This window comes from Streptomyces sp. NPDC049915, assembly GCF_040656475.1.
GTDB lineage: Bacteria > Actinomycetota > Actinomycetes > Streptomycetales > Streptomycetaceae > Streptomyces.
In genome coordinates this window covers 168,185-225,855 of the sequence record NZ_JBFAMH010000008.1, presented here as the reverse complement: position 1 = coordinate 225,855, position 57,671 = coordinate 168,185, and the positions used below count along the sequence as shown (strand labels likewise).

Genomic DNA, 57,671 nt, shown 5'->3' with positions numbered 1-57,671 from the left:
TTGAAGATGCCGCCGTCGACGCCGGGCGGGTTGGCGAAGGCGGCCGGGATGGTCACGCCGAGGGTGCCGTCCAGCAGCTCGTTGAGGTACTCGCCCCAGCCGACGGCCACGGCGGCGACGGAGACGCCGTACTCCAGCAGCAGGCACCAGCCGCAGACCCAGGCGATCAGCTCGCCCATCGTGGCGTAGGCGTAGGAGTAGGAGGAGCCGGCGACCGGGATGGTGCCCGCGAGCTCGGCGTAGGACAGGGCCGAGAAGAGGGCCGTGAGGCCGGCTATGACGAACGACAGGGTGACGGCCGGTCCCGCCTTGGGGACGGCTTCGCCGAGGACGACGAAGATGCCGGTGCCGAGGGTGGCACCGATGCTGATCATGGTCAGCTGCCACAGCCCGAGGGAGCGGCGGAGGCTGCCTCCCTCTCCCTGGCCGCCTTCGGCGACCAGGCGCTCCACGGGCTTGCGGCGCATGAGGCCGCCCAGCGGGGACACGGGGGCGGTCTGGGTGGTGCTGTTCTGCGGGGGTGCGCCTTGGTCGAGCACGCGCGGCTCCTTATCGCTGCCGTTCAGGGGGCGGAGACCGGCGGCACCCCATCCCACGGGAACCGTCGAGCGGGGTCCCCGCCACACCACGTACAGCGCGACACTCTATGAGGCCGGGCATTGCCGCTGTAATGCAGCAACCTTGCGCGCATCCGCATGATCATTGCGTTGCCGCGGGTCAGACGGGTTTTCGTTGCGCGGCGGGTTTCGACCATTGCACATGCACCCGTTTCAGCAGGTCGGAAGCCGCTTGACGAGGAAGGTGCACGGGTCGATCTGCTCGTGGGTCGCGCCGTCGTCGTCCTGGTATGTCCAGCGGTCGAGGTAGTCGGTCAGCGGGCGGTAGCCGAGCCGCGCGTACAGGGCCGCCGCGCGCGGGTTGTCCCGGGCGACGCCCATGCCGGCGCGGGGCAGGCCGCGTTCCCGGGCGAGTTCCTCGGCGGCCCGGACCAGCGCGCTGCCGATGCCCCGGGAACGCAGGTGTTCGGGCCATACGGCCAGCCCGTTGAGCTCGGGGCAGCCCGGCGCCGCCCGGCGCACCTCGGGCGCGCCGCAGCCGATCCAGCGCATCTCCGCGTGCCCGACGGGCCGTTCGTCGAGCCAGGCGACGAGACAGGTGCTCTGCCCGGCCCGCTGGCGTGCGTAGCGCCGGGCGTGGAACGAGGTCGCGCCCCGGGTGCCGAGGTGCTCGTCGAGGAGGGCCACGTCGGCGGCCCGGCAGACGGTGATCTCCATACGACGACGGTACGGCCCGGGAACGCCGACGGCCCCCGGTTTTCAACGGGGGCCGTGTGCGGGGGAGTTGGCGGATCAGCTCCAGCTGGCGTGCAGCGGCTTGCCCTCGGCGTAGCCGGCCGCGCTCTGGATGCCGACGATCGCGCGGTCGGCGAACTCCTCCAGGTTGGAGGCGCCGGCGTAGGTGCAGGAGGAGCGGACGCCCGCGATGATCGAGTCGATCAGGTCCTCGACGCCCGGGCGGGCCGGGTCGAGGAACATGCGGGAGGTGGAGATGCCCTCCTCGAACAGCGCCTTGCGGGCACGGTCGTAGGCCGACTCCTCGGAGGTGCGGTTGCGCACGGCACGCGCGGAGGCCATGCCGAAGGACTCCTTGTAGGCACGGCCCTGGGCGTCGTGCTGGAGGTCGCCCGGGGACTCGTAGGTGCCGGCGAACCAGGAGCCGACCATGACGTTGGACGCGCCGGCCGCGAGGGCCATGGCCACGTCGCGCGGGTGGCGGATGCCGCCGTCGGCCCACACGTGCTTGCCGTACTTCTTCGCCTCGGCGGCGCACTCCAGCACGGCGGAGAACTGCGGCCGGCCCACGCCGGTCATCATGCGGGTGGTGCACATGGCGCCGGGGCCGACACCGACCTTGATGATGTCCGCGCCGGCGTCGATGAGGTCCTTGACGCCCTCGGCGGCGACGATGTTGCCCGCGGCGATGGGCACCTGCGGGTCGAGCGCGCGCACCAGCCTGACGGCGCTGATCATCGACTCCTGGTGGCCGTGCGCGGTGTCGATGACGAGGGTGTCGACGCCCGCGTCCAGCAGCTGCTTGGCCTTGCCCGCGACATCGCCGTTGATGCCGACGGCGGCGGCGATGCGCAGCTTGCCGTTCGCGTCGACGGCCGGGGTGTACAGGGTGGCGCGCAGGGCGCCCTTGCGGGTGAGGATGCCGGCGAGGCGGCCGTCCTGGTCCACGGCCGGGGCGTAGCGCCGGTTGTGGTGGTCCAGGGTGTTGAAGGCCTCGCGGGGGTCGATGTCCGCGTCGAGCAGCAGCAGGTCCTTGGACATGACGACCTCGAGCTGCGTGAAGCGGTCCACGCCGGACAGGTCGGCGTCGGTGACGACACCGATGGGCCGCTGCTCCTCGTCGACGACCACACCGGCGTTGTGCGACCGCTTGGGCAGCAGGGCGAGGGCGTCGGCGACGGTCTGGTGGGGGGCCAGCACGATCGGGGTGTCCAGCACCAGGTGGCGGCTCTTGACCCAGGAGACGACCTCGGTGACGACCTCGATCGGGATGTCCTGCGGGATCACCACGAGGCCGCCGCGGCGGGCCACCGTCTCGGCCATGCGGCGGCCGGCGATGGCGGTCATGTTGGCGACGACGAGCGGGATGGTGGTGCCCGTGCCGTCCGGGGAGCTGAGGTCCACGCCCTGACGCGAGCCGACCGCGGAGCGGCTCGGCACCATGAAGACGTCGTCGTACGTCAGGTCGTACGGGGGCTGGATGTCGTTGAGGAAACGCACGTGCTGCACATCCCAGTCGTTCAGAGGTGACCCCCTGGCAGGTGTGCCAAGGGGAAAGAGCACGTACTTCATTCTCCCACGCCGGCCGGATCCCGGGGCACAGTCGGTTCGTCCAGGCTGGTCAGGGGGGCCTTTGGAGGATCATCCGAGAACGAGTGCCACGGTGACGGCAGTGGCCTGTGAGAACACCTCCCGGGCCGTCTCCCACTCGTCGGGGCGCGCTTCGGCATACGCCCGCCAGTTCCGTACGACGACCAGCGGCTCGGCGTCCTTGGACCACACGTCCGGATCGGAGAGGACGTCGGCGAGGGCGTCCCAGTTGCGGCCGAAGTAGTCCGGCAGGGGCAGGTCCCGGGCGCAGCGGTCCATCAGGGCCGCCTTGTCCGTGACCCCGCCGAGGTCCAGGCCGACCACGGCTTGCGTCATCTCAGTACCGCCCTGAACGAGTCGTAGTGGTCGTCGGTGTAGTACGTCTCGCCGCCCTGCCCGGTGACCAGGCGCCGGGCCCCGCGGTCGCGCGAGCCCGGAGTCGGGACGGTGTACTCGTGGTAGTAGCCGCGCGGGTGCCGGGGCAGCCGCCCCTCGACGTTCCCGAAGACGACCCCGTCCCTGGTGTACGGGAAGGGGCCGCCCCGGTCGACGAGGGCGAGTGTGCGCCGGGCCTCGGCCGGCAGGTCGGCCTCCTTGACGGTGGCCATGCCCTTCGCCCAGGGCGGGCCGGTCGAGGTGCCCTGGGTGGAGGAGCACCCGACGAGCAGGGCGAGGACGCAGAGCAGCACCCGGGGGACGCACCGCAGCAGCATGCGTCCGATGCTGCCACGGCCGCCCCCGGCGCACGCGCTGTCAGACCCCGTCGGGGTCCGCCCGGTTCAGCGCCGGCTTCGGCGTCGGGCCCGCGGTCATCAGGTAGTCGGCGGCCGAGGTGTCCGTCACCAGGCTGGTGACGAGCCCGGACCGCAGCACCGCGTCGATCGCCGACGCCTTGCGCTGCCCGCCCGCGATCGCCACGACCTCCGGGATGCGGCGCAGCTGGTCGGCCTTGACCGTGATGCACCGCTCCCCCAGGTCCCGGCCGACCCGGCGGCCGTCGGCGTCGAAGAGGTGCGCGGACATCTCCGCGGCCACGCCGAGCGAGGCGTAGTGGGCACGCTCCTCCTCGGAGAGCATGTCGTGCACCGTGGAGATGCCCGGCTCCCAGGAACCGATGGAGACGCAGGCGACCGTGACCTTGTCGAAGTACTCGAAGGCCCGGGCGATCCCGGTCTGGTTGCGCAGCGCGACCGCGGTGGCCGCGTCCGGCAGCAGCATCGGCGCGTAGATGGGGTGGGCGTCGCCTCCGGAGACCTGCGCGGCGCGGCGCACGGCCTCCACCGAGCCGCGCTCGGCCGTCCCGGCGTCGTACACGCCCGTCAGCTGCACGACCGTGCAGGGCGGCAGCCGGTCGAGGGCCGCGGCCATGTGGATGGTGGACCGGCCCCAGGCCAGGCCCAGTACGTCCCCCTCGTTGACGAGTTCGCCGAGCAGGTCGGCGGCGACCTCGCCCAGGTTCTCCGGGTCGGGGGTCTCCTCCGACTCGGGCGGGGACTCCACCACGACGGCGTGCCTGAGGCCGTAGCGGGCACGGAGCGCGTCGGAGCGCTCGGCGTCCAGTTCGGCCGGCACACGGATCTCGATGCGTACGAGGTCCCGTTCGAGGGCCGTCTCCAGGACCCGGGCCACCTTGAAGCGGCTGACGCCGAACTCCTCCGCGATCTGGATCTTGGACTTGCCCTCGAGGTAGAAGCGGCGGGCCATGGCCGCCGCCTGCACCAGCTCAGCGGGTCCCATCCGCATGGCTGACCGGCCCGCCGACATACCCGACACGGCGATCTCCTCACTGCTGTTCACACTCTGGATTCGCCGTTCATCCTTGCAGATCCGGCGCGGTCGATCAGCCCTGATGGCGGGCGTTCACATTCCTGTCGGTCAGTGGTCGCACGCCCAGCTCGCCTTGGCGGTGGCCGACTCCGCCTGGTGGCGCAGGGCACGGACCGCGTCGGCGGGGTCGTTCGCCCCGTAGACCGCGGACCCGGCGACGAAGACGTCGGCGCCCGCGTCCGCGCACTGCTCGATCGTGGAGGCCGAGACACCGCCGTCGACCTGGAGCCAGAGCTGCAGGCCGTGCTTGCCGATCAGCTCACGGGTACGGCGGATCTTCGGCAGCATGATGTCCAGGAAGGCCTGCCCGCCGAAGCCCGGCTCGACCGTCATGATCAGCAGCATGTCCAGCTCGGGCAGCAGATCCTCGTACGGCTCGATCGGCGTCGCCGGCTTCAGCGCCATGGACGCGCGGGCGCCCTTGGCGCGGATCTCCCGGGCGAGCCGGACGGGCGCGGCGGCCGCCTCGACGTGGAAGGTCACCGACCCGGCGCCCGCCTCGACGTACTGGGGCGCCCAGCGGTCGGGGTCCTCGATCATCAGATGGCAGTCCAGCGGGGTGTCCGTCGCACGGGCCAGGGACTCCACGATCGGCACGCCGAGCGTCAGGTTGGGGACGAAATGGTTGTCCATGACGTCGACGTGGAGCCAGTCGGCTCCCTCCACCGCCTTCGCCTCGTCCGCGAGGCGGGCGAAGTCGGCGGACAGGATGCTGGGGTTGATCTGCACGGCCATGTGCCTAAGCCTGCCATGCCCGGGCACGGTTGTTCGCCCCCGGTCCAGGACCGGACACCGCTTCGAATGGTCCGGCGGGCCCCTCGGTGCCATGCTGGATGACTGACCCGCACGGTGGAGCACCTCCCGGGGGCGCCATGAGGCAGCTCGCAGCCTGGAAGCAGTCGGCGATCGGGTTCGTGTGCGGACGCCGGTCCAAGTGGGTCGTGGTCGGGCTGTGGCTCGTCGTCCTCGTGATCGCCGTTCCCTTCGCAGTGAGGCTCAACGACGCCCAGGACAACGACGCCCAGTCCTGGCTGCCCGGCTCCGCGGAGTCCACCCAGGTGCTGAACCTCTCCGAGGATTTCCGGCCGGAGCAGATCCCCGCCGTCGTCGTCTACGCCCGCGACGGCGGCCTCACCGCGCAGGACCGGCGGCAGATCGCCCAGGACACGGCCGAGCTGCGCACGCTGCACGAGCACGGCGTGCGCGGGGCGGAGACCCGTGGCCCCCTCTTCGACCGGCCCGCCGCGCCCCGGGCCGCACAGGTCCAGGTGTCGATCACGATGGACGCCTCGGGCTGGCAGCGGATCTCGCCGGCGGTCGACTCGATCCGTGACCGGGTGGGCGACGGCGGCGCCGGTCTCGCCGTGCACATCACCGGTCCCGGCGGCACGTCGGCGGACTTCGCGGAGGCGTTCTCGGGCATCGACTCCACGCTGCTGTTCTCGGCGATGGCCGTGGTGATCGTGATGCTGCTGCTCACCTACCGCAGCCCCGTCCTGCTCTTCGTGCCGCTGCTCGGCGTGGTCGTCTCCCTGTTCACCGCCCAGGCCCTGATCTACCTGCTGGCCCGGCACGCCGGCCTCACCGTCAACGGGCAGAGCGCGGGCATCCTGACCGTGCTCGTCTTCGGCGCCGGCACCGACTACGCGCTGCTGCTGGTCGCCCGCTACCGGGAGGAGCTGCGCCGCCACGAGGACCGGCACGAGGCGATGCGCCGCGCCCTGAACCGGGCGGGCCCGGCGGTGCTGGCCTCCGGGGCGACGGTCGTGCTGAGCATGCTCGTGCTGCTGGTGGCCGAGATGAACTCCACCCGCGGCCTGGGACCGGTGGCGGCGATCGGCGTGCTGGTCGCACTGGTGGTGATGCTGACCCTGTTCCCGGCGCTGCTGGTCTGCCTGGGCCGCTGGATCTTCTGGCCGGTGATCCCCCACGCCGGCTCGGCCGACCCGGCCGAGCGGGGGGTGTGGGCCCGGATGGGCCGCCGTATCGCGCGCCGCCCGCGCCTGGTGTGGAGCGTGACGGCGGCGGTGCTGGCCGCCGTGTCACTCGGGCTGTTGCAGCTGCGGGCGTCGGGCATCCCCAACGCGGACGCCTTCACCGGCAGACCGGACTCGATCGCCGGCCAGGAGGTGTCGGCGCGCTACTTCCCGGCCGGCGCCGGTGATCCTCTCGTGATCGTTTCTCACGCCGCGCAGGCCGAGCGGGTGGGCCGCACGGTCGCCGCGGACCCCGCCGTCGTCCCCACCAGCATCGGGGTGCCGCCGGGTGCCGCGCCGGTGCACGACGGCAAGGTGCTGTTCGAGGCGACCATGCGGGATCCGGCCGACAGCGCGGCGGCCAAGGCGACCGTGGAACGGGTGCGCGACGCCGTGCACGCGGTGCCCGGCGCCGACGCGCGGGTGGGCGGCGGAACGGCGGCCCTGCTGGACATGGACCATGCCCAGACGCACGACAACCTCCTGGTCATCCCGCTCGTCCTGGCCGTCGTCCTGCTCGTGCTCGGCATCCTGCTGCGCGCGGTGGTGGCCCCGCTGCTGCTGGTCGGCACGGTGGTGCTGTCGCTGGCCGGCGCGCTGGGCCTGAGCGCGCTGGCGTTCCGGCACGTCTTCGACTACGCGGGCGAGGACGTGGCCTTCCCGCTGTTCGTCTTCGTGTTCCTGGTGGCCCTCGGCATCGACTACAACATCTTCCTGACCACCCGCGTCCGCGAGGAGGCGATCCGCCGGGGCACCCGGCCGGGGGTGGTGACGGCGCTGTCCGCCACCGGCGCCGTGATCACCTCGGCGGGCCTGGTCCTCGCGGGCACCTTCGCGGCGCTGGGCACCCTGCCCATGGTGGGCTTCGCGGAGATCGGCTTCGCGGTCGCCCTCGGCGTCCTGCTGGACACCTTCGTGGTGCGGTCGGTCCTGGTGACCGCCCTGTTCCTGGACGTGGGCAGGAAGGTCTGGTGGCCGCACCGCCTGGCGCGCCGGGACGGCGCCCCGGTGCCCAAGGAGAGCGAAGTCAGCCGGTCCGGCGGATGAGCGCCAGGTACATCGCGTCCGTGCCGTGGATGTGCGGCCAGAGCTGGATGTCCGGGCCGTCGCCGAGGTCGGGGACCCCGGGGAGGAGGGGCCGGGCGTCGAGCAGCTGTGTGTCCGGGAACTGCTTGAGCACGTCGGCCACGACGGCCCTCGTCTCGGCCAGATGCGGGGAGCACGTGGCGTAGCCGACGACGCCGCCGACGCGTACCGACTCCAGGGCCGTGCGCAGCAGGCCACGCTGGAGGGGTGCGAAGGCGTCGAGGTCCTCGGGGCGGCGGCGCCAGCGGGCCTCGGGGCGGCGGCGCAGGGCGCCGAGGCCGGTGCAGGGGACGTCGACGAGGACACGGTCGAAGCTGCCGGGGCGCCAGGGCGGCCGGGTGCCGTCGGCGGCGATGACCTGGTACGGCCCCGGATTGCCGGCCAGCGCCTTGGCGACCAGCCCGGCGCGGTGCGGCTGCTTCTCGGAGGCGAGCAGCACGGCGTCCCGCTCGGCGGCGAGGGCACCGAGGAGGGCGGCCTTGCCGCCGGGGCCCGCGCAGCCGTCCAGCCACAGGCGGTCGCGCCCCTCCACGGGCGCGTTCGCCAGCGCGAGCGCGACCAGCTGGCTGCCCTCGTCCTGCACGCCCGCGCGCCCCTCGCGCACGGCCTCCACGGCCCCCGGCTCGCCGCCCTCGGTCAGGCGTACGGCGTACGGCGACCAGCGGCCCGCCACCGCGGCCTCCTCGCGCAGCAGTTCCTCGGCGGTGGCGCGGCCTGGCCGGGCGACCAGGGTGACCTCGGGCCGCTCGTTGTCGGCCGCCAGCAGCCCCTCGATGCCTTCGCGGCCGCCGCCGAGGGAGTCCCACAGCGCGGAGACGACCCAGCGCGGATGCGCGTGCACGACGGCGAGGTGGTCCTCGGGGTCGTCGTCGTAGGGCGGGGCGACCTCGGCGAGCCAGGCGTCGAGGTCGCGCTGGGCGACCTTGCGCAGGACGGCGTTGACGAACTTCGCCCGGCCGTCACCGAGCACCACCCGGGCCAGCTCCACCGTCGAGGACACGGCGGCGTGGGTGGGGATGCGGGTACCGAGCAGCTGGTGCGCGCCGAGGCTCAGCACGTCCAGCACCGGCGGGTCCACCTCGCGCAGCGGCCGGTCGACGCAGGCGGCGATGACGGCGTCGTACGTCCCCTGCCGGCGCAGCGTGCCGTAGACCAGCTCGGTCGCCAGGGCCGCGTCCCGCGCGTCGAACCCCTCGGGCCCCTCCTTCTCCCGGGCCTTGCGCAGCAGCGGGGGCAGCACGAGGTTGGCGTAGGCGTCGCGCTCGTCCACCGCGCGCAGCGCCTCGAAGGCGAGGAAGCGCACGGGGTCCTTCTGGGGACGGCGGTAGGGCTTGGCGGGCCTGCGCGGCCTGCGGAAGGTGCCGGGGGTGTCGCTCACGGAAAAGGTGCTCCGGAATGTCAGAACGGGCTGTCCGTCCAGCCTACGTCCCGCAGGTGCCCGCGCTACGCGCCGAGGCTCTCCCCCGCGGCGATCCGCACACCGCGCGCCCAGTCCGCCGCGCGCATCGGCTTCTTGCCCTGGGCCTGCACCCACAGCAGCTCCACGGCGTGCGAGCCGGTGCCGACGTGGACGTGGTTCTTGCCGATGTCGAGGGTGCCGGGGGCGAGGTCGGTGCGGTCGGTCAGCAGCGCGACCTGAATGAGCTTCAGCCGCTCGCCGCGGAACGTGGTCCAGGCGCCGGGGGCCGGGGTGCAGCCGCGCACGACCCGGTCGACGCGCAGCGCGGGCGCGGCCCAGTCGACGCGGGCGTCCTCGACGGTGATCTTCGGGGCCAGGGTGATGCCCTCACCGGGCTGCGGTACGGCCTTCAGCGTGCCGTCCTCGATGCCGTCCATGGTCGCGGCGAGCAGCCCGGCACCGGCGAAGGCGAGCCGGGTGAGCAGGTCGCCGCTGGTGTCGGTGGGCCGGATCTCCTCGGTGACGGTGCCGTAGACGGGACCGGAGTCGAGTCCCTCCTCGATGAGGAAGGTGGACGCGCCCGTGATCTGGTCGCCGGCCATGAGGGCGTGCTGCACGGGCGCGGCACCGCGCCAGGCGGGCAGCAGCGAGAAGTGCAGGTTGACCCAGCCGTGGGCGGGGATGTCGAGCGCCTCCTTGGGCAGCAGGGCGCCGTAGGCGACGACGGGGCAGCAGTCGGGGGCGATCTGCCGCAGCCGCTCCAGGAATTCCGGATCGCGCGGCTTGGCGGGCTTGAGCACCTCGATCCCGGCCTCCTCCGCCCGCTCCGCCACGGGTGACGCCACCAGCCTGCGCCCCCGCCCGGCCGGCGCGTCGGGCCGGGTGACGACGGCGGCCACCTCGTGGCGCCCGGAGGCGAGCAGAGCGTCCAGAGCGGGAACGGCGACCTCGGGGGTGCCGGCGAAGACGAGCTTCATGGGCGGGTTCGGACCTCTCGGACGACAGACGGGCGACGGGCAGCGCACCAGTCTATGACCACACCGGGGAAGCCGCCGTGGCTGATCGGCCGCGGAAGGAAGGGCCGTCCTCCAGGGGCGCAGTCATATGCCCGCACGCCCCCACTGCGTGACCCGCGGAGCGATCCCGCGTTGGTCAAGAAAGAGTTGACCCCCTTGTCTTCATCGCCGGTTCGAGAGGCTTGTTCATGGCCGACCACGCAACCCACGACGCCCAGGCCCGGGCCAGCCTGCACTTGCTGGTGCGGGACATCGAGCGGGTCCGCCGGCAGGTGGACGCCCTGCGCACGCTCACCGCTCAGCTGGGCAACGTCTACCGCCCGCGCCGCTCCGGCCCCTCCACGGGGTTCGTCGTCTACGGACGCGCTCCCGCCCCGACGGTCCGCCTCGCCCAGGAGCTGCGGGACAGCGTCGAGACCCTGGTGACGGCCGCCGTCGACTTCGACCGCTCGCTCGGTTTCTCATGGGACGCGGTCGGCTCCGCGCTCGGCGTCACCAAGCAGGCGGTTCACCGCCGTTACGGCTCGCGCCGCGCCCCCGCGCAGGCCGCCGCCGAGGGCGAGCGCACCCCGGAGCCGTCGAGCGGGCGCGCGGTGAACGTGGGCACGGGCATCCCGGTCGTGCCCACGGTCCCGGCCGCCCGTACCATGCCGACCCAGCCGATGGCGGGCAGCACGTCCCTGCGCGACGACGCCAGGCCGACGGCGTTCCCGGCCCCGCGCAACGGCTGACGCCCGCGCACGGCCGCGTGAGGTGACACGCCGTCAACTGCCCTCCCGGCGGTCTCCGGGAGGGCAGACGTCTGTCCACGCCCGCGAGGCTCAGCCGATGTCCGGCGGGTCGATCCGCACCCAGACCGGCTCCCCTGCCCCGCGCGCCATCCGCGCCGCCTGTGCGGCCTTCAGCGCCGCGGCCAGCGCCGCGCCACTGCCCGGCGGCACCCGGATCAGCGCCCGCTCCCAGTGCTCCCCCGGCGGTGGAGCCCCGGGCCGCCGCGGCCGCCCCGGTGCGGTGACCGGAACCGGGACCGGACCCAGCACCTCCGCCTCCCCCGGCAGGTCCACCGCGCCGAGGAAGTCCGTCAGCGCCGCCGGCGCTCCGGACACGGCCGCCATCCGCGACACCGGCGGGAAACCCAGTTCGGCCCGGTCTGCGAGCTCGCGCACCGCGTGCCCGACGGGATCCCAGCGCACCAGTGCCTGCACGGGCCGGGCGGTGGCCTCGGCGACGACGGCGACGGTCCCGCCGGCACCCTGCGGCCGTACCAGCGCGGCGGCCGCGATCCAGCGCCGCAGGGCGTCCTCCTCGGCCCGCAGGTCGGGCCGGCCCAGCATGGCCCAGCCGTCCAGCAGCAGCGCGGCCGCGTAGCCTCCTTCGGCGACGGGTTCCGCGCCAGGCGTGCTCACCACCAGCGCGGGCGTGGCCGGCACGGTGTCCAGGACGTGCTCGCGGCCCGAGGTGCGCACCGGGACCGCGGGGAACGCCCGGCCCAGCTCCTCGGCCGTACGCCGCGCCCCGACGACCTGGGCGCGCAGCCGGAAGGAACCGCACTCGGGACAGTGCCGGCCGGTCTCGTCGCGTCCACACCAGCCACACCACAGTGATCCGCCGCCGTCCGCACCGTCCCGCGCCTCCAGCGGTCCCGAGCAGTGCCGGCAGCGCGCGGGCTCGCGGCACTGCGCGCAGGCCATACGGGGCACGTATCCGCGGCGGGGCACCTGCACCAGCACCGGCCCGTGCCGCAGCCCCTCCCGCGCCACCTGCCAAGCCAGCGTCGGCAGCCGGGCGGCGCGGGCCGCCTCGTCCCGGGCGAGGTCGCCGTCGCCGACGGTCCGCACCAGCGGCGCGGCGGCCCGCACCTGCTCCCGTACCGCGACGATCGGCCGGGCCCAGCCGCTCTCCACCAGCTGCGCGGCCTCGACGGTGCAGCTCCAGCCACCGAGCAGGAAGGCGCACTTGTCCTGGGCGGCGCGCAGCAGCAGCACCTCGCGGGCGTGCGGCTGCGGGGCGTGCTGTTCGCTGTGGCTGTCGTCGCCGTCGTCCCACAGGGCGACCAGGCCCAGGTCCTGCACGGGCGCGAACATGGCGGCGCGGGTGCCGAGCACGGCCCGTACGGACCCGCGGCGCACGGCGAGCCACTCCCGGTAGCGCTTCTGCGGACCGGCGTCGGCGGTGAGGACCGCGTGCCGTCCCTCACCGAGCAGGGCGGTCAGGGCGGCGTCGACGCGGGCCACGGCCCGGCCGTCGGGCAGCACGACGAGGGCGCCGCGTCCGGCGGCCAGCGTGGCGGCGACGGCGCGGGCCAGCTCGTCGCTCCACTGCGGTCCCGGCAGCGCGTTCCACACCGCGCGCGGCGCGTTCCCGGCGGCGAGCGCCTCCAGGAAGGCCGCCCCCCGCTCGTAACGGGCCCAGGAACCCGGCTCCGGGGCCTGTGGCGGGGGCAGCGGCGCGGGCGAGGGCCGCTGCTCGGCCCGCGCGCTGCGCGGCGGTACGGCGAGCTGCAGGACGTCGGCGAGGCTGCCGGCGTACCGGTCGGCGACGGCCCGGGCGAGGGCGAGCAGCTCGGGGCCGAGCACGGGCTCGGGTGAGACGACCTGGGCGAGCGCGGCGAGCGGCCCGGAGTAGTCGGACTCGGGGAGCCGCTCGATGAGGAAACCGTCGATCAGTCCGCCGCCCTCGCGCCGCCCCTCGCGCACCCGGTGCCGCCCGGCCCCGAAGCGGACCCGCACCCGCACACCGGGCTGCGCGTCGGCGTCCAGCTCGGCGGGCACGGCGTAGTCGAAGTACCGGTCTAGGTGCAGCACGCCCTTGTCGACGAGCACCCGCGCGACCGGCAGCGTGGGCGCGAGCGCGGCGCCCCGCCAGGTCCGCGGTTTGGCCCGCGGCTCCTTGGCCTTGCGCACGCTCTCCCGGATGAGCGCGAGCTGCTCCGGCGGCGCCCCCTCGGCGCCCCCGCCACCCGTCCCGTTCTCGCTGCTCACGCTTGCATTCTTACCAAACCCCACTGACAGCGACGCCCGCCCCCACTCGGGGCGCCCGCTGGCAGACCAGCCGGACGACGCGCGAAGGCCCGGTTCCCCCGCGGGGGAACCGGGCCCGGGCGAAGCCGGACGCCGCTTACAGGCCGGCGGCCTTGCGCAGCGCGTCCACGCGGTCGGTGCGCTCCCAGGTGAAGTCGGCCAGCTCGCGGCCGAAGTGACCGTAGGCGGCCGTCTGGGCGTAGATCGGGCGCAGCAGGTCCAGGTCGCGGATGATCGCGGCCGGACGCAGGTCGAAGACCTCGTCGATGGCCTGCTCGATCTTCTCGACGTCGACCTTCTCGGTGCCGAAGGTCTCCACGAACAGACCCACCGGCTCGGCCTTGCCGATCGCGTACGCCACCTGCACCTCGCAGCGGGAGGCGAGACCCGCGGCGACGACGTTCTTCGCGACCCAGCGCATCGCGTACGCCGCCGAGCGGTCGACCTTGGAGGGGTCCTTGCCGGAGAAGGCGCCGCCACCGTGGCGGGCCATGCCGCCGTAGGTGTCGATGATGATCTTGCGGCCGGTGAGGCCGGCGTCGCCCATCGGGCCGCCGATCTCGAAGCGGCCGGTGGGGTTGACCAGCAGGCGGTAGCCCTCGGTGTCCAGCTTGATGCCCTCGTCCAGCAGGGCCTTCAGCTCCGGCTCCACGACGAACTCGCGGATGTCGGGAGCGAGCAGGGACTCCAGGTCGATGTCGGAGGCGTGCTGGGAGGAGACCACGACGGTGTCGAGGCGGACCGCCTTCTCACCGTCGTACTCGATGGTGACCTGCGTCTTGCCGTCCGGGCGCAGGTAGGGGATCGTCCCGTTCTTGCGCACGTCGGACAGGCGCTTGGACAGGCGGTGCGCCAGGAAGATCGGCAGCGGCATCAGGGTCGGCGTCTCGTCGGACGCGTAGCCGAACATCAGGCCCTGGTCGCCCGCGCCCTGCCGGTCCAGCTCGTCCTCGTCGCCCTCGACCCGGGTCTCGTAGGCCGTGTCCACGCCCTGCGCGATGTCCGGGGACTGGGCGCCGATGGACACCGACACGCCGCAGGAGGCGCCGTCGAAGCCCTTCTTGGAGGAGTCGTAGCCGATCTCGAGGATCTTGCTGCGGACCAGAGTGGCGATGTCCGCGTAAGCCTTGGTGGTGACCTCGCCGGCCACGTGGACCAGGCCGGTGGTGATCAGCGTCTCGACGGCGACCCGGGAGGACGGGTCCTCGCGCAGGAGCGCATCGAGAATGGTGTCGCTGATCTGGTCAGCGATCTTGTCGGGGTGACCCTCGGTCACGGACTCCGAGGTGAACAGGCGACGGGACACAACGCTCCCTGGGGTTGCAGCGGCTGCTGGCTGATCGGTGGCGGACGGGTCGGGGGCTGCGCCCGGCGTCGTCCGTGAACAGTTTATCGGTCGGGCTCGGCCGCAGGGCGACGTGTCTCGCCCCTCGGGAGCCTTGTGACCTGCGGCACGGGCATTCTGCCCAATGCCGAGCGGGCTTGGCCAGGGCGGCTCCGCACCCGATGGGGTGGGTCAGGGCCGCCAACCGGCCGAACGCGGGCTCACTCGAGGCGCTCGGCCACGAGGTCCCACACGGTGTCGGCGAGTGCTTCCTTGGGGCCGTGCGGCACGGGCGTTTCGCTGCCGTCGGCGCCGAGCACGACCGCCTCGTTCTCCTCGGAGCCGAAGGTCTTGCGCTCCCCCACCTCGTTGACCACGAGCAGGTCGCATCCCTTGCGGCGCAGTTTGGTGCGGCCGTTGGCCAGCACGTCGTCGGTCTCGGCGGCGAAGCCGACGACCACCTGACCGGGCCGGGCGCGGTCGGCGGAGATCTCCGCGAGGATGTCCGGATTGCGTACCAGGACGATCGGCTCGGGCTCCTGGCCGTCCTTCTTCTTGATCTTCCCGGCGGCGTAGGCCCGGGGCCGGAAGTCGGCGACGGCGGCGGCCATCACGACGGCGTCGGCGTCCGCGGCGGCCTTGAGCACCGCCTCGCGCAGCTGCACGGCCGTGCCGACGGGGACGACGTCCACGCCGGCCGGGTCGGGCAGCGCGTCTGTGTTGGCGGCGACCAGGGTGACCCGGGCGCCGCGCGCGGCGGCGGTGCGGGCGAGGGCGTAGCCCTGCTTGCCGGAGGAGCGGTTGCCGAGGAAGCGGACCGGGTCGAGGGGCTCGCGGGTGCCGCCGGCGCTGACCACGACGTGCCGTCCGGCGAGGTCGGGCTCGCGCACCCCGCGGGCCAGGACACGGCGGCACACCTCGAAGATCTCGGCGGGGTCGGGCAGCCGGCCCTTGCCGGTGTCGACACCCGTGAGCCGGCCGACGGCGGGCTCGATGACGACGGCGCCGCGCCGGCGCAGCGTCGCCACGTTCTCCTGGGTGGCGGGGTGCTCCCACATCTCGGTGTGCATGGCGGGCGCGAAGACGACCGGGCAGCGGGCGGTGAGGAGGGTGTTGGTCAGCAGGTCGTCGGCGAGGCCGTGGGCCGCCTTGGCGAGCATGTCGGCCGTGGCGGGCGCGACGACCACCAGGTCGGCCCGCTGGCCGATGCGCACGTGCGGAACCTCGTGGACGGCGTCCCAGACCTCGGTGGAGACGGGGTTGCCGGACAGCGCCGACCAGGTGGCCGCGCCGACGAAGTGCAGCGCCGACGCGGTGGGGACGACGCGGACGTCGTGGCCCGACTCGGTGAACCGGCGCAGCAGCTCGCACGCCTTGTAGGCGGCGATGCCGCCGCTGACCCCCAGAACGACCTTCGGCTTGTCCACCGTCACTCCCCGGACCTCGGATAACGTCTGCCCCCCATGAGACACCACAGGCCCGGCAGCATGACTGCCGGGCCTGTGGAAAAACCCACTGCGGTGTGCAGATATGACTTACTGGCCCGGGCCCTCGACGGCCTCGGAGGTCAGCAGACCCGCGTTGATCTCACGCAGGGCGATCGAGAGCGGCTTCTCGTGAACGTGCGTGTCCACGAGGGGACCGACGTACTCGAGGAGACCCTCGCCGAGCTGCGAGTAGTACGCGTTGATCTGGCGGGCCCGCTTGGCCGCGTAGATCACGAGGCTGTACTTCGAGTCGGTGGCCTCGAGGAGCTCGTCGATCGGCGGGTTGATGATGCCCTCGGGCGCGGAGATGGAAGAGGACACGCTCTACCTTCCGATGGATGGGAAAAAACAGTCAGGGTGACCAGTTCTGATCACACTCAGTTCTGATCACACCGAGGTGACCAGTTTTGATCACACAACGTCCATCAAGGCTAGCAGCTCGCGCGCCACGTCCTCGACGGAGGTGTTGACCAGGGTCGTATCGAACTCCGGCTCGGCGGCCAGCTCGGTCCTGGCCACCCCCAGGCGGCGCTCGATGACCTCGGGCGGTTCGGTGCCGCGACCGGTGAGCCTGCGCACCAGCTCCTCCCAGGAGGGCGGGGCCAGGAACACCAGCTGGGCGTCGGGCATCGACCCGCGGACCTGGCGGGCGCCCTGGAGGTCGATCTCCAGCAGGACCGGCTCACCGTTCTCCAGCCGCTCCAGCACGGCCGCACGCGGCGTGCCGTAGCGGTTGCCGGCGAACTCGGCCCACTCCAGCAGCTCGCCGTTGGCGATCAGCTTGTCCATCTCCTCGTCCGTGACGAAGAAGTAGTGGACTCCATGCTGCTCGCCGGGGCGGGGCTTGCGGGTCGTCGCCGACACCGAGAGCCAGACCTCGGGGTGTTCTTTGCGCATATGAGCGACGACCGTGCTCTTGCCGACCCCCGAGGGGCCGGAGAGCACGGTCAGCCGCGGACGGACGTCCGGGGGCTCGGGGGTCGTCCCCCGGGGTGTTACAGCCATGCAGCGATTATTCCAGCAATCCCGGAGTGCCCGGGACTCCCTTCTCGCCGACGACCCGGTTCAGGAGCCCGTGCTGCCGAACTCGCGCTCCAGGGAAGCGATCTGGTTCGAGCCGAGCCCGCGCACGCGGCGGCTCTCGGAGATACCGAGTCGCTCCATGATCTGCTTGGCGCGGACCTTGCCCACGCCCGGCAGGGACTCCAGCAGAGCGGAGACCTTCATCTTGCCGATGACGTCGTTCTCCTGGCCCTGCTTGATGACCTCATGCAGGGAGGCGCCGGAGTGCTTCAGTCGATTCTTGACCTCGGCCCGCTCCCGGCGAGCCGCGGCGGCCTTTTCGAGCGCGGCTGCGCGCTGTTCGGGGGTAAGGGGCGGAAGAGCCACGCCTACGTCACCTCGGATGTCGAACTGTCGGATACGGACCGGTGAGGAACCTAGTACGCCCCACACCTGGGGAGCCACGAGCAACACGCTCGCCCGTTCTCCCCCACAGTCTTGGGGGCGTGGGTGGTGCCCCCACACGTCGGAGACTAGCGGTCAAGTCCGCCAGAGTCAGCGAGAACAGCGGAAAAGTCCTGGTCAGCCTCCGTCAGGACGGACATTTAGGACATATTGCCCCGGATTTGAGACTGTATCCAGACTCAAGACGCCCCGGAAGTCCTCGCCGGACCCCTCCGACGAGACCTCCGGTTCACCTCCGGCTCTCAGACGGCCGTCACGGCGGCACGGACCTCGTCTGCGAAGCGTTGCGCCGCGTCACGCAGAGCGACGACGTCGGGGCCGTGGCGCAGCACACCCCGGCTGACGTTCGGCACCACGTTGCGCACCGCGCCGCCGAAGACCTGCGGAAGGTCCGCCGGGGTGGCTCCCTGGGCGCCGATGCCGGGCGCGAGGAGCGGGCCGTTGATGTCGAGGTCGTACGAGGACAGGTCGCCGAGCGTGGCGCCCACGACCGCTCCGAAGGAGCCCAGGGGCTCCTCCCCCGCGTTCTCGGCCGCCAGGTGCGCCAGCATGGTCGCGCCCACGCTGCGGCCGTCGGCGCGCACCGCGTGCTGCACCTCGCCGCCCTCCGGGTTCGACGTCAGCGCCAGCACGAACAGGCCGGCGCCGCTCTCCCGGGCCAGCGCGACGGCCGGACTGAGCGAGCCGTAGCCGAGGTAGGGCGAGACGGTCAGGGCGTCCGAGAACAGCGGGGAGTCCTTGTGCAGGAACGCCTCCGCGTACGCGGCCATGGTGGAGCCGATGTCGCCGCGCTTGGCGTCCATGACGACCAGCGCGCCGGCCGCCCGGGCCTCCTCGACGGCCTTCTCCAGGACCGCCACGCCCCGGGAGCCGAACCGCTCGAAGAACGCCGCCTGCGGCTTCAGCACGGCGACCCGGTCCGCCACGGCCTCGACGACCGTGCGGGTGAACCGCTCCAGGCCGGCCACGTCGTCGTTCAGGCCCCACTCGGCGAGCAGGGAGGCGTGCGGGTCGATGCCGACGCACAGCGTGCCGCGCTCGTCCATGGCCCGGCGCAGGCGGGCGCCGAAGGGCTCCGGAGCACTCATGCGGACTTCCTCACGTCGGCGCCGACCGCGTCGGCGAGGGTGGCGTACGGGCTGGTGCGCAGGCGCGCGGCGAGTCCCTTGCGGACCGCGCGCATCCAGAAGGGCCCCTCGTAGATGAAGGCGCTGTAGCCCTGGACGAGCGTGGCCCCGGCCAGGATGCGCTGCCAGGCGTCCTCGGCGTTCTCGATGCCGCCGACGCCCACCAGGGTGATGCGGTCGCCCACGCGCGCGTACAGGCGCCGCAGGACCGCCAGGGAGCGCTCCTTGAGCGGGGCGCCGGACAGGCCGCCGGTCTCCTTGACCAGGGACGGCTCGGAGCGCAGGCCGAGGCCGTCGCGGGCGATGGTGGTGTTGGTGGCGATGATGCCGTCCAGGCCGAGCTCCACGGCCAGGTCGGCGACCGCGTCGATGTCCTCGTCGGCGAGGTCCGGCGCGATCTTGACCAGGAGCGGGACGCGGCGCGCGGTGACCGCGCGGTCGGCGGCCTCGCGCACGGCGGTCAGCAGCGGCCGCAGGGCCTCGGTGGCCTGGAGGTTGCGCAGGCCGGGCGTGTTCGGCGAGGAGACGTTGACGACGAGGTAGTCGGCGTACGGCGCGAGGCGCTCGGCCGACTTCACGTAGTCGGCGGCGGCCTCCTCCTCGGGGACGACCTTGGTCTTGCCGATGTTGACGCCGACGACGGTCCTGAAGGCGGGGTCGCGGGAGGCCAGGCGGGCGGCGACGGCCAGCGAGCCGTCGTTGTTGAAGCCCATGCGGTTGATCAGTGCCCGGTCCTTGACCAGGCGGAACAGCCGCTTCTTGGGGTTGCCGGGCTGCGGCTCGCCGGTGACCGTGCCGATCTCGACGTGGTCGAAGCCGAGCATCGCCATGCCGTCGATGGCGACGGCGTTCTTGTCGAAGCCGGCGGCGAGCCCGAAGGGGCCGTGCATGCGCAGGCCCAGGGCCTCGGTGCGCAGCTCCTTGTGGCGGGGGGCGAGGGCGGCGGCGACGAAGGTGCGCAGCACCGGGATGCGGGCGGCGAGGCGGATCCAGCGGAAGGCCAGGTAGTGGGCCTGCTCGGGATCCATGCGCGCGAAGAAGAGCTTGAAGAAGATCTTGTACATCGGTGTCGGTGTCCTCATGACGAGGGGGACACCGCTGATCCGGTGTCCCCCTCGTCGGCTGCTAGTCGCGGGCCGCGGTCAGGTGTTCGGCGTGTTCCTGCAGGGAGCGCACGCCCACGTCTCCGTGGTTGAGGGCGTCGATGCCCTGGACGGCGGCCGCCAGGGCCTGGACCGTCGTCAGGCAGGGCACGGAGCGTGCCACCGCCGCCGTACGGATCTCGTAGCCGTCGAGGCGGCCGCCGGTGCCGTACGGGGTGTTGACGATGAGGTCGACCTCGCCGTCGTGGATGAGCTGGACGATGGTCTTCTCGCCGTTGGGGCCCTCGCCCTCGGACTGCTTGCGCACGACCGTGGCGTTGATGCCGTTGCGCTTGAGGACCTCGGCGGTGCCGGAGGTGGCCAGCAGCTCGAAGCCGTGGGCGACCAGCTCGCGCGCCGGGAAGATCATCGAGCGCTTGTCGCGGTTGGCGACCGAGATGAACGCGCGCCCCTTGGTGGGCAGCGGGCCGTAGGCGCCGGCCTGCGACTTGGCGTACGCCGTGCCGAAGACGGAGTCGATGCCCATGACCTCGCCGGTGGAGCGCATCTCCGGACCGAGGACGGTGTCCACGCCGCGGCCGGAGGTGTCGCGGAAGCGGCTCCACGGCATCACGGCCTCCTTGACGGAGATCGGCGCGTCCAGCGGCAGCTCGCCGCCGTCGCCGGTCCTGGGCAGCAGGCCCTCGGCGCGCAGCTCGGCGATGGTCGTGCCCATGGAGATGCGGGCGGCGGCCTTGGCCAGCGGCACCGCGGTCGCCTTGGAGGTGAACGGCACGGTCCGGGAGGCGCGCGGGTTGGCCTCCAGGACGTAGAGGATGTCACCGGCCATCGCGAACTGGATGTTGATCAGGCCGCGCACCCCGACGCCCTTGGCGATCGCCTCGGTGGAGGCGCGCAGGCGCTTGATGTCGAAGCCGCCCAGCGTGATCGGGGGCAGCGCGCACGCCGAGTCGCCGGAGTGGATGCCGGCCTCCTCGATGTGCTCCATCACACCGCCGAGATAGAGCTCCTCGCCGTCGTAGAGCGCGTCGACGTCGATCTCGATGGCGTCGTCGAGGAACCGGTCGACCAGCACCGGACGGGTCGGGCTGATCTCGGTGGACTCGGCGATGTAGGTGGCCAGGCGGGTCTCGTCGTAGACGATCTCCATGCCGCGGCCGCCGAGGACGTACGACGGGCGGACCAGGACCGGGTAGCCGATCTCGTCGGCGATCGCCTTGGCCTCGTCGAAGGTGGTCGCGGTGCCGTGCTTGGGAGCCGGCAGGCCCGCCTCCTTCAGCACCCGGCCGAAGGCGCCCCGGTCCTCGGCCGCGTGGATGGCCTCGGGCGGGGTGCCGACGATCGGCACACCGTTGTCCTTCAGCGCCTGCGCCAGGCCCAGCGGGGTCTGGCCGCCGAGCTGGACGACGACACCGGCGACGGGGCCGGCCTGCTGCTCGGCGTGGACGATCTCCAGCACGTCCTCGAGCGTCAGCGGCTCGAAGTACAGGCGGTCGGAGGTGTCGTAGTCGGTGGAGACGGTCTCCGGGTTGCAGTTGACCATCACCGTCTCGTAGCCCGCGTCGCTGAGCGCGAAGGAGGCGTGGACGCAGGAGTAGTCGAACTCGATGCCCTGGCCGATGCGGTTCGGGCCGGAGCCCAGGATGATCACAGCGGGCTTCTCGCGCCGTGCGACCTCGTTCTCCTCGTCGTAGGAGGAGTAGAAGTACGGCGTCTTCGCGGCGAACTCGGCGGCGCAGGTGTCGACCGTCTTGTAGACCGGGCGGATGCCGAGGGCGTGCCGGACCTCGCGGACGACGTCTTCGCGCAGGCCGCGGATCTCGGCGATCTGCTGGTCGGAGAAGCCGTGCCGCTTGGCCTCGGCGAGCAGGTCGGAGGTCAGCTCGGGGGCCTCGGCCAGCTCGTCGGCGATCTCCTTGATCAGGAAGAGCTGGTCGACGAACCAGGGGTCGATCTTCGTGTAGTCGAAGATCTCCTCGGGGGTGGCGCCCGCGCGGATGGCCTGCATGACCGTGTTGATCCGGCCGTCCGTGGGGCGCACGGCCTCTTCGAGGAGGGCGGTCTTGTCGCCGGGGTCACCCACGAAGGTGAACTGGCTGCCCTTCTTCTCCAGCGAGCGCAGCGCCTTCTGGAAGGCCTCGGGGAAGTTGCGGCCGATGGCCATGGCCTCGCCGACCGACTTCATGGTGGTGGTCAGCGTGGAGTCGGCCTGCGGGAACTTCTCGAAGGCGAACCGCGGGGCCTTGACGACGACGTAGTCGAGGGTCGGCTCGAAGGAGGCCGGGGTCTCGGCGGTGATGTCGTTCGGGATCTCGTCCAGCGTGTAGCCGACGGCCAGCTTGGCGGCGATCTTGGCGATCGGGAAGCCGGTGGCCTTGGAGGCGAGCGCCGAGGAGCGGGACACGCGCGGGTTCATCTCGATGACGATCACGCGACCGTCCTCGGGGTTCACCGCGAACTGGATGTTGCAGCCGCCGGTGTCGACGCCGACCTCGCGGATGACGGCGATGCCGACGTCGCGCAGGATCTGGTACTCGCGGTCGGTGAGCGTCATCGCCGGGGCGACGGTGATGGAGTCACCGGTGTGCACGCCCATCGGGTCGAAGTTCTCGATGGAGCAGACGACCACGACGTTGTCGTGCTTGTCGCGCATCAGCTCCAGCTCGTACTCCTTCCAGCCGAGGATGGACTCCTCCAGGAGCACCTCGGTGGTCGGGGAGAGCGTGAGGCCCTGGCCGGCGATGCGGCGCAGCTCCTCCTCGTCGTGCGCGAAGCCGGAGCCGGCGCCGCCCATAGTGAAGGAGGGGCGCACGACGACCGGGTAGCCGCCGAGGGTCTCGACGCCCTTGAGGACGTCGTCCATGGTGTGGCAGATGACCGAGCGGGCGGACTCGCCGTGCCCGATCTTCTTGCGGACCTCCTCGACGACCTCCTTGAACTGGTCGCGGTCCTCGCCCTTGTGGATGGCCTCGGGCTTGGCGCCGATCAGCTCGACGCCGTACTTGGCGAGGACGCCGTTCTCGTGCAGGGAGATGGCGGTGTTCAGGGCCGTCTGGCCGCCCAGGGTGGGCAGCAGCGCGTCGGGGCGCTCCTTGGCGATGATCTTCTCGACGAACTCCGGGGTGATCGGCTCGACGTAGGTGGCGTCGGCGATCTCCGGGTCGGTCATGATCGTCGCCGGGTTGGAGTTGACGAGGATCACGCGAAGGCCCTCGGCCCTCAGCACGCGGCACGCCTGGGTGCCGGAGTAGTCGAACTCGGCGGCCTGGCCGATGACGATCGGGCCGGAGCCGATGACCAGGACGGACTGGATATCGGTGCGCTTAGGCACGCTGGCCCTCCATCAGGGAAACGAAGCGGTCGAACAGGTAGGCGGCGTCGTGCGGGCCGGCGGCCGCTTCGGGGTGGTACTGGACGGAGAAGGCTGGCTGGTCGAGCAGCTGCAGCCCCTCCACGACGTTGTCGTTCAGGCAGACGTGGGAGACCTCGGCGCGGCCGAAGGGCGTCTCGCTGACCTGGTCGAGCGGCGCGTCCACGGCGAAGCCGTGGTTGTGGGCGGTGACCTCGACCTTGCCGGTGGTGCGGTCCTGGACCGGCTGGTTGATGCCGCGGTGGCCGTACTTCAGCTTGTAGGTGCCGAAGCCGAGGGCGCGGCCGAGGATCTGGTTGCCGAAGCAGATGCCGAAGAGCGGGGTCTTGCGCTCCAGCACGGCCTGCATCAGGGCGACGGGGCCGTCGGCGGTGGCGGGGTCGCCGGGGCCGTTGGAGAAGAACACGCCGTCGGGGCTGACGGCGTAGACGTCGTCGGCGGTGGCGGTCGCGGGCAGGACGTGCACCTCGATACCGCGCTCGGCCATGCGGTGCGGCGTCATGCCCTTGATGCCGAGGTCGACGGCGGCGACGGTGAACTTCTTCTCACCGACCGCCGGGACGACGTAGGCCTCCTTGGTGGCGACCTCCTCGTACAGGCTGGCGCCCTTCATGTGGGGCTGGGCCTGCACCAGGGCGAGCAGCTCGCCGTCGGACCTGACGGCCTCGCCGGAGAAGATGCCGGCGCGCATGGAGCCGCGCTCGCGCAGGTGGCGGGTCAGGGCCCGGGTGTCGATGCCGGAGATGCCGACGACATGCTGGTTGACCAGCTCGTCGTCCAGGGAGCGCTTGGCGCGCCAGTTGGACGGCACGCGCGCGGGGTCGCGCACGACGTAGCCGGAGACCCAGATGCGGCCCGACTCGTCGTCCTCGTCGTTCCAGCCGGTGTTGCCGATCTGCGGGGCGGTCGCGACGACGATCTGCCGGTCGTACGAGGGGTCGGTGAGGGTCTCCTGGTAGCCGGTCATGCCGGTGGAGAACACGGCCTCGCCGAAGGTCTCCCCCACGGCCCCGTAGGCGCGGCCGCGGAAGATCCGGCCGTCCTCCAGGACGAGTACGGCGGGAACCTTCTCGGTTCCCCTTGTGGAGGTCGTCATCGTGCGCCTTCCGTCTTGTTGATCATGTCGTTCAGGGTGTCGACCCATTCGGTGTGCTCGGCCGCGTGGTCGGAGCGGAAGCCGGAGTCGATCAGTTTGTCGCCGTGGGCCCAGGTCAGCACCAGCAGTCCGCCCTCGGTGAGGACCTTGCCGGCGATGCCCTTGTCCAGCCGGGCCCCGCGCAGCTGCGCGGCCGGGACGAAGAAGTCGCGCGCGCCGGGGCGTACGACGTCCAGTCCTTCGTCCGTCAGGGTGAGCTCGGCCCGGCTGCGGGTGCCCAGGCCGTGCGCCACGATGCGGTCGAGCCACTGTCCGGCGGTGGTGGAGCCGTGGTAGCGGCCGCTCATGCTCAGTTTCGCCGGGCCTGTCCTCTCCGGCGCGCTGGGCAGTTCGGGCAGGTCGCCCTGGAGGGTGCCGCGCCACTTCCAGCCCTCGCGCATCAGCCAGTAGACGAGCGCGACGAAGAGGAGGAGGCCGATCACCCAGCCGAGGCGGGCGGCCCAGTCGGTGACCGGTGCCGACTTCTCTGCGGCTGTGAGCAGTGGTGCAGGTGTCACGTGAGCTTCCCGTCGACGAGCGTGGCCTTGCCCCGCAGCCACGTGTGCGTCACACGGCCCGGCAGCTCACGCCCCTCGTAGGGGGTGTTGCGGCTGCGCGAGGCGAAGCCCGCGGGGTCCACCTGGCCACGGTATTCCGTGTCGACGAGGGTGAGGTTGGCGGGCTCACCAGCCGAGACGGGGCGGCCGTGTCCGGTGGCCTGTCCGATCTGGGCGGGCTTGACGGACATCCGGTCGGCGACGCCGGCCCAGTCCAGCAGGCCCGTGTCGACCATGGTCGCCTGGACCACCGACAGCGCGGTCTCCAGGCCGACCATGCCCATGGCGGCGGCGGCCCACTCGCAGTCCTTGTCCTCGTGCGGGTGCGGGGCGTGGTCGGTGGCGACGATGTCGATCGTGCCGTCGGCGAGGGCCTCGCGCAGGGCCATCACGTCACGCTCGGTGCGCAGCGGCGGGTTGACCTTGTAGACCGGGTTGTAGGTGCGCACCAGCTCGTCGGTGAGGAGCAGGTGGTGCGGGGTGACCTCGGCGGTGACCTGGATGCCGCGGGACTTGGCCCAGCGGACGATCTCGACGCTGCCGGCGGTCGACAGGTGGCAGATGTGCACCCGGGAGCCGACGTGCTCGGCGAGCAGCACGTCCCGCGCGATGATCGACTCCTCGGCGACGGCCGGCCAGCCGCCCAGGCCCAGCTCGGCGGAGACGACGCCCTCGTTCATCTGGGCGCCCTCGGTGAGCCGCGGCTCCTGCGCGTGCTGGGCGACGACACCGCCGAAGGCCTTCACGTACTCCAGGGCGCGGCGCATGATCACGGCGTCGTCGACGCACTTGCCGTCGTCGGAGAAGACGGTGACGCCGGCGGCCGACTCGTGCATGGCGCCCAGCTCGGCGAGCTTCCTGCCCTCGAGGCCGACGGTGACGGCGCCGATGGGCTGCACATCGCAGTAGCCGTGCTCCTTGCCGAGCCGCCAGACCTGCTCGACGACACCGGCGGTGTCGGCGACCGGGAAGGTGTTGGCCATGGCGAACACGGAGGTGTAGCCGCCGCCGGCCGCCGCGCGCGTGCCGGTGAGCACGGTCTCGGAGTCCTCACGGCCGGGCTCGCGCAGGTGGGTGTGCAGGTCGACCAGGCCCGGGAGCAGCACCTTGCCGGCCGCCTCGACGACCTCGGCGCCCTCCGCGGACAGGCCCTGGCCCACCGCGGCGATCTGCGAACCGTCGATCAGGACGTCCTGCGGCTCGCCGCCGAGCACCTTCGCACCACGGACCAGGATCTTGCTCATGTCTTACTTCTCCTCGATGCGGGTGTGGGTGACGGCGGGCTCGTTGCCGCCCAGCAGCAGGTACAGGACGGCCATCCGGATGGAGACGCCGTTGGCGACCTGCTCGATGGCGGTGCAGCGGCCGGAGTCGGCGACCTCGGCGGTGATCTCCATGCCGCGGACCATCGGGCCGGGGTGCATCACGATGGCGTGCTCGGGCAGCTTGGCCATGCGGTCGCCGTCGAGGCCGTAGCGGCGGGAGTACTCGCGCTCGGTGGGGAAGAAGGCGGCGTTCATCCGCTCGCGCTGGACGCGCAGCATCATCACCGCGTCGCACTTGGGCAGCGTCGAGTCGAGGTCGTAGGAGACCTCGCAGGGCCAGGTCTCGATGCCGACCGGCACCAGGGTGGGCGGCGCGACGAGGGTGACCTCGGCGCCCAGGGTGTGCAGCAGGTCGACGTTGGAGCGGGCGACCCGGCTGTGCAGGACGTCGCCGACGATGGTGATCCGCTTGCCGGCGAGGTCCTGGCCGAGTCCGGCGTCCCGGCCGACCAGCCGGCGGCGCATGGTGAAGGCGTCCAGCAGGGCCTGGGTGGGGTGCTGGTGGGTGCCGTCGCCGGCGTTGATGACGGCGGCGTCGATCCAGCCGGAGTTGGCCAGGCGGTAGGGGGCACCGGAGGCGCCGTGCCGGATGACGACGGCGTCGACGCCCATCGCCTCCAGTGTCTGGGCGGTGTCCTTCAGGGACTCGCCCTTGGAGACGCTGGAGCCCTTGGCGGAGAAGTTGATGACGTCCGCGGACAGCCGCTTCTCGGCGGCCTCGAAGGAGATCCGGGTGCGGGTGGAGTCCTCGAAGAAGAGGTTGACGATCGTGCGGCCGCGCAGGGTCGGCAGCTTTTTGATCGGCCGGTCGGCGACCCGGGCCATCTCCTCGGCGGTGTCGAGGATCAGGACGGCGTCGTCGCGGGTGAGGTCGGCGGCCGAGATGAGATGACGCTGCATCTGTCAGGCTCCGTAAGGCAGTTCAATTCGGGAGGATGTGCGCACATCGGCGCGTGTGCGGGCATGCCGAAGCGGCCCGGCGCGCGAGGTGCTACTGGTCGGCCGTCACACCGAGCAGCACGGTGTCGCGACCGTCCTCCTCGGCGAGAAGGACCTTGACCGTCTCCCGCAACGACGTGGGGAGGTTCTTGCCGACGTAGTCGGCGCGGATCGGCAGTTCCCGGTGGCCGCGGTCGACCAGGACCGCGAGCTGCACCGCGCGGGGGCGCCCGATGTCGTTCAGGGCGTCGAGGGCGGCGCGGATGGTGCGGCCGGAGAACAGCACGTCGTCGACGAGGACGACGAGCTTGCCGTCGATGCCGTCACCGGGGATCTCGGTGCGGGCCAGCGCACGCGGTGGGTGCATGCGCAGGTCGTCGCGGTACATGGTGATGTCCAGCGAGCCGACCGGCACTTTGCGCTCGGTGATCTGCTCGAGCTTGGCGGCGAGCCGCTGGGCGAGGAAGACGCCCCGGGTGGGGATGCCGAGGAGCACCACGTCGTCGGCGCCCTTGGCGCGCTCGACGATCTCGTGGGCGATGCGGGTCAGTACCCGCGCGATGTCGGGGCCTTCGAGAACGGGCCTCGCATCGGACGCTTGCGTGTCCATACGAAAAGGACCTCCTTCTCCGCCTCACGGGACGGACCTTAAAGGACGTCGGGTTTGCGTCATCCACGGTAGCAGGCCGCGACGGCACCCGGGTGACCACCCCCGCACCGCCCGGGACGACACCCACGGGATCGCCCCGGCACGGTCCGCGACGCGCCGGGGCGCCACCCGCCCGGCCCCCCGTCACCACCCGCCCGGCGTAGTCGGTGGCCACTACCACGGAAGAGTCGGTGTGGACCATTCGGCTTGACGCAGGAGAATCACGCTGCGTAACCTCACAGTGAGTTACCAGCCGCGCGGCATGGACGAAGCCAGTCGCGTCGACACAGTGCCGGGGAGCTATATGTCCAGCGAATACGCCAAACAGCTCGGGGCCAAGCTCCGGGCCATCCGCACCCAGCAGGGCCTTTCCCTCCACGGTGTCGAGGAGAAGAGCCAGGGACGCTGGAAGGCGGTCGTGGTCGGTTCGTACGAGCGCGGCGACCGTGCCGTGACCGTGCAGCGCCTCGCCGAGCTGGCGGACTTCTACGGCGTTCCGGTGCAGGAGCTGCTCCCGGGCACGACCCCCGGCGGTGCCGCCGAGCCCCCGCCGAAGCTCGTCCTGGACCTGGAGCGCCTGGCCCACGTCCCGGTGGAGAAAGCGGGCCCGCTGCAGCGCTACGCGGCCACGATCCAGTCCCAGCGCGGCGACTACAACGGCAAGGTGCTCTCCATCCGCCAGGACGACCTGCGCACACTCGCCGTCATCTACGACCAGTCGCCCTCGGTCCTCACCGAGCAGCTGATCAGCTGGGGCGTGCTGGACGCGGACGCGCGTCGCGCGGTCGCCCACGAGGAGAGCTGAGCGCTCGGGGCGCCCTCAGCAGAAACGTCACTACCAGGGGCGGAGCCGCACGGCTCCGCCCCTGCTGCGTATCCGCCCGCTCGCCGCATCCCGACCGGCACGCTCGGGGACCGTCCCGATACCACTTCGGGGCGCCGCGCTCTGTGCCACGATCCTGGCGAGCGGATCGTCGAGGATGCCGGGGGGCGGCCATGTCGGTGAACGGCCAGCAGGACGAGGCGTTGGACGCCCTGGTGGATCTCGTGCGGGACATCCACGCGGGTCATCTCAGCGAGGAGGCCGCCGAGCAGCGCATACGGTCCGCGCCATGGCCGCTGACCGAGGACGATGCGCGTCATCTGGTGGCTTTCGGCGCGCACCAGGTCCGGGCCGGTGCCCTCGCCACGGGCTATCTGGTGGCCCGGCTTCTCATGGCGCTGTCCGAGCGGCGCTGGGGGCGGGGCCGCTCGTCCCCCTGGTGGCCGGCCGCCGACCTCCTGGTGGAGGCCGTACGGCTCGACCTCGTGGAGCGGCCCAGCGGCGCGCGGCTGCGGCTGGCCTGCGCCGTCGCCGACGAGCAGATCGAAACCCTCCGGAAGGCCGGGGAGCTGGAGGAACTGGCCGAGACCATGTACGCGGCGGGAATCCTCCGGGTCCATCCCCACATCGCCGCGCCGGTGCTGGACGACGCCCTCGCCGTCCGGGAGCGGCAGAACCGCGGCCTCGTGCACGGCCGTCTGTTCACCCCCGACTCCGCCGCAGAAGGGGGGACGGACGAGGACCCGGCCGTCCCCGAAGGCCTGCCCCACCCCGTGGACGCGGCGCTGGAGGCGCTGCCCTACCTCTACGGCGCCGTCGGACTCAGCCACGGCCACGAACGCGCCCGCTGTCTGAACGCCGCGAACGAGGCGCTGGCCGTCCTCATGCAGGACCCCGAGGCCGGGAACTGGACGATGGACTCCTGGCTGGCGAACTACCGCAGCGCGGCGGCCCTGATCGACCCGGCGCGCGACCCCGTCAACGCGATACGGCTGCGGCGGGTCCTGGCGCACTACGACGGCGAGCCCGCGCCGGACACCCTCCGGGAACTGCTGCCGCTGCCGCTGTCCGAGCTGGTGAGAGCCCGGGGCGAACGGGAGACCTGGGCCGTGCTGGACCAGGCGCTGCATCTGCTGCGGGAGACCGGACGACGCGATCTGCTGCGGGAGCTGGTGACGGCCGTCCACACCGACTTACCCGAGCCCAGGGACCGGGAGCAGCTCTGGGAGGTGTGGCACAGCCACCTCCATGTGCTGCCCGGCGACCCGACGCCCTGCCCCGCCGACGACACCGAGGAGGGGATCAGGCGCGCGTTCGCCCGGACGATCACGGACGCCCCTGCCCACCCCGCGACCCTGGTGCATCTGGCGGCGCACTTGTACCAGGCCGGACATGCCCGGGCCGCCCGGGCGCTGCTGGACGGGTTCCGCGACGATCTCCCGGATGCGGGACCGGAGGCGGAGACCGCCCTTGGCTGCCTGCTGGGCAGCACCTCGGCAGCGGCGGCCACCGCGTGCGAGGAGGAGAGCCGGTGGGCGGACGCGATCGACCTGCACACGCAGGCCGCTCGTCACTACGCCGTGCTGGGCCTGCAGGGCCAGGCGCTGCGGGAACTGGGCCTGATGGTCCGGTGCGCCGACTCGGGCGACGCCGACGAGGTCACGCGCGCGGCCGTCATGCTCCGCATGGGGGCGGCGCCGCGCCTGCAGGCCGGCCTGCACGAGAAGTCGGCCTTCGCCCTCGTCGCGGCCACCCAACGGCTCGGCAGCCGCATGGCGGAGGGCCGGCAGTCGGCGGGCGCCGTGTGGATGCTGCACACGGCCGCCAAGGGCCTCGACTTCTCCGGCGCACTTCTGGCGCCCGGTCCCCGCCGGCCCCACCCCCTGCTCGTGGAACTGCGGCGCCGGGTCGAGGAACTCGAGAACGGGCTCGGCGAGTCCGCGCCGCCGCGGCTGTACGAGATCGCCGAAGACCTGGAGATGCTCTGCTACGCCGGCCCCCAGGAACACGCGCCCGGGCACGGCGAACGCGAGCTCCTGGGCAATCTCCGGCGGTCCTTCGACCGTCAGCTCTCCCGCAGCCTGTACGCGCCGGGGCTGGTGGCGGAGGGCTCCGCGTACCCGGACCTGCGTGACGTCGTGGCCGCGCTGCCCCCGGACACCGTGCTGATCTCGATGTGGATCGCGCAGCAGCCCCGGGGGATGGAAGCGGCCGGCCCGGACGGTCAACCCGCCGCCGCGGTGCACCTGATGACGATCACCGCGGAGGGGGTCAGGGACATCCGGGTGCTGCCGTTCGACGGTATGCCCGGCGCGGTGCTCCAGGTCAGCAAGGACGGCTACCGGCAGACCATGCATCCCCTGGCCCAGGACGTGGCCGAGGTGCGCGAGGTGGTCCGTACCGACCCTCTGCACGCTGAGGTCACGCGGATCGGCCGGGAGCAGCTGGATTTCAGCGGCTTCTTCGGCGATCTGGGCGAGGTGCTGACCCGACTGCACGGCGAGGGAAAGCGGCACCTGTGCCTCTGGGCCCACGGTCCCCTGCACTTCCTGCCCTTCCCGCTGCTCCGGCTGGCGGGACGTCCGCTGGCCGACGACTGGACCGTGACCACCGTGCCGAGCCCCGTCTGTGTCACCGGCGCCCAGGACGTCGGGCCGCGCACCGGGGAGGGACTCGTGTCGCTGGGTGCCGCACTGGGCGGCACGCCCTGGGGGCTGCGGCCGGAGCCGGCGCTGGACGAGCACGCGGCGACGGTGGCCACCCTCGCGGGCGGTATCACCCTGGTCGGCCCGGAGGCGGCACCGGCGTCCTTCCTGGCCCGCGCCGAGGGCGCCCGCTATGTGCACGTGGCGGCGCACGGGGCGCACAGCCAGGACGCCTCCTGGTTCCAGTGCCTGTACCTCAACCCGCCCGGGGAGGGAACGGACGGCCGGCTCTTCGGGCACCAGGTCCTCACCCATGACCTGCGGGGCGTGGATCTGGTCACCCTGGGCGCCTGTGAATCGGCCCTCGGGCGCTTCGACCTCGCCGACAACCCGCGCGGGCTGCCCGCCGCGTTCCTGCTGGCCGGGGCGCGCGCCGTGGTCGGCTGTCTGTGGCCGGTACGGACCGACTCGGCGACCTGCTTCTTCGGTGAGCTGTACGGACATCTCACCGCTCACCACGACACCGTGGGCGCGTTCCGCCACGCCCAGACGGTCACCCGCGCCCGCTTCCCCCAGTACCGCGACTGGGGGGCCTTCGCCTATCACGGCGGCTGGACGCGCCCCGACGGAAGGACCGGCTGATGTCTTACGAACTGCCCCCGCTCACCACGTACGACGTCGATCTGGTCGTGCCCGCGACGCTCCAGGGGAACACCACCGAGGAGCGCATCCGCCGTCGGCTGACCGTCACCGAGCCCTATGTCGTCCGGCAGACGATCGAGCAGTTGCACGAGACCGGGGTGAACCCGGCCCTGCTGGCGGCCTCCTCGCCGTCCGACGACTACTTCCTGCTGATGTTCGGCTGCGCGTTCCGGCCGGACCCGGACGGCGATTCCGTGCCGTTCAAGGAGGCGCACATCGGCATCCGGCTCGAATCGCCCGGCGGCGGACGGCAGCCCGTGGCCCTGGCCATGTCCCCCGACACGGCGAGCGCCGCGAGCGGGAACAGCTTCCGCGTCGCCGTGTCGTTACCGCTGCTGGGCGTGGCGGAGCCGTCCGTGGAGTACGCGGCGGACGGGACGAGGGAAGAGCAGTACACCACCGCCTACGGCCTCGGCAGCAGCAATCCGGAGTGGCTGCTGCGCGAGCGGCCGGGCCACCCGCTGACCGGCGTCTGGCTGACGGTGGCGGTGTGCGCGCCCGCCGGGTCCGCGGTCGTGGCCGAGGTGATCGTGGCGGCCTCTCTGCGGAGGATGAAGGTACTGCGCAGCCGGGCGGAGCTGCCGCCACGGCTGCACACGATCGATCTCACGTCGATCGCCCAGCCGCTGCCCGGCGGCCCCTCCGGGGCGCTGCCGCACGGAGCGGGCGGGCAGTGACCGGGGAACGCCAAGGGCCCGCGGACGGATCCGCGGGCCCTTGGGCATGGCATGGACAGCGGGCGTCAGGCCTGGTCCCGGCGCAGCGACGGCTTGAGCTCCTTGAGCCGGCCGAGCAGACCGTTGACGAACGACGGCGACTCGTCGGTGGAGAACTCCTTGGCCAGCTGCACCATCTCGTCCAGGACGACGGCGTCCGGGGTCTCGTCGACCCAGATCAGCTCGTAGGCGCCCAGACGCAGGATGTTGCGGTCGACGACCGGCATCCGGTCCAGCGTCCAGCCCACCGCGTACTGCGCGAGCAGCTCGTCGATGCGCCGCGCGTGCTCGGCGTAGCCCTCGACCAGCTGCATCGTGTACTCGCTCACCGGCGGCTGCCGGGTGTCGGAGCGGGACAGCCGGACCCAGTCCGCGAGGACCGTCAGAACGTCGGCGTCGCGCTGGTCGCCCTCGAAGAGGATCTGGAAGGCGCGCTTGCGGGCCGTGTTGCGGGCAGCCACGGTTAGCTGTTCACCCGGCCGAGGTAGTCGCTGGTGCGGGTGTCGACCTTGATCTTCTCACCGGTGGTGATGAAGAGCGGGACCTGGATCTGGTGGCCGGTCTCCAGCGTGGCGGGCTTGGTGCCACCGGTGGAGCGGTCACCCTGGACGCCCGGCTCGGTCTCCTGGACGGTCAGCTCGACGGCGGCCGGCAGCTCGACGAAGAGCACCTCGCCCTCGTGCTGCGCGACGGTGGCCGTGAAGCCCTCGATCAGGAAGTTGGCGGCGTCGCCGACGGCCTTGCGGTCGACCATCAGCTGGTCGTAGGTCTCCATGTCCATGAAGACGAAGTACTCGCCGTCCATGTAGGAGAACTGCATGTCGCGCTTGTCGACGGTGGCCGTCTCGACCTTGACGCCGGCGTTGAAGGTCTTGTCGACGACCTTCCCGGACAGCACGTTCTTGAGCTTGGTGCGCACGAAGGCCGGGCCCTTGCCGGGCTTGACGTGCTGGAACTCGACGACGGACCAGAGCTGGCCGCCTTCGAGCTTGAGCACCATGCCGTTCTTGAGGTCGTTCGTGGAAGCCACGGTTGCGGAATCTCCTGGACTGACGTGGACGACCCCGGGGCACGCACCTGCCTAGAGGGCGAGCAGCTCCTTGGTCGTGATGGTGAGTAGCTCGGGTCCGCCGTCCGCCTCGGGGCGGACGACGAGCGTGTCATCGATCCGGACACCGCCCCGGCCCGGGAGGTGGATCCCAGGTTCGACGGTGACCGGCACGCAAGCGTCCAGTTTACCCATGGCCGAGGGACTCAACTGAGGGTCCTCGTCGATTTCGAGTCCGACACCGTGCCCGGTGAGCGGCAGAAGGCGCTCGGAGTGGCCCGCGGAGTCCAGCACCTGCCGGGCCGCGCGGTCCACGTCCCGGTACGCGGTGCCCGGCATCAGGCTCTCCCGGCCGGCCCGCTGCGCGGCGAAGACCAGGTCGTACAGCTCGATCTGCCAGTCGGCGGGCGAGGTGCCGATGACGAAGGTGCGGCCGATCTCGCAGCGGTAACCGCGGTAGGTCGCGCCCAGGCAGACGGAGAGGAAGTCGCCCTCCTCCACCCGGCGGTCGGTGGGCCGGTGCCCGCGCCGCCCCGCGTTCGGGCCGGTGGCCACGGACGTGGCGAAGGCGGGCCCGTCGGCGCCGTGGTCGACCAGGCGGCGCTCCAGCTCCAGGGCGAGGTGCCGTTCGGTGCGGCCGACGAGGATGGACTCCAGCAGCTCACCGAGGGCCTGGTCGGCGATCTCCGCGCCGATGCGCAGACAGGAGATCTCCTCCTCGTCCTTGACCACCCTGAGCTGCTCCACCGCGCCGCCCAGGTCGGTCAGCCGCAACCGGGGCGCCACCGAGCGGATCGCCCGGTGCCGGGCGACGGTGAGGTGGTGCTCCTCCAGTGCGACGGAGTCCAGGCCCGCGGCCTGCGCCAGTCCCGCGGCCGCGACGGCGGCGTCGCCTCCGGGACCGGACAGGGTGTGGACGCGCACCCCTTCGTCGGGGCGGCCCTCGGCGGGCCGGTCCTCGAGCGGATCGGCGCACACCAGGACATCGTCGTCCTGGCTCAGCAGCAGTGCGGCACCCTGCGGGGACGCGCCCGCCAGATAACGGATGTTGGCGGGACGGGTCACCAGGGCGGAGGGGCTGCCGCCCACGTTGCAGCGTTCTCTCAGCCTGGCCCGGCGGGTCGCGTACACCTCTGACATGAGACGAGCGTAGGAGCGGTGGCCGGATTGTGCCGGTTGGGAAGGGCCGATGGGGGTGCCGCCGAGGGGGTGGCCCGGCTACGCCGCGGGCGGCGCCGTCACCACTGCGGCGGACTCGCTATCGCCCTCGCCAGGACGTCGTCCAGCAGCTTCGCCGTCTCGGGGACGTCCAGCTGGGAGTTGTCGATGATCGGCAGGCCCGAGCCGTACCAGCCGGCCATCCGGCCGTGGATACGGGCGACCTCCTCGTCGGTGAGGCGGCGGTTGCCGCTGCGTTCGGCGTTGCGCTCCAGCACGATGTCGAGTCCCGGCAGCAGGACGACCGGGAGCAGGCCGGGGCCCACATGCCGTTTCCAGCCACCGAGCCCGACGACCGGGCGGTCGGGGAAGACGGCGTCGTCGAGGATGCAGGAGATGCCGTTGGCGAGGAAGTTGCGCGCGGCGAAGCCGCAGGTGCGGCGGGCGAGGCGGTACTGCGCCTCCGAGTGGTCGTTCCAGCCCGACTGGGGGTCGGCGAAGCCCGAGCGCACCCATTCGCGCACGTCGTCGAGGCTGATGTGGGCCGTGGGCACCCCTCGGTGGTCGGCCCAGTAGCGGGCGACGCTGGTCTTGCCTGCCCCGGCCGGTCCGATCAGCAGGACGGCGAGGGTGGTGGTCGCCGGGTCGGGGGTGACCGGGGAGGGCGGGGCCATGGGCACGCCGACCGGGCCGCCCGGGGGCAACGCGACATGGCCGGTGGTGTCGGGGGGCGGGGGCGCGGAGAGGTGCGGCGGCATCGCCTGGGGCGGTGCCGCGGGGTGCGGCGGGAGCGGGCCGGAGGGCGGGGCTCCGGTGAAGCCCGGAGGCGGCGGGGGCACGGGGCCGGAGCCCTGCGGTGCGGGGGCCGGCCCCTGGGGGGCGCCCGGGTGGTGTGCGGCCGGTGACCAGCCGACGGCCGGTCCGTGCCCCGGCTGGTGGGGCGGCGGCAGCGGAGAACCCACTGCATGCTGCATCCGGTGCCACTCCGTCTCGTACAGAAGATTGACGCTGGCCAGCGGGTACGAGCCCCGCCCTACCGAACGGTACCGCCCCCGGCCGCTGATTGGTGAACGGCCGGGGGCGGTGTGAAGTGCCCGCTGTGGATGCGGAATCGGACGGATGGGACCCCGCGGCAGTTACCGTCTCACTTCCCCGTACGCGTCTACTGCCCGACTTCCCCGTACGCGGCGAGCAGCACCGCCGGGTCCGGGCCCTCCAGGACGGTCGGCTTGGCAAGGCCGTCCAGGACGATGAAGCGCAGCAGGTCACCGCGGGACTTCTTGTCGACCTTCATCGTCTCCAGCAGCTTGGGCCACTGGTCGTAGCGGTAGTGCAGCGGCAGCCCGACCGCTTCGAGGACCGTGCGGTGACGGTCCGCCGTCGCGTCGTCCAACCGGCCCGCCAGCCGCCCGAGTTCGGCGGCGAAGTGCATGCCGACCGCGACGGCCGCGCCGTGCCGCCACTTGTACCGCTCGTTCTTCTCGATGGCGTGCCCGAGGGTGTGGCCGTAGTTGAGGATCTCCCGCAGGCCCGACTCCTTGAGGTCGCTGGAGACGACCTCCGCCTTCACCCGGATCGAACGCTCGATCAGTTCGGCCGTGTGTGGGCCCGCCGGGGTGCGCGCGGCCTGCGGGTCGGACTCGATGAGTTCCAGGATCGCCGGGTCGGCGATGAAGCCGGCCTTGATGACCTCGGCGAGGCCGGAGACGTAGTCGTTGACCGGCAGGGAGTCCAGCGCGGCCAGGTCGCACAGCACGCCGGCCGGCGGGTGGAAGGCACCCACCAGGTTCTTGCCCTCGGCGGTGTTGATGCCGGTCTTGCCGCCGACGGCCGCGTCCACCATGGCCAGGACGGTCGTCGGGACGGCGATCCAGCGCACGCCCCGCAGCCAGGTCGCGGCGACGAAGCCGGCGAGGTCGGTGGTGGCGCCGCCGCCGACGCCGACGATGACGTCGGTGCGGGTGAACCCGGACTGGCCGAGCGCCTTCCAGCAGTAGGCCGCGACTTCGGCGGTCTTGGCCTCCTCGGCGTTCGGCACCTGGATCGCGACGGCCTCGTAGCCCTGCCCGGCCAGGTCGGCGCGCAGCGCGTCGCCGGTCTCGGCGAGCGCCTCGGGGTGGATCACCGCGACCCGCTTGGCCCTGCTGCCGATCAGCCCGCCGAGTTCACCGAGCAGCTGACGGCCCACCAGGACGTCGTACGGCTCGGTGCCGGCCGTGCCGCCGACATGGATCCGCGTGACCGACTCGCTCATGCTTTCTTCAACTCCACTGCGTCCAGGGCGGCTTGGGTGACCTCTTCGGGGGTGCGCCCGTCGGTCGGCACGACCGCGGTGGCGACCTCCTCGTACAGGTGCCGGCGGGCCTCCATCAGCTCGCGCCACTGCTTGCGCGGGTTGACCGCGAGCAGCGGGCGCGCGGCGTTCAGGCCGGTGCGCTTGACGGCCTCCTCGACGTCCATCGACAGGTAGACCACCTGGTGGCCGGCGAGGAGCGCGCGCGTGCCGGCGTCGAGGACGGCGCCGCCGCCCAGCGCGAGGACGCCCTCGTGCTCCGCGAGGGCGCGGTGCACCGCCTGCTTCTCGATCGCGCGGAAGGCGCTCTCGCCGTCCTCGACGAAGATGTCCGCGATCGTGCGGCCCTGTCCGGTGACGATGTCGTCGTCCGTGTCCCGGTAGCCGACGCCGAGGCGCTCGGCGAGCAGTTGCCCGACGGTGGACTTGCCCACGCCCATCGGGCCGACCAGGACCAGCAGCGGCCCGCTCATCGGATGTGCAGGTTGTCGAGGTAGGAGCGCACGTTGCGGCGGGTCTCGGCCACCGAGTCACCACCGAACTTCTCCGCCACCGCGTCCGCCAGCACCAGCGCCACCATGGCCTCGGCGACGATGCCGGCGGCCGGGACCGCGGAGACGTCGGAGCGCTGGTGGTGGGCCTGGGTGGCCTCGCCGGTGGCGACGTCCACGGTCTGCAGGGCGCGCGGTACGGTCGCGATCGGCTTCATCGCGGCGCGCACCCGCAGCAGCTCACCGGTGGACAGGCCGCCCTCGGTGCCGCCCGCGCGGCCGGAGACTCGGCGGATGCCCTCGGGCGTGCCCACGATCTCGTCGTGCGCCTTCGAGCCGGGCACCCGGGCCAGCTCGAAACCGTCACCGACCTCGACGCCCTTGATCGCCTGGATGCCCATCAGGGCACCGGCCAGCCGGGCGTCCAGCCGGCGGTCCCAGTGCACGTGCGAGCCCAGGCCCACCGGCACGCCGTACGCCAGCACCTCGACCACGCCGCCCAGGGTGTCGCCGTCCTTGTGGGCCTGGTCGACCTCCGCGACCATCGCCTTGGAGGTGTCCGCGTCCAGGCAGCGCAGCGGGTCGGAGTCCAGCCTCTCGACGTCGGCCGGAGTGGGGTACACCCCCTGCGGGGCCTTCACGGAGCACAGCTCGGTGACGTGGCTGACGATCTCGACGCCGGCCGTCTCCTTCAGGTACGACCGGGCGACCGCGCCCAGCGCCACCCGCGCCGCGGTCTCACGGGCGGAGGCGCGCTCCAGGATCGGGCGGGCCTCGTCGAAGCCGTACTTCTGCATGCCCGCGAGGTCGGCGTGGCCGGGCCGGGGCCGGGTCAGCGGCGCGTTCCGGGCCAGCTCGGCCAGCTCGGCCGGGTCGACCGGGTCGGCCGCCATGACCTTCTCCCACTTCGGCCACTCGGTGTTGCCCACCATGATCGCGACCGGGGAACCCAGGGTGAGTCCGTGCCGGACGCCACCGAGGAAGGTGACCTCGTCCCGCTCGAACTTCATGCGCGCACCGCGGCCATAGCCGAGCCGCCGCCGCGCGAGGTGGTCCGCGACCATCTCGGTGGTGATCGGCACGCCGGCGGGAAGGCCCTCCAGCGTCGCGACAAGTGCGGGACCGTGGGACTCACCCGCGGTCAGCCAACGCAGCCTGCTCAACGATGCTCCTCAGTGCTCGCGCCTGGTTCTGCTCCGCGTACACGCACGCACGCGTACGGCGACGACGCGACCGGGTGCGCGGCCCGGGCCCGCCACCTCCGATCCTCCCACGTCCGCGCCCGAGCTCCGGCCGCCGGTCCAGCAGGCGGACGCCGACGCGGACCTCGGACGCGCACGGGCGGCCACTTCCGGCCACCTGGGCGCCGGCACGGGCGGGCGCCCGTGTCCGGCACCGCCGCCCGGCGGGAAACCGCCCGCCCCGCCGTGGACGTCAGCGTTCGGCCAGGGCCTTCTCGCCCGCCCGGCGCATCGCCTCCAGCGGGGCCGGAGCGTGCCCGGTCATCTGCTCGACCTGGAGGACGGCCTGGTGCACGAGCAGGTCCAGGCCGCTGACCACGGCCCCGCCGAACATCGACCAGCGCGCGGCCAGCCCGGTCGGCCACGGGTCGTACAGCACGTCGAAGAGGGTGGCGGGCCGCTCCGGTACGGCGGCGGCCAGGGCGTCGGTCGTCCCGGCCGGTGTCGTCGCGATCACCAGGGGCGCGCGCAGGGCCTCGGCCGCCTCCGCCCAGTCGGCGGTGCGCACCTCGACGTCGAGCCGCTCGCCCCACTGGCGCATCTCGGCGGCGCGGGCCTCGCTGCGCACATAGACGACGACCTCGCCGGAGCAGACCCGGGACAGCGCGGCCAGCGCGGAGGAGGCGGTGGCGCCGGCGCCGAGCACCGCGGCCGTGCCGACCTGCTCGATGCCGTGCTCGCGCAGCGCGGCGACCATCCCGGGGATGTCGGTGTTGTCCCCGACCCGGCGGCCGTCCTCGGTGAGGACGACCGTGTTGACGGCCTCCACCGAGGACGCGGTCTCGCTGATCTCGTCCAGCAGCGGGATCACCGCCCGCTTCAGCGGCATGGTCAGCGACAGCCCGGCCCACTCGGCACCCAGTGTGTCGAAGAAACCGGGCAGACCGGCCTCGTCGACCTCGAAGCGGTCGTAGCTCCAGCCGTCGAGGCCCAGCTCCGCGTAGGCGGCCCGGTGCAGCACCGGGGACAGGGAGTGCGCGATGGGCGAGCCGAGGACGGCCGCCCGGCGGGCGTCAGTTGCCCGAGCTTTCATTGAACTTGTCCTTGAGCTTGTTGAACTCGGCCAGCGTCCTGGCGAATTCGGTGTTGCTCACGCCGTCGGTCGCCACGAAGTAGATCCAGCCGTCGTGCGTCGGATTCAGCGCCGCCTTCATGGCGTCGTCACCGGGGTTGCCGATGGGGCCGGGCGGCAGACCCTTGTTGGTGTACGTGTTGTACGGGTCCTTGTTGCGGTAGATCTCGCGTGTGGCGATGTGGATGTTGCTCTCGCCCTTCAGGTAGTTGAAGGTCGAGTCGAACTGCAGGAGCTGGTTGGTCTCCGTGTTCGTGGGCTTGAGGCGGTTGTAGACCACCTCGGCCATCTTGCGGTAGTCGTCGTGGGTCTTGCCCTCGGCCTGGACGAGGCTGGCCACCGTGACGAGCTGCAGCGGGTCCTTCAGCCCCAGGGACGCGGCCTTGCCCTTCAGGTCGTAGCGGCCGTAGGCCTCGCTGGCCTGGGTGACCATGTCCTTCAGCACCGTCTCCGGCTTCATGCCCTTGGCCGCCGGATAGGTGCCCGGGGCGAGGAAGCCCTCCAGCGGGTCCTTGATGTCGCTGCTGTTGTTCGCCCAGCTCGGCAGGCCGAGGCTCCTGTACTGCTTCTCGGCGGTGTCCTTGGTGGTGCCGGTGGACAGGCCGAGCTTCTGGTCGATCGCCGCGTAGACGCGCGCGTTGCGCTCACCGGGCGTGACCATGATGTTGTTCTGGCTCTTCGGGTCGAGCATCATCTCGACGGCGCTGGCGGCCGACATCTGCTTGCGCAGGATGTAGGCGCCGGCCTGGATGGAGTTGCCCTTCGGGTTCTGCTGCTGGGCGGAGACGAAGGCGTCGACGCTCTTGACCACGCCCGCCGCCTTGAGCCGGCGCCCGATGTCGTAGCCACCGGCGCCCTTGGGGATCTCGATGGTCACGGTCTCGCCCGTTCCGTCGCCCGCGTAGTCCGGGGACGAGCCGAAACGATTTTGGTAGAAGGTGTAGCCGACGTAGCCGACCCCGGCGAGTCCACCGCCGAACACGAGCACGACCACCAGGCAGGCGATGCCGTTACGGCTCTTCTTCTTGCCGCCCTTGCCACCCTTGCCCCCTTTGCCGGCGCGCCGGGCCGCGCGCCCTCGGGGCGCGGCGTCGTCCTCGGGGTCCTCGTCCGGGTCACCGCCCGCGAAGAAGGCGTGCTCGCCCTGGTCGGGGCCGGGGTCCCAGTCGGTCTCCTGCCGCGGCTCCGGCTCGCCGCGGCGGCGGGCGGGCGGCTCCGGCGGCGGGTAGGCGTCCTCGGACTGGTAGAAGTCGGGCTGCTCGCCACCGTAGGAGACCGTCTGCGGTGCGTAGGGGTCGCCCGGGTCGGGCGGGTACGGCACGTGCGCGTGCGTGCCCGTGGTGTCCCAGCCGCCGTCCTGCGGGTACTGCTGCTGCTGTTGCTGCTGGTACTGCTGCTGGTCGTACCCGGACTGCTGCTCGGGGCCCCAGTCGCCGTAGCCCTGCTGCTGAGGGTGCTGGTCGTGCTGCGGCTGCTGCGGGTGCTGCTGCTGGCCGCCGTAGGCAGGCTGATGGCCCACGTGGGGCTGCTGCCCCTCCCATCCGCCGTCCCCGTACAACGGGTCCTCCGGATGCCACGGTTCGGAGCCTTGGCCCCGGCCATACTCAGTCATCGATCCCCTAGAGCCGCGAGGCGGCGGTCACGCGGCTGGTGGCTCCGGCTCCGTCCCGCCTCTTGTTGTGCGGCAGCTGTTCGAACGCCGCCGCATCGCGCGGAACGTTACCGTATCGCGATCAGATGACCACTTCGACGCCCTCGCCCGGGGCTTTGCCTGACACCCGTTCGGATTCGAGCGCCTGCTGCAGGATGATGACGGCGGCCGCCTGGTCGATGACCGAACGGCCCTTCTTGGCCTTCACGCCCGAGGCACGCAGCCCCTGACCTGCCGTGACCGTGGTCATCCGCTCGTCCACCAGGCGGACCGGCAGCGGCGTGATGCCCCGGGCCAACTCCTGCGCGAAGGCGCGGACCTTGACGGCGGCCGGGCCCTCGCCCCCCTTGAGGGAGCGAGGGAGACCGACGACGACCTCGATCGGTTCGTACTCCTCCACCAGCTGCCGCAGGCGGCGGTGGGCGGCGGGGACGTCGCGGCCCGGGACCGTCTCCACCGGGGTGGCGAGGATCCCGTCGGGGTCGCACGAGGCGACCCCGATCCGGGCGTCCCCGACATCGATCGCGAGCCGACGTCCTCTGCGCATGATTCCGACCGTTTCCTTACTCAGCCTTCACTTCCGTCACTTCGCCGTCTCGGCCACGAGACGCTCGACGGCGTCGACGGCGTCGCCGACGGCGGCCGGGTTCTGCCCGCCGCCCTGGGCGACGTCCGGCTTGCCGCCACCACCGCCGCCGAGGGTCTTGGCGGCGGTGCGGACCAGGTCACCGGCCTTGAGACCGCGCTCGCGGGCGGCCTCGTTGGTGGCGATGACGGTCAGCGGCTTGCCGTTGTTCACCGTGAACAGGGCCACGACGGCGGCGCGCCCGCCCTGGATGCGGCCCCGCACGTCGAGGACCAGCTTGCGCAGGTCGTCGGGGGTGGTGCCGTCCGGGACCCGGCCGGTCACCACGGCCACGCCGCGCACGTCCTTGGCGGACTCGGCGAGACCGGCGGCGGCCTGCAGCACCTTCTCGGCGCGGAACTTCTCGATCTCCTTCTCGGCGTCCTTCAGCTTGCCGAGCATGGCGGAGACCTTCTCCGGCAGCTCCTCCGAGCGGCCCTTGAGCAGCTCGGTGAGCTGGTTGACGACCGTGTGCTCGCGGGCGAGGAAGTGGTAGGCGTCCACGCCGACGAGGGCTTCGATACGGCGCACACCCGAGCCGATGGAGGACTCGCCGAGCAGCTTCACCAGGCCCAGCTGGGCGGTGTTGTGCACGTGGGTGCCGCCGCACAGCTCCTTGGAGAAGTCGCCGATGGTCACCACGCGGACCCGCTCGCCGTACTTCTCGCCGAACTCGGCGATGGCGCCCTGCTTCTTGGCCTCGTCGATGCCCATGACGTCGGCGCGGACGTCGAGGTCGCGGGCGAGCACCTCGTTGATCTTCTGCTCGACGTCGGTCATCACAGCCGTCGGAACGGCGGACGGGGAGCCGAAGTCGAAGCGGAAGCGGCCGGGCTGGTTCTCGGAACCGGCCTGGGCGGCCGTCGGGCCGAGGGCGTCGCGCAGGGCCTGGTGGGTCAGGTGGGTGGCCGAGTGGGCGCGGGCGATGGCCTTGCGGCGGCGGGCGTCGATGGAGGCGTGGGCCTTGGCGCCGACCGTCACCTCACCGACCTGCACGACGCCCTTGTGGACGTAGACGCCCGGGACCGGCTTCTGGCAGTCGCGGACCTCGATGACGGCACCGGAGTCGACCTTGATCTTACCGGTGTCGCCGATCTGACCGCCGCCCTCGGCGTAGAACGGGGTGCGGTCCAGGACGATCTCGACCTCGTCGCCCTCGGTGGCGGCCGGCGAGGAGACGCCGTCGACGAGCAGGCCGACGATCGTGGACTCGGCGTCGGTGTCGGTGTAGCCGATGAAGTCGGTCGCGCCGGCGGAGTCGGCGATCTCGCGGTAGGCGCCCATGTCGGCGTGACCGGTCTTCTTGGCCTGGGCGTCGGCCTTGGCGCGCTCCCGCTGCTCCTTCATCAGACGGCGGAAGCCGTCCTCGTCCACCGACAGGCCCTGTTCGGCGGCCATCTCGAGGGTGAGGTCGATCGGGAAGCCCCAGGTGTCGTGGAGCAGGAACGCCTTGTCGCCGGAGAGGACCACGCCGCCGGCCTGCTTGGTCTCGGTGACGGCGGTGTCGAGGATGTTGGTGCCGGCCTTCAGCGTCTTGAGGAAGGCGTTCTCCTCGGCGACGGCGACCTTCTCGATGCGCTCGCGGTCGGTGATGAGCTCGGGATACTGCTGACCCATCATGCCGATCACGGTGTCGATGAGGTCCTTGACGACAGGACCGGTGGCGCCGAGCAGGCGCATGTTGCGGATGGCGCGGCGCATGATGCGGCGCAGCACGTAGCCGCGGCCCTCGTTGCCGGGGGTCACGCCGTCACCGATGAGCATCACGGAGGTGCGCATGTGGTCGGTGACCACGCGCAGGGAGACGTCCGAGTCGTGGGCGTCGCCGTAGGCCACGCCGGTCAGCTCGGTGGCCTTGTTGATGACGGCCATGGAGGTGTCGATCTCGTACATGTTCTGCACGCCCTGCAGAATCATGGCGAGGCGCTCCAGGCCGAGGCCCGTGTCGATGTTCTTGCTCGGCAGCTCGCCGAGGATCTCGAAGTTGTCCTTGCCGATGCCCTCGCCGCGCTCGTACTGCATGAAGACGAGGTTCCAGATCTCCACGTACCGCTCGTCGTTGACGGCCGGGCCGCCCTCGGCGCCGAACTCGGGGCCGCGGTCGTAGTTGATCTCGGAGCAGGGGCCGCACGGGCCGGGGACGCCCATGGACCAGTAGTTGTCCTTCATACCGAGGCGCTGGATGCGCTCCTTCGGCACACCGACGACCTCGTGCCAGATGCGCTCGGCCTCGTCGTCGTCCTTGTAGACGGTGATCCAGAGCTTCTCCGGCTCCAGGCCGTAACCACCCTTGTCCTGGGGCGTGGTGAGCAGCTCCCAGGCGTACGAGATGGCGCCTTCCTTGAAGTAGTCGCCGAAGGAGAAGTTGCCGCACATCTGGAAGAACGTGCCGTGCCGCGTGGTCTTGCCGACCTCTTCGATGTCGGGCGTGCGGACGCACTTCTGCACGCTGGTGGCGCGCGGGAACGGCGGCTTGACCTCACCCAGGAAGTAGGGCTTGAAGGGCACCATGCCGGCGGGGACGAGGAGCAGAGTCGGGTCGTCCGCGATGAGCGACGCCGAAGGGACGACGGTGTGCCCGCGCTCCTCGAAGAAGCTCAGCCAGCGGCGGCGGATCTCAGCCGACTCCATCAGTGGTCCTCATTCCGGTTGTACGAGTACGTCGGGTTCTCGGCGTACTTCGGGTTGCTGCGGTTGTTCTCGATGGCGGCGTACCGCGCGGGGGCCGCGAGTTCCGGGTTCTCGTGGATGCCCAGGGCCTCCCCGAGCTCGGCCTCCCGCTGGGCCATGTTGTCGCGGACGTCGAGCGCGAAGCCCACGGCGCGGTCCTTGAGCCGCTGTCCCGTCTCGAGCGCCTTGTTCGCCGCGGTCGCGGCGAGGCTCTCCGGGGTGAGCTGCTTCAGCTTGCGGTTGACCTTGGTGGTGGCCCACACACCGGCGGCGACGCCCGTGCTGAACCAGAACGTACGGCGGAACATCGCTCGGTCTCAGTCCTTACTTCCGCTTGCCCCGTCGTGAGGCCGGGACGGTGCGGCCCACGATCACGGTACGCCGCGCCTCCTCGGCGGGCACTTCACCCTTGCGCCCGCCCAGCGCCCGGCGGACGCCGTAGCCGAAGGCCGCGACCTTGACCAGCGGGCCGCCGAAGGTGGAGGCGACGGTGGTCGACAGGGCGGAGGCGTTCGACGTGACCTCCTGGACGTCGGAGGCGATCGCGTCGACCCGGTCGATCTGGGTCTGCGCGGAGCGCACCGCCTGGGAGGCGTCGGCCAGCAGCGGGACGGCCTGGTCGGTCACGTCCGCCACGAGCTTGGTCGTCGCCTTGAGCGTCTGGGCCAGCCTCGCGAGCGCCACCGCGAGGAAGGAGACCAGGATCGCCCAGAAGACGGCCACCAGGATCCCGGCCACCTCTCCACCGGACACTGTGCGCACCCGCTCCCTGAAACGTGCCTGAACATCGAGAAAGTCGTGCACCGAGCCTATCGCGCCGGGGCTCGGGCTCCGTACCGGATTAGGGGGCGTGGGCGCCGGAGTTCCGGGAAGCGTTTGTACGCAGTGATTACGGTTCAGTACGCTCCGTGTCCCATGCGAGATCATCAGCGCGCAGGCACACCCGCGGGCGGCCATCTGCCCGCCGAATCGAACGCGTTCGTCGGCCGGGCCGGCGAACTGGCCGACCTGGCCGAGGCCCTGCGCGGCTCGCGGCTGGTGACCGTGACCGGCCCCGGCGGGGTCGGCAAGTCGCGGCTGGCGGCACGGGCGGCGGCGCGCTGCGTGGCCCCGCACGGGGTGTGGCAACTGGATCTGGCGCCGCTGCGGGACTCCGGACTCGTCGCGTACGCGCTCGTGGAGGCGCTGGGGCTGACCGACCACACGTCCCGGGCGCCGCGCGAGACGCTGCTCGCGCATCTCGCCGGCCGTGAACTCCTGCTGGTCCTGGACGGTTTCGAGCATCTGGCCGAGGCGTGCGCCGCTCTGGTGGCGGACCTGCTGGCCCGGCTCCCCCAGCTGCGGATCCTCGCGGTGGGCCGGTGCCCGCTGCGGCTGGCCGGCGAACGGCTGCTGCCTCTCGCGCCCCTGGGCGAGGACGAGGCGGTGGAACTGTTCACCGACCGCGCCGCCGCCCAGGGCGTGCCCGTCGGGGACGGCCCCGAGGTGCGCGAGCTGTGCCGGCGTCTCGACGGCATCCCGCTGGCCCTGGAGCTGGCGGCCGGGCGGCTGCGGGCGCTGTCGCCGGCGCAGCTGCTGGAGCGGCTGGACGACCGGTTCCGGCTGCTGACCGGTGAGGTGCGCGACGCGCTGCCGCGCCATCGCATGCTGCGCACGGCGATCGGCTGGAGCCACGAGCTGTGCACCCCCGCGGAGCGGTTGCTGTGGGCGCGGCTGACGGTGTTCGCCGGGCAGTTCGACCTGGATGCCGTGGAGTACGTGTGCAGCGGGCATGGTCTGCCCGCCGACGACGTGCTGGACGTGCTGACGGAACTGATCGCACAGTCGGTCGTGACCCGCGAGGAGATGGCCACGGGCGTGCGCTACCGCATGCTCGACACGATCCGGGCGTACGGCGCCGACTGGCTCGCGGCGACGGGGGACGCGGAGCGGATGCGGCGACGCCACCGGGACTGGTACATGGGGCTGGCGACCTGGTGCGAGCTGGACTGGTTCTCGCCGCGGCAGGCGGAGGTGGCCGAGCGCATCGAGGCCGAACTGCCGAATCTGCGGTGCGCGCTGGAGCACTGCCTGACCGAGCCGGGCGAGGCGCATCTGGGCCAGTATCTGGCCGGTTCACTGTGGTTCTACTGGGCGGGCTGCGGGCGGCTGGCGGAGGGGAGGCACTGGTTGCAGCGCAGCCTCGAGCTGGAGACGGAGGGCGGTGCGCGCAGCGCGGGCGAGCATCCCCGGCTGAAGGCCCTGTGGGTGCTGGGCTATGTCACGATCCTTCAGGGCGATCCGGTGCCCGCCCTGGCGGCGCTGACGGACTGCCGTGCGGAGGCGGAGCGGCTGGGCAGTGCGACCGGTGTCGCCTACGCCGAGCACCGCACCGGATGTCTGGCGCTGGTCACGGACGACATGGCGCGCGCGGAGCGGCTGCTGCGCTCGGCGCTGGAGCGCTACCGGGAGATCGGCGAGCTGAACAGCAACGTGCTGATGGGCCAGGTCGAACTGGCGATGACCCGGGCGTTCCAGGGCGATCTGGCGGACGCGGTGCGGTTGTGCGAGGACGTGCGTCAGGTGTGTGAGGACCATGGCGAGCGGTGGGCGCTCGGCTACGCGCTCTTCGTCTTGGCGTACGCCGCCTGGGCGGAGGGGGACGCGGCCCGCTCCCGGGCGCTGCTGACCGAGTGCCTGGGCGGCGCGCACGGGTTCCGCGATCTGCTCGGCTCGGTGCTGTCGATGGAGCTGCTGGCGCTGGTCACCGCGGCGGAGGGGGACGCGGCGGAGGCGGCGGTGCTGCAGGGGGCCGCGGCACGGATGTGGCCGTCGGTGGGACTGCCGCTGTTCGGGTCGGCGTACTACAACGGTCCGCACGAGCTGTGCGAGGCGACGGCCCGGGAGCGGCTCGGCGACGCGCGGTACGAGGAGTGCGTACGCCAGGGGCGGCGGCTCGGGTGGGCCGAGGCGGTCGCGCGGGCCCTGGGGCGAGGGCGGGCGCTGACGTCCGTCCCGGCGCCGCGCAGATCGCAGCGGGGCGGCCCGGGAACGCGGCAGCCCGCCGCCTCGCCCACCCGGAAGGGCGGGGAGACGGCGGGCTGAGGGAGTGCTGCCGCCTGCCGAGGATCAGCGGGCGTAGTACTCGACGACGAGCTGCTCGTCGCAGATCACCGGGATCTCCTTGCGGTTCGGCTCGCGGTCCAGGCGGAACGCCAGGGCCTTGAGGTTCACCTGCAGGTAGCGCGGGGTCTCACCGTCGGGGGCGAAGCCACCCTCGCGGGCGATCTGGAAGAGCGTCTTGTCCTTGGAGCGGTCGCGGATCTGGATCACATCGTCGGGGCGCACGACGAAGGACGGCTTGTCGACCTTCTTGCCGTTGACCTGGATGTGGCCGTGCACGACCATCTGGCGGGCCTGGTAGATCGTGCGGGCGATGCCCGAACGCAGGACCAGCGCGTCGAGGCGCTTCTCCAGCTCCACGATCAGGGCCTCACCGGTCTTGCCCTGGACCTTGGAGGCACGCTCGTAGGCGCGCACGAGCTGGCGCTCGGAGATGTCGTACTGGGCGCGCAGACGCTGCTTCTCGAGCAGACGGACCTTGTAGTCCGAGTTCTGCTTGCGGCCACGGCCGTGCTCACCCGGCGGGTAGGGGCGGGCCTCGAAGTACTTGACGGCCTTCGGGGTCAGCGCGATGCCGAGGGCACGCGACTTCTTGACCTTGGGGCGGGACTGGTTCGCCACTGTTTCTCTTTTCCTTGTTCCGGCTTGTCAGGGTTGCGGGAGGTCGCATCCGCAGCCGGGGAAACCCGTCGGGTCCGCGTGGGACCTGCCGGGCAGCCGCTCCCCTGGTCTGGGCACATACGTGCAGCACGCGAGTGGCCCACCGACCTCTCCCGGAACTCCGGGTGGTGGTGGGCTGCCCGCGACACCGTTCGACGGTGCGCGACGCTCCTGGAACCCGCTGGGGGTTCCGGCCGGCTGTCCCGCTCTGACTGCACGGAACTCGGCACTTCAGGGCAGTCTACAGGGCGCTCAGGACCGCTTGCGACCGAGGTGCTTGCGGGTCCACTCCACGGCGTCCGCGTAGCGGGCCTCCGCGCCGTGCCGGGTCGGGGTGTAGTACTCGCGGTCCTTGAGGACGTCCGGGGCGTACTGCTGAGCGGCGATGCCCTCGGCCAGGTCGTGCGGGTAGACGTACCCCTGGCCGTGCCCGAGCTTGGTCGCGCCCTTGTAGTGGCTGTCGCGCAGATGCGCCGGGACCGCTCCGGCCAGTCCCTTGCGTACGTCGTCCAGGGCGGCGCCGATCGCGGTGGTGGCGGAGTTGGACTTGGGGGCGAGCGCGAGCGCGATGGTGGCGTGGCTGAGGGTGAGCGCGGCCTCGGGGAAGCCGATCATGGCGACGGCCTGGGCCGCGGCGACCGCGATGGGCAGGGCGTTCGGGTCGGCCAGGCCGATGTCCTCGCTGGCGGAGATCATCAGGCGGCGGGCGATGAACCGGGGGTCCTCGCCGGCCTCGATCATGCGGGCCAGGTAGTGCAGGGCGGCGTCGACGTCCGAGCCGCGGATGGACTTGATCAGGGCACTGGCGACGTCGTAGTGCTGGTCGCCGTCGCGGTCGTACTTCACCGCGGCCCGGTCGACGGTCTCCTCCAGGGTGGACAGGGAGATCTCCGGCTCGCCCTTGTCGAGGGCGGCCCCCGCGGCGGCCTCCAGGGCGGTCAGCGCGCGGCGGGCGTCACCACCGGCGATGCGCAGCAGGTGGTCCTCGGTGTCCCCGGGGAGGGCGACGGCGCTCTTCAGGCCGCGCTGGTCGGTGAGGGCGCGCTTCAGCAGGCTGCGGATGTCGTCGTCGGTGAGGGGCTCGAGGGTGAGCAGCAGGGAGCGGGAGAGCAGCGGGGAGATCACCGAGAAGTACGGATTCTCGGTGGTGGCCGCGATCAGGGTCACCCAGCGGTTCTCGACGGCCGGGAGGAGGGAGTCCTGCTGGGCCTTGCTGAAGCGGTGGATCTCGTCGAGGAAGAGGACGGTCTCCTGGCCGTAGCCGCCGCTGGCGCGGCGGGCGCCGTCGATGACCGTGCGCACCTCCTTGACGCCCGCGGTGATCGCGGACAGCTCCACGAAGCGCTTGTTGGTGGCCTTGGAGACGACGTAGGCGAGCGTGGTCTTGCCGGTGCCGGGCGGCCCCCACAGGATCACCGAGGACGGCCCCGCCGGACCCTTCGCGCCCTCGCCGACCAGGCGGCGCAGGGGCGAGCCCGGCTTGAGCAGGTGCTGCTGCCCGACGACCTCGTCGAGGGTGCGCGGACGCATCCGGACCGCGAGGGGGCTGGTCGTCGGGTCCTTCTCCTGGCGTTCTTCGGCTGCGGCGGTGAACAGGTCGGGCTCCACGTCAGAAACCCTAAATCACGGCACTGACAAAGCGGCCGGCCGCGTGGAGCGGCCGGCCGGAGTCGGGTGCTGTCGGGGGCTGCGGCCTCAAGGGACTCAGCTGGTCCAGAAGTCCCACCAGCGGGTCAGGACCAGCATGCCGATGATGCCGATGTGGAGCACCGGCATGACCCAGGTGAACTCGCCGAAGAAGCTCTTGAGCCAGCGCGGGGCGGGCAGCAGGTCGTTGCGGATGTTGAAGGACGTCACGTACCAGAACATGATGATCGTGGCGACCCAGGCCAGACTGCACCACAGGCACAGCGCGTTGATCCGGTACAGCGACTGGAACTGCAGCCAGGCGCAGAAGCCCACACCGAAGAGCGTGCCGAAGTTGAAGGTGAGCCAGTACCAGCGCGGGAAGCGGGCGCGGCCCAGCAGGCTCATGCCGACGCAGATGACGATGCCGTAGGCGACCAGGCCGAGCATCGGGTTGGGGAACCCGAAGGCGGCGGCCTGCTTGGACTCCATCACGCTGCCGCAGGAGACGACCGGGTTGAGGCTGCAGCCGGGGGTGAACGTCTTGCCCGCGACCTTGGCCTCGAGGATCTTGAACTTGTCCAGGGTGATGACCCAGGCGGCGAGCAGTCCGGCCGCGCCGGTGATCACCAGCAGCACGCCGAAGGCACGGCTGCCGCCCACGGTGCGCGGCGCGGCGGCCCCGGCGTCCTGCGGCTCGGGGTCGGTGGAGACGTCCTTCACTGTCGTCTTGCTCATTCCGCCGGTTCCGTCACTTGAGAGTTGGACCTTCTTCGGGCACGGCCATTGTGCCGCACGCGTCCCCCTGCCCACCGTTCGATGGACATAAGGATGTACGCGTGCGGGGCCCCGAGCGTTCGGATCCGGCCGCTGATCGCAGGCCTCCACGCGCGTGCGGCGCTCCCGGTTCGAAAATCCCCTGGCGGAGCGACATCGCGGGCGCCGGGTTGACAACGGAGGGCGCCGGGATCTCCCCGGCGCCCTCCGTCGCTGTCATCGGTCGTCAGCCGCCGAGCCGGGCCTCGAGCTCCGCCACGATCTCGTTCACGCCGACCGGCGTCTGCTCGCCGGACTCCATGTCCTTGAGCTGGACGACGCCCTCGGCGAGGTCGCGCTCGCCGGCCACGATGGTGTAGCGGGCGCCGCTGCGGTTGGCGTTCTTCATCGCGCCCTTGAGCCCCTTGTGCCCGAAGGAGAAGTCCGCCGCCACACCCACCTTGCGCAACTCGGTGACCTTGGCGAACAGCAGGCGGCGGGCCTCGTCGCCGAGCGGCACCGCGAAGACACTGGTCGCGGAGGGCAGTTCGAGCTCGATGCCCTCCGCCTCCAGCGCGAGCACCGTGCGGTCCACACCGAGCGCCCAGCCGACGGACGGCAGCGCGGGGCCGCCGATCATCTCCGACAGACCGTCGTAGCGGCCTCCGCCGCCCACCGCGGACTGCGAGCCGAGGCCGTCGTGGACGAACTCGAAGGTCGTGCGGGTGTAGTAGTCGAGGCCGCGCACCAGCTTCGGGTCGTCCTCGAAGGACACGCCCGCGGCGGTGATCAGCTCGCGGACCTCCTCGTGGTACGCCTTGCAGGCGTCGCACAGGTAGTCGCGCAGCAGCGGGGCGCCGGTGAGCTGCTTCTGCACCGCCTCCCGCTTGTCGTCCAGCACGCGCAGCGGGTTGATGTCGATCCGGCGACGGGTGTCCTCGTCCAGGTCCAGGCCGCGCAGGAAGTCCTGCAGCGCGGCCCGGTACACCGGCCGGCACTCCTTGTCGCCCAGCGAGTTCAGCAGGATGCGGAAGTCGCGCAGGCCGAGCGAGCGGTACGCCTGGTCGGCCAGGATGATCAGCTCGGCGTCCAGCGCCGGGTCCTCCGCGCCGATCGCCTCGGCGCCGACCTGGGAGAAGTGGCGGTAGCGGCCCTTCTGCGGGCGCTCGTAGCGGTAGTAGGAGCCGGAGTACCACAGCTTGACGGGGAGGTTGCCCGCCTTGTGCAGGTTGGCCTCCAGCGCGGCGCGCAGCACGGAGGCGGTGCCCTCGGGGCGCAGGGCGAGCCGGTCGCCGCCCTTGGTCTCGAAGGCGTACATCTCCTTGGTCACGATGTCGGTGGACTCGCCGACACCGCGCGCGAACAGCTCGACACTCTCGAAGCCGGGGGTCTCGATGTAGCCGTAGCCGGAGGCGCGCAGCGGGGCGGCGATCGCCTCACGCACGGCCAGGTACTTGGCGGAGTCCGGCGGGATCAGGTCGTACGTGCCCTTGGGGGCCTTGAAGGTGCTCACGGAAGGTCTCTCGTCACATTCCTCGTCGGGGAGCGCGCGGGGCGTCCGCTCCCTGGCCGGCGGCCACCTGCCGCAGATACGGGTTGGTGGCGCGCTCCTGGCCGATGGTCGTGTACTCGTTGTGACCGGGCAGCACCACGGTGGAGTCGTCGAGCGGCAGGACCACGCGGGCCAGGGACTCGAGCATGTCGTCCATGGAGCCACCGGGGAAGTCGGTGCGTCCGATGGAGCCGGCGAACAGCAGGTCGCCCGAGAACAGGATCGGCGGGATCTCCGCCGCCTCGGGCAGGCCGAAGGTCACCGACCCCTTGGTATGGCCGGGCGCGTGGGACACGGTCAGCTCGAAACCGGCCAGTTCCAGCTTCGCGCCGTCGGTCAGCTCCCTGACGTCGTCCGGCTCCCCGACGGTCAGCTCGCCCATCAGCGGCATGCCGATGGTCCGGCCGAGCGCCTTCTCGGGGTCGCTCATCATGAACCGGTCCTCGGGGTGGATCCAGGCCGGTACGCCGTGCGCGCCGCACACGGGGACGACCGAGGCCACATGGTCGATGTGGCCGTGGGTGAGGACGACGGCGACGGGCTTGAGCCGATGCTTCTTCAGCGCCTCTTCGACGCCGGGGGCCGCCTGGTGGCCCGGGTCGATGATCACGCACTCCTCACCGGCGGCGGGGGCGACGAGATAGCAGTTCGTCCCCCAGGCCCCGGCGGGGAACCCGGCAATGAGCACGATCGTCCTTCGTTGTGGCGGTTGTGGTCGGTATGGGGGCGGCGTCTCGCGCTCGCGCCCGCGGTCAGAGCCTACCGGCGCTGCCGATTCCTCAGCGAACCCATATACGGTACGGGGCACACGCAGGCGATCGGTTCATCGGACGCACGCGCCCCCAACCGACGTACAACAGGCATGAGGAGTAACCCCGGTGGTCAGCCAGGAGCAGCGGCGGCGTCAGCTCGCCCGGGAGAAGTTCTTGCGGCAGCAGCAGCGGCGCACCGACGCGCGGCGCAAGGCGCGGGTCCGTAATTCCGTGATCGCCTCGGTGCTCGGTGTGGTCCTGGTGGGCGGCCTCGCGGCGTACACCACCGGGGTGTTCAAGGACGACGGCAAGTCGAACGCGAGCGCCGAGGTGACGCCGTCCGCCAAGCCGAAGGACCCGTGCGCGAAGCCGGCCGCGGGCTCGGTGAAGAAGCTGAAGTTCGGCAAGGAGCCGGCGATGTCGATCGACACGTCGGCGAAGTACACGATGAAGCTGGACACCACGTGCGGTGAGATCGACGTCGCGCTGAAGGCGTCGGCGGCCCCGCACACCGTGAACTCGTTCGCCTTCCTCGCGGGCAAGGGCTACTTCGACCACACCAAGTGCCACCGTCTGACCGACTCCGGCATCTACGTGCTGCAGTGCGGCGACCCGACGGCCACCGGCATGGGCGACCCGGGCTACAAGATGAAGGACGAGAACCTCAAGGACAAGAGCCTGAAGGGCAACGTCTACCCGGCGGGCACGGTCGCGATGGCGAACTCCGGCCCGAACACCAACGGCAGCCAGTTCTTCCTCGTCTACCAGGACAGCCCGCTGCCGCCCAGCTACACACCGTTCGGTACGGTGTCGCAGGCGGGCATGCAGGTGCTGAAGAAGATCGCCGCCGCCGGCGCCCAGCCCGCCGATCCCGCCACCCAGAACACCGCGCCGAACGCGACGGTGGTGATCGACAGGGCGACGGTCACGAAGTCGTGACGCCGCGAGGGCGTCTTCCGTGGCCAGATGGGGAATTTCGGTCGCGCTGGATGCGGACAGGCAACCCGCTGGTCGCCTATGTTGGCGGTGAACAAACTGTGGACGATGCCCGGGGGAGCTCGAAGGCCCCTCGCAGGCATCATGTGGAGGAGGCGCTGTGAGCAGCGACCCGTGGGGCCGCGTCGACGAGACGGGGACCGTGTACGTGCGGACGGCCGACGGCGAGCAGGTCGTCGGTTCCTGGCAGGCCGGCTCCCCCGAGGAGGCGCTGGCCTACTTCGAGCGCAAGTACGAGGGCCTGGTTGTCGAGATCGGCCTCCTCGAGAAGCGAGTGCGCACCACCGATCTGTCGGCCAAGGACGCGATGGCCGCGATCGACCACCTGCGCGAGCAGGTCGACGCACACCACGCGGTCGGTGACCTGGACGCGCTGCGGCAGCGCCTGGACAAGCTCGTGCAGACCGTCGAGTCGCGCCGCGAGGAGCGCAAGGCGCAGCGGGCGAAGCAGGCCGACGAGGCCCGCCACGCCAAGGAGTCCCTGGTCGTGGAGGCCGAGGAGCTGGCGCAGTCCGACCAGTGGCGGGCGGCCGGCGAGCGGCTGCGGGCCCTGGTGGACACCTGGAAGGGTCTGCCGCGACTCGACCGCAAGTCGGACGACGAGCTGTGGCACCGCTTCTCGCACGCCCGGTCGGCGTTCTCCAAGCGGCGCAAGGCGCACTTCGCGCAGCTGGACGCGCAGCGCGAGGAGGCCCGCCGGACCAAGGAGCGCCTGGTCGCCGAGGCCGAGGCACTGTCGGGCTCGACGGACTGGGGTCCCACCGCCGCCCGCTACCGCGAGCTGATGGCGGAGTGGAAGGCCGCGGGCCGCGCCCAGCGCGAGCACGAGGACGACCTGTGGAACCGCTTCCGCGGAGCCCAGGACGTCTTCTTCGCCGCGCGCAGCTCGGTCTTCGCCGAGCGTGACGCCGAGCAGGCGGAGAATCTGAAGCTGAAGGAGGAGCTGGCCGAGGAGGCCGAGAAGCTCCTGCCGGTGACGGATCTCAAGGCCGCGCGGGCAGCGTTCCGCTCGATCAACGAGCGCTGGGAGGCCATCGGCCATGTGCCGCGGGACGCCCGGCCGAAGGTCGAGGGCCGGATGCACGCCGTCGAGCGCGCGATCCAGGACGCCGAGGAGACCGAGTGGCGCCGGACGAACCCGGAGGCACGCGCGCGTGCCGAGGGTCTGACCGGTCAGCTCCAGGCCGCCGTCGACAAGCTCAGGGGTCAGATCGAGCAGGCGCGCGCCCAGGGCAACAACGCGAAGGCCGACAAGCTGGAGCGTGAGCTGGAGGGCCGCCAGGCCCTGCTGGACCAGGCGCTGAAGGGTCTGCAGGAGTTCGGCGGCTGACGCCCGCTCCCGACGACGACAGCCGGAAGCCCCCGTACACACCGTGTACGGGGGCTTCTGCGTGCCCTGTGCGGGCCTTACGACGGCCGGCGGGCCGAGGTGACGCGGTAGACGTCGTAGACGCCCTCGACGCCGCGTACGGCCTTCAGGACGTGCCCCAGGTGCTTGGGGTCGCCCATCTCGAAGGTGAACCGGGAGGTGGCCACCCGGTCGCGGGAAGTCTGCACGGCCGCGGAGAGGATGTTGACGTGCTGGTCCGACAGCACGCGCGTGACGTCGGACAGCAGCCGGGAGCGGTCCAGGGCCTCGACCTGGATGGCGACCAGGAAGACCGAGGACTGGGTGGGCGCCCACTCGACCTCGAGGATGCGCTCCGGCTCCCGCGACAGTGACTCGACGTTGACGCAGTCGCTGCGGTGAACCGATACGCCACTGCCGCGCGTGACGAAGCCGATGATGGGGTCGCCTGGCACCGGCGTACAGCAGCGGGCGAGCTTGACCCACACGTCGTCGACGCCCTTGACGACGACACCGGGGTCGTTGCTGCTGCGGCGCTTGCGGGCGCGGCCGCGGGTCGGGACGGTCTCGTCGATCTCCTCGGTGGCCGCTTCCTCGCCGCCGAGGGCCTGCACCAGCTTCTGCACGATGTGCTGCGCGGAGACGTGGCCCTCGCCGATCGCCGCGTACAGCGCGGAGATGTCGGAGTAGCGCATCTCGTGCGCGAGCGTGACCAGGGAGTCGCCGGTGAGGATCCGCTGGATCGGCAGGTTCTGCTTGCGCATGGCCCGCACGATGGCGTCCTTGCCCTGCTCGATCGCCTCGTCGCGGCGCTCCTTGGAGAACCAGCCCCGGATCTTGTTGCGGGCGCGCGGCGACTTGACGAAGCCCAGCCAGTCACGGGACGGTCCGGCACCGGCCGCCTTGGAGGTGAAGACCTCGACCAGGTCGCCGTTGTCGAGGGTCGACTCCAGCGGGACGAGCCGGCCGTTGACGCGGGCTCCTATGGTGCGGTGACCGACCTCGGTGTGCACCGCGTAGGCGAAGTCCACCGGGGTGGCGCCGGCCGGGAGCGCGATGACGTCGCCCTTGGGTGTGAAGACGAAGACCTCGTTGCGGGACAGGTCGAAGCGCAGGGACTCCAGGAACTCGCCCGGGTCCTCGGTCTCCTTCTGCCAGTCCAGCAGCTGGCGCAGCCACGCCATGTCGTTGAGGTGGTCGTCCTTGCCCTTGCCGGCGGTCTTCGGCGCGTCGTTGCGCACCTTGGAGGCGCCGGCGACGGCCTCCTGCTTGTACTTCCAGTGCGCGGCGATGCCGTACTCGGCGCGGCGGTGCATGTCGAAGGTGCGGATCTGCAGTTCGACCGGCTTGCCGCTGGGTCCGATGACCGTCGTGTGCAGCGACTGGTACATGTTGAACTTGGGCATCGCGATGTAGTCCTTGAACCGCCCGGGAACGGGGTTCCAGCGGGCGTGGACGGTGCCCAGCGCGGCGTAGCAGTCGCGGACGGTGTCCACCAGGACGCGGATGCCGACCAGGTCGTAGATCTCCGCGAAGTCACGGCCGCGGACGATCATCTTCTGGTAGACGCTGTAGTAGTGCTTCGGGCGGCCGGTCACGGTGGCGCGGATGCGGGCGGCGCGCAGGTCGCCCTGGACCTCGTCGATCACCTTGGCCAGGTACTCGTCGCGCTTGGGGGCGCGCTCGGCGACGAGGCGCACGATCTCGTCGTACATCTTGGGGTAGAGGATCGCGAAGGCGAGGTCCTCCAGCTCCCACTTGATGGTGTTCATGCCCAGGCGGTGGGCGAGCGGCGCGTAGATCTCCAGGGTCTCGCGCGCCTTCTTCTCCTGCTTCTCGCGCTTGAGGTAGCGCATGGTGCGCATGTTGTGCAGGCGGTCGGCGAGCTTGATGACCAGGACGCGCGGGTCCTTGGCCATGGCGACGACCATCTTGCGCACGGTCTCGGCCTGTGCGGCCTCGCCGAACTTGACCTTGTCCAGCTTGGTGACGCCGTCGACAAGCAGGGCGACGACGTCGCCGAAGTCGCGGCGCAGGTCCTCTAGGCCGTACTCG

The 57,671-nt window shown here is 71.7% G+C and carries 50 protein-coding genes (2 of these 50 running past the window's edge); 8 read left to right on the top strand and 42 right to left on the bottom strand.

Features of this window, described 5'->3' with window-relative positions; genetic code table 11:
- The 7 genes from AB0J12_RS16985 to rpe all read right to left on the bottom strand — a co-directional run.
- Positions 1-539, bottom strand: the beginning of a protein-coding gene (locus AB0J12_RS16985; RefSeq protein ID WP_363265068.1) for an amino acid permease. Its footprint begins 931 nt before the window's first position; the window shows 539 of its 1,470 coding nt (coding positions 1-539); its start codon is at positions 537-539; the stop codon falls past the left edge of the window.
- Positions 540-770: 231 nt separating this feature from the next.
- Positions 771-1,274: a GNAT family N-acetyltransferase gene (locus tag AB0J12_RS16980; protein ID WP_363265067.1), complete on the bottom strand. Its 504-nt coding sequence runs from the start codon at positions 1,272-1,274 to the stop codon at positions 771-773.
- Between the two features lie 75 nt (positions 1,275-1,349).
- Entirely contained in the window at positions 1,350-2,792 is a 1,443-nt protein-coding gene (locus tag AB0J12_RS16975; RefSeq protein ID WP_363265151.1) for a GuaB1 family IMP dehydrogenase-related protein, read from the bottom strand.
- A gap of 141 nt (positions 2,793-2,933) precedes the next feature.
- Positions 2,934-3,218 (bottom strand): barstar family protein, encoded by a 285-nt coding sequence (locus AB0J12_RS16970; protein WP_363265066.1) that lies wholly within the window; start codon positions 3,216-3,218, stop codon positions 2,934-2,936.
- On the bottom strand, positions 3,215-3,595 hold the full coding sequence (locus AB0J12_RS16965; protein WP_363265065.1) for a ribonuclease domain-containing protein: 381 nt from the start codon (positions 3,593-3,595) through the stop codon (positions 3,215-3,217). The genes AB0J12_RS16970 and AB0J12_RS16965 overlap by 4 nt, the downstream gene beginning before the upstream one ends.
- A gap of 40 nt (positions 3,596-3,635) precedes the next feature.
- Positions 3,636-4,679: a sugar-binding domain-containing protein gene (locus AB0J12_RS16960; protein WP_363265064.1), complete on the bottom strand. Its 1,044-nt coding sequence runs from the start codon at positions 4,677-4,679 to the stop codon at positions 3,636-3,638.
- Positions 4,680-4,757: 78 nt separating this feature from the next.
- On the bottom strand, positions 4,758-5,444 hold the full coding sequence (rpe, locus tag AB0J12_RS16955; protein WP_363265063.1) for a ribulose-phosphate 3-epimerase: 687 nt from the start codon (positions 5,442-5,444) through the stop codon (positions 4,758-4,760).
- Positions 5,445-5,581: 137 nt separating this feature from the next.
- Between rpe and AB0J12_RS16950 the strand changes: the two genes are divergently transcribed.
- Entirely contained in the window at positions 5,582-7,732 is a 2,151-nt protein-coding gene (locus AB0J12_RS16950) for an MMPL family transporter (protein WP_363265062.1), read from the top strand.
- On the opposite strand, the gene AB0J12_RS16945 is transcribed toward AB0J12_RS16950, so the two are convergent.
- A complete protein-coding gene (locus AB0J12_RS16945; protein ID WP_363265061.1) occupies positions 7,713-9,149 on the bottom strand; it encodes a transcription antitermination factor NusB in 1,437 nt (478 codons plus the stop codon). The two genes, AB0J12_RS16950 and AB0J12_RS16945, sit on opposite strands and share 20 nt — an antisense overlap.
- A gap of 65 nt (positions 9,150-9,214) precedes the next feature.
- Positions 9,215-10,147, bottom strand: coding sequence for a methionyl-tRNA formyltransferase (gene fmt / locus AB0J12_RS16940; RefSeq protein ID WP_363265060.1), 933 nt, complete (start codon positions 10,145-10,147; stop codon positions 9,215-9,217).
- A 227-nt stretch (positions 10,148-10,374) separates the two neighbouring features.
- Here fmt and AB0J12_RS16935 point away from each other — a divergent pair, with 227 nt between their 5' ends.
- A complete protein-coding gene (locus AB0J12_RS16935) occupies positions 10,375-10,917 on the top strand; it encodes a hypothetical protein (RefSeq protein ID WP_363265059.1) in 543 nt (180 codons plus the stop codon).
- Between the two features lie 90 nt (positions 10,918-11,007).
- Here AB0J12_RS16935 and AB0J12_RS16930 read toward each other — a convergent pair whose 3' ends face one another.
- The 14 genes from AB0J12_RS16930 to pyrR form a co-directional block, all read right to left on the bottom strand.
- Positions 11,008-13,167, bottom strand: a complete 2,160-nt coding sequence (locus AB0J12_RS16930; protein ID WP_363265058.1) for a primosomal protein N' — start codon at positions 13,165-13,167, stop codon at positions 11,008-11,010.
- Positions 13,168-13,303: 136 nt separating this feature from the next.
- The gene (gene metK, locus AB0J12_RS16925; RefSeq protein WP_363265057.1) at positions 13,304-14,512 is read right to left on the bottom strand and encodes a methionine adenosyltransferase; all 1,209 of its coding nucleotides are present in this window, start codon (positions 14,510-14,512) and stop codon (positions 13,304-13,306) included.
- Between the two features lie 239 nt (positions 14,513-14,751).
- Complete coding sequence (coaBC, locus tag AB0J12_RS16920; protein WP_363265056.1) at positions 14,752-15,957, bottom strand: bifunctional phosphopantothenoylcysteine decarboxylase/phosphopantothenate--cysteine ligase CoaBC; 1,206 nt, start codon at positions 15,955-15,957, stop codon at positions 14,752-14,754.
- A gap of 108 nt (positions 15,958-16,065) precedes the next feature.
- On the bottom strand, positions 16,066-16,338 hold the full coding sequence (gene rpoZ, locus AB0J12_RS16915) for a DNA-directed RNA polymerase subunit omega (protein WP_004933985.1): 273 nt from the start codon (positions 16,336-16,338) through the stop codon (positions 16,066-16,068).
- Between the two features lie 90 nt (positions 16,339-16,428).
- Positions 16,429-17,022: a guanylate kinase gene (gene gmk / locus AB0J12_RS16910; protein ID WP_363265055.1), complete on the bottom strand. Its 594-nt coding sequence runs from the start codon at positions 17,020-17,022 to the stop codon at positions 16,429-16,431.
- A 60-nt stretch (positions 17,023-17,082) separates the two neighbouring features.
- Positions 17,083-17,406 carry an integration host factor gene (locus tag AB0J12_RS16905; RefSeq protein ID WP_003977346.1) on the bottom strand — a complete coding sequence of 108 codons (324 nt, stop codon included), beginning with the start codon at positions 17,404-17,406 and terminating at the stop codon, positions 17,083-17,085.
- Positions 17,407-17,726: 320 nt separating this feature from the next.
- Entirely contained in the window at positions 17,727-18,572 is an 846-nt protein-coding gene (gene pyrF / locus AB0J12_RS16900; RefSeq protein ID WP_363265054.1) for an orotidine-5'-phosphate decarboxylase, read from the bottom strand.
- Complete coding sequence (locus AB0J12_RS16895) at positions 18,569-19,675, bottom strand: quinone-dependent dihydroorotate dehydrogenase (RefSeq protein ID WP_363265150.1); 1,107 nt, start codon at positions 19,673-19,675, stop codon at positions 18,569-18,571. The genes pyrF and AB0J12_RS16895 overlap by 4 nt, the downstream gene beginning before the upstream one ends.
- A gap of 61 nt (positions 19,676-19,736) precedes the next feature.
- Positions 19,737-23,045: a carbamoyl-phosphate synthase large subunit gene (gene carB, locus AB0J12_RS16890; protein ID WP_363265053.1), complete on the bottom strand. Its 3,309-nt coding sequence runs from the start codon at positions 23,043-23,045 to the stop codon at positions 19,737-19,739.
- Positions 23,038-24,180: a glutamine-hydrolyzing carbamoyl-phosphate synthase small subunit gene (gene carA / locus AB0J12_RS16885; RefSeq protein ID WP_363265052.1), complete on the bottom strand. Its 1,143-nt coding sequence runs from the start codon at positions 24,178-24,180 to the stop codon at positions 23,038-23,040. The genes carB and carA overlap by 8 nt, the downstream gene beginning before the upstream one ends.
- Positions 24,177-24,737, bottom strand: a complete 561-nt coding sequence (locus tag AB0J12_RS16880) for a hypothetical protein (RefSeq protein ID WP_363265051.1) — start codon at positions 24,735-24,737, stop codon at positions 24,177-24,179. The genes carA and AB0J12_RS16880 overlap by 4 nt, the downstream gene beginning before the upstream one ends.
- Positions 24,734-26,020, bottom strand: a complete 1,287-nt coding sequence (locus tag AB0J12_RS16875) for a dihydroorotase (protein ID WP_363265050.1) — start codon at positions 26,018-26,020, stop codon at positions 24,734-24,736. Before AB0J12_RS16875 ends, AB0J12_RS16880 begins: the two co-directional genes overlap by 4 nt.
- Before the next feature lie 3 nt (positions 26,021-26,023).
- Positions 26,024-27,001, bottom strand: coding sequence for an aspartate carbamoyltransferase catalytic subunit (locus tag AB0J12_RS16870; RefSeq protein ID WP_363265049.1), 978 nt, complete (start codon positions 26,999-27,001; stop codon positions 26,024-26,026).
- Positions 27,002-27,092: 91 nt separating this feature from the next.
- Positions 27,093-27,650 (bottom strand): bifunctional pyr operon transcriptional regulator/uracil phosphoribosyltransferase PyrR, encoded by a 558-nt coding sequence (pyrR, locus tag AB0J12_RS16865; RefSeq protein WP_363265048.1) that lies wholly within the window; start codon positions 27,648-27,650, stop codon positions 27,093-27,095.
- A gap of 343 nt (positions 27,651-27,993) precedes the next feature.
- Here pyrR and bldD point away from each other — a divergent pair, with 343 nt between their 5' ends.
- From bldD to AB0J12_RS16850, 3 genes are all read left to right on the top strand, one after another.
- Positions 27,994-28,494, top strand: a complete 501-nt coding sequence (gene bldD / locus AB0J12_RS16860) for a transcriptional regulator BldD (RefSeq protein ID WP_110626898.1) — start codon at positions 27,994-27,996, stop codon at positions 28,492-28,494.
- Positions 28,495-28,685: 191 nt separating this feature from the next.
- Positions 28,686-31,799, top strand: coding sequence for a CHAT domain-containing protein (locus AB0J12_RS16855; protein ID WP_363265046.1), 3,114 nt, complete (start codon positions 28,686-28,688; stop codon positions 31,797-31,799).
- On the top strand, positions 31,799-32,536 hold the full coding sequence (locus AB0J12_RS16850) for a hypothetical protein (protein ID WP_363265045.1): 738 nt from the start codon (positions 31,799-31,801) through the stop codon (positions 32,534-32,536). Before AB0J12_RS16855 ends, AB0J12_RS16850 begins: the two co-directional genes overlap by 1 nt.
- A 65-nt stretch (positions 32,537-32,601) precedes the next feature.
- Here AB0J12_RS16850 and nusB read toward each other — a convergent pair whose 3' ends face one another.
- The 13 genes from nusB to AB0J12_RS16785 form a co-directional block, all read right to left on the bottom strand.
- Entirely contained in the window at positions 32,602-33,036 is a 435-nt protein-coding gene (nusB, locus tag AB0J12_RS16845; RefSeq protein ID WP_363265044.1) for a transcription antitermination factor NusB, read from the bottom strand.
- Positions 33,037-33,038: 2 nt separating this feature from the next.
- Positions 33,039-33,605 carry an elongation factor P gene (efp, locus tag AB0J12_RS16840; RefSeq protein ID WP_043498973.1) on the bottom strand — a complete coding sequence of 189 codons (567 nt, stop codon included), beginning with the start codon at positions 33,603-33,605 and terminating at the stop codon, positions 33,039-33,041.
- Between the two features lie 51 nt (positions 33,606-33,656).
- Positions 33,657-34,763: an aminopeptidase P family protein gene (locus AB0J12_RS16835; protein ID WP_363265043.1), complete on the bottom strand. Its 1,107-nt coding sequence runs from the start codon at positions 34,761-34,763 to the stop codon at positions 33,657-33,659.
- 98 nt (positions 34,764-34,861) lie between these two features.
- Positions 34,862-35,755 (bottom strand): Pro-rich N-terminal domain-containing protein, encoded by an 894-nt coding sequence (locus AB0J12_RS16830; RefSeq protein ID WP_363265042.1) that lies wholly within the window; start codon positions 35,753-35,755, stop codon positions 34,862-34,864.
- A gap of 188 nt (positions 35,756-35,943) precedes the next feature.
- Positions 35,944-37,035, bottom strand: coding sequence for a 3-dehydroquinate synthase (gene aroB, locus AB0J12_RS16825; RefSeq protein ID WP_363265041.1), 1,092 nt, complete (start codon positions 37,033-37,035; stop codon positions 35,944-35,946).
- Complete coding sequence (locus tag AB0J12_RS16820) at positions 37,032-37,547, bottom strand: shikimate kinase (RefSeq protein WP_363265040.1); 516 nt, start codon at positions 37,545-37,547, stop codon at positions 37,032-37,034. Before AB0J12_RS16820 ends, aroB begins: the two co-directional genes overlap by 4 nt.
- Positions 37,544-38,728 carry a chorismate synthase gene (aroC, locus tag AB0J12_RS16815; RefSeq protein WP_363265039.1) on the bottom strand — a complete coding sequence of 395 codons (1,185 nt, stop codon included), beginning with the start codon at positions 38,726-38,728 and terminating at the stop codon, positions 37,544-37,546. Before aroC ends, AB0J12_RS16820 begins: the two co-directional genes overlap by 4 nt.
- A 271-nt stretch (positions 38,729-38,999) precedes the next feature.
- Positions 39,000-39,839, bottom strand: coding sequence for a shikimate dehydrogenase (locus AB0J12_RS16810; RefSeq protein ID WP_363265038.1), 840 nt, complete (start codon positions 39,837-39,839; stop codon positions 39,000-39,002).
- Entirely contained in the window at positions 39,820-41,490 is a 1,671-nt protein-coding gene (gene mltG, locus AB0J12_RS16805; RefSeq protein ID WP_363265037.1) for an endolytic transglycosylase MltG, read from the bottom strand. Before mltG ends, AB0J12_RS16810 begins: the two co-directional genes overlap by 20 nt.
- Before the next feature lie 121 nt (positions 41,491-41,611).
- A complete protein-coding gene (gene ruvX / locus AB0J12_RS16800; RefSeq protein WP_363265036.1) occupies positions 41,612-42,076 on the bottom strand; it encodes a Holliday junction resolvase RuvX in 465 nt (154 codons plus the stop codon).
- Between the two features lie 36 nt (positions 42,077-42,112).
- A complete protein-coding gene (gene alaS / locus AB0J12_RS16795) occupies positions 42,113-44,785 on the bottom strand; it encodes an alanine--tRNA ligase (protein ID WP_363265035.1) in 2,673 nt (890 codons plus the stop codon).
- Positions 44,785-45,132, bottom strand: coding sequence for a hypothetical protein (locus tag AB0J12_RS16790; protein ID WP_363265033.1), 348 nt, complete (start codon positions 45,130-45,132; stop codon positions 44,785-44,787). Before AB0J12_RS16790 ends, alaS begins: the two co-directional genes overlap by 1 nt.
- Before the next feature lie 16 nt (positions 45,133-45,148).
- A complete protein-coding gene (locus AB0J12_RS16785) occupies positions 45,149-45,586 on the bottom strand; it encodes a DUF948 domain-containing protein (RefSeq protein WP_361635107.1) in 438 nt (145 codons plus the stop codon).
- Between the two features lie 153 nt (positions 45,587-45,739).
- Here AB0J12_RS16785 and AB0J12_RS16780 point away from each other — a divergent pair, with 153 nt between their 5' ends.
- The gene (locus AB0J12_RS16780; RefSeq protein WP_363265032.1) at positions 45,740-47,908 is read left to right on the top strand and encodes an AAA family ATPase; all 2,169 of its coding nucleotides are present in this window, start codon (positions 45,740-45,742) and stop codon (positions 47,906-47,908) included.
- 24 nt (positions 47,909-47,932) lie between these two features.
- Here AB0J12_RS16780 and rpsD read toward each other — a convergent pair whose 3' ends face one another.
- From rpsD to AB0J12_RS16755, 5 genes are all read right to left on the bottom strand, one after another.
- Positions 47,933-48,547, bottom strand: a complete 615-nt coding sequence (gene rpsD / locus AB0J12_RS16775) for a 30S ribosomal protein S4 (protein ID WP_363265031.1) — start codon at positions 48,545-48,547, stop codon at positions 47,933-47,935.
- 291 nt (positions 48,548-48,838) lie between these two features.
- Positions 48,839-50,194: a replication-associated recombination protein A gene (locus AB0J12_RS16770; protein ID WP_363265030.1), complete on the bottom strand. Its 1,356-nt coding sequence runs from the start codon at positions 50,192-50,194 to the stop codon at positions 48,839-48,841.
- Between the two features lie 96 nt (positions 50,195-50,290).
- A complete protein-coding gene (locus AB0J12_RS16765) occupies positions 50,291-50,950 on the bottom strand; it encodes a vitamin K epoxide reductase family protein (RefSeq protein ID WP_363265029.1) in 660 nt (219 codons plus the stop codon).
- Between the two features lie 265 nt (positions 50,951-51,215).
- Positions 51,216-52,481: a histidine--tRNA ligase gene (hisS, locus tag AB0J12_RS16760; RefSeq protein WP_363265028.1), complete on the bottom strand. Its 1,266-nt coding sequence runs from the start codon at positions 52,479-52,481 to the stop codon at positions 51,216-51,218.
- Between the two features lie 13 nt (positions 52,482-52,494).
- Complete coding sequence (locus AB0J12_RS16755) at positions 52,495-53,208, bottom strand: MBL fold metallo-hydrolase (protein ID WP_363265027.1); 714 nt, start codon at positions 53,206-53,208, stop codon at positions 52,495-52,497.
- A 190-nt stretch (positions 53,209-53,398) separates the two neighbouring features.
- On the opposite strand from AB0J12_RS16755, the gene AB0J12_RS16750 reads away from it, so the two are divergent.
- Both AB0J12_RS16750 and AB0J12_RS16745 read left to right on the top strand, forming a co-directional pair.
- Positions 53,399-54,211, top strand: a complete 813-nt coding sequence (locus tag AB0J12_RS16750) for a peptidylprolyl isomerase (protein WP_363265026.1) — start codon at positions 53,399-53,401, stop codon at positions 54,209-54,211.
- 157 nt (positions 54,212-54,368) lie between these two features.
- The gene (locus AB0J12_RS16745; RefSeq protein ID WP_363265025.1) at positions 54,369-55,598 is read left to right on the top strand and encodes a DUF349 domain-containing protein; all 1,230 of its coding nucleotides are present in this window, start codon (positions 54,369-54,371) and stop codon (positions 55,596-55,598) included.
- 77 nt (positions 55,599-55,675) lie between these two features.
- Here AB0J12_RS16745 and relA read toward each other — a convergent pair whose 3' ends face one another.
- Positions 55,676-57,671, bottom strand: the 3' portion of a protein-coding gene (relA, locus tag AB0J12_RS16740) for a GTP pyrophosphokinase (RefSeq protein ID WP_363265024.1). It continues 542 nt past the right edge of the window; 1,996 of the gene's 2,538 nt are visible here — the last part of the coding sequence; its start codon lies off the right edge, out of view — the gene reads right to left on this strand; its stop codon occupies positions 55,676-55,678.

Excerpts from the sequence above, each read along its gene's own strand:
- mltG (WP_363265037.1), bottom strand. The coding sequence starts at position 41,490 with ATGACTGAGTATGGCCGGGGCCAAGGCTCCGAACCGTGGCATCCGGAG.
- AB0J12_RS16965 (WP_363265065.1), bottom strand. The coding sequence starts at position 3,595 with ATGCTGCTGCGGTGCGTCCCCCGGGTGCTGCTCTGCGTCCTCGCCCTG.
- AB0J12_RS16790 (WP_363265033.1), bottom strand. The coding sequence starts at position 45,132 with ATGTTCCGCCGTACGTTCTGGTTCAGCACGGGCGTCGCCGCCGGTGTG.
- bldD (WP_110626898.1), top strand. The coding sequence starts at position 27,994 with ATGTCCAGCGAATACGCCAAACAGCTCGGGGCCAAGCTCCGGGCCATC.
- AB0J12_RS16830 (WP_363265042.1), bottom strand. The coding sequence starts at position 35,755 with ATGCAGCATGCAGTGGGTTCTCCGCTGCCGCCGCCCCACCAGCCGGGG.
- AB0J12_RS16810 (WP_363265038.1), bottom strand. The coding sequence starts at position 39,839 with ATGAAAGCTCGGGCAACTGACGCCCGCCGGGCGGCCGTCCTCGGCTCG.
- aroB (WP_363265041.1), bottom strand. The coding sequence starts at position 37,035 with ATGAGCGAGTCGGTCACGCGGATCCATGTCGGCGGCACGGCCGGCACC.
- gmk (WP_363265055.1), bottom strand. The coding sequence starts at position 17,022 with ATGGCTGTAACACCCCGGGGGACGACCCCCGAGCCCCCGGACGTCCGT.
- rpe (WP_363265063.1), bottom strand. The coding sequence starts at position 5,444 with ATGGCCGTGCAGATCAACCCCAGCATCCTGTCCGCCGACTTCGCCCGC.
- AB0J12_RS16780 (WP_363265032.1), top strand. The coding sequence starts at position 45,740 with ATGCGAGATCATCAGCGCGCAGGCACACCCGCGGGCGGCCATCTGCCC.
- AB0J12_RS16935 (WP_363265059.1), top strand. The coding sequence starts at position 10,375 with ATGGCCGACCACGCAACCCACGACGCCCAGGCCCGGGCCAGCCTGCAC.
- carA (WP_363265052.1), bottom strand. The coding sequence starts at position 24,180 with ATGACGACCTCCACAAGGGGAACCGAGAAGGTTCCCGCCGTACTCGTC.
- AB0J12_RS16970 (WP_363265066.1), bottom strand. The coding sequence starts at position 3,218 with ATGACGCAAGCCGTGGTCGGCCTGGACCTCGGCGGGGTCACGGACAAG.
- pyrR (WP_363265048.1), bottom strand. The coding sequence starts at position 27,650 with ATGGACACGCAAGCGTCCGATGCGAGGCCCGTTCTCGAAGGCCCCGAC.
- fmt (WP_363265060.1), bottom strand. The coding sequence starts at position 10,147 with ATGAAGCTCGTCTTCGCCGGCACCCCCGAGGTCGCCGTTCCCGCTCTG.
- AB0J12_RS16870 (WP_363265049.1), bottom strand. The coding sequence starts at position 27,001 with ATGCAGCGTCATCTCATCTCGGCCGCCGACCTCACCCGCGACGACGCC.
- AB0J12_RS16980 (WP_363265067.1), bottom strand. The coding sequence starts at position 1,274 with ATGGAGATCACCGTCTGCCGGGCCGCCGACGTGGCCCTCCTCGACGAG.
- ruvX (WP_363265036.1), bottom strand. The coding sequence starts at position 42,076 with ATGCGCAGAGGACGTCGGCTCGCGATCGATGTCGGGGACGCCCGGATC.
- pyrF (WP_363265054.1), bottom strand. The coding sequence starts at position 18,572 with ATGAGTGCTCCGGAGCCCTTCGGCGCCCGCCTGCGCCGGGCCATGGAC.
- AB0J12_RS16875 (WP_363265050.1), bottom strand. The coding sequence starts at position 26,020 with ATGAGCAAGATCCTGGTCCGTGGTGCGAAGGTGCTCGGCGGCGAGCCG.
- AB0J12_RS16895 (WP_363265150.1), bottom strand. The coding sequence starts at position 19,675 with ATGTACAAGATCTTCTTCAAGCTCTTCTTCGCGCGCATGGATCCCGAG.
- AB0J12_RS16850 (WP_363265045.1), top strand. The coding sequence starts at position 31,799 with ATGTCTTACGAACTGCCCCCGCTCACCACGTACGACGTCGATCTGGTC.
- AB0J12_RS16820 (WP_363265040.1), bottom strand. The coding sequence starts at position 37,547 with ATGAGCGGGCCGCTGCTGGTCCTGGTCGGCCCGATGGGCGTGGGCAAG.
- alaS (WP_363265035.1), bottom strand. The coding sequence starts at position 44,785 with ATGGAGTCGGCTGAGATCCGCCGCCGCTGGCTGAGCTTCTTCGAGGAG.
- AB0J12_RS16950 (WP_363265062.1), top strand. The coding sequence starts at position 5,582 with ATGAGGCAGCTCGCAGCCTGGAAGCAGTCGGCGATCGGGTTCGTGTGC.
- AB0J12_RS16765 (WP_363265029.1), bottom strand. The coding sequence starts at position 50,950 with ATGAGCAAGACGACAGTGAAGGACGTCTCCACCGACCCCGAGCCGCAG.
- AB0J12_RS16855 (WP_363265046.1), top strand. The coding sequence starts at position 28,686 with ATGTCGGTGAACGGCCAGCAGGACGAGGCGTTGGACGCCCTGGTGGAT.
- AB0J12_RS16835 (WP_363265043.1), bottom strand. The coding sequence starts at position 34,763 with ATGTCAGAGGTGTACGCGACCCGCCGGGCCAGGCTGAGAGAACGCTGC.